Source organism: Mesorhizobium sp. LNHC209A00, from assembly GCF_000502915.1.
GTDB lineage: Bacteria > Pseudomonadota > Alphaproteobacteria > Rhizobiales > Rhizobiaceae > Mesorhizobium.
Genome location: NZ_AYWT01000014.1, coordinates 1 through 57,671 on the forward strand (window position 1 = coordinate 1; position 57,671 = coordinate 57,671).

The following is a 57,671-nucleotide window of genomic DNA, read 5'->3' on the forward strand; positions in this document are numbered from 1 at the left end:
AAATTCAGCCAACTCGACCAGTGTGATGTCGTCCTGACCTTCGATCACCGCTAGGATCGTATCCCGGTAGGCTTCAATCCGCTGGGAGCGCTTGTCTCCGCCTTGGGGCTTTGCCCGCGTCGCGCCGCTCTCTCGCCATTCGCGGACCCAGCGGACCGCGCTTGCCGCGGCAACACCGAAACGATCCGCCGCAGCCCGCCGCGACAGGCCACTCTCAACCGCTGCGATCACTCGCGAACGCAAATCCTCCGATATGGCTCTAACCATGCCTGCTGGCCTCCATACCCAGCCGACATGATGAATCAGATATTCTCCCCGATGGGAATCCCTCGCGATTCCATCAGGTCAGATTATGCTCTAGCGTCGTCATCACCAGCTCCCTCAGACCACCGCTTCGNCAGCCGACATGATGAATCAGATATTCTCCCCGATGGGAATCCCTCGCGATTCCATCAGGTCAGATTATGCTCTAGCTGCGCAGACATCAACACTGCACCCTGGCGGATAGAGGGCTGGTCCATGAAAGCGTTCGCGGTTTTTCTGAGCGGGATTATCCTGTTCTTCCTTGCCGCCTTCGGCGCCGAGGCCGCCGCGCCTGACGCCAAGCGCGTCGCGCTGGTGATCGGCAACAGCAAATATATCAATGCGGTTGCCTGCCCAATCCCGCCAACGGTGCCCACCTCATCGCATCGACGCTGCACAATGCCGGGTTCGAGGTGATCGAAGGGGTCGACCAGGACAATGCTGGAATGCACAGCCTCATCAGCCGGTTTACCGAGCAAGCCTACGATGCGGACCTCGCGGTCATTTTCTATGCTGGTCATGGCATGCAGGTCGACGGCAAGAACTACCTGATACCGATCGACGCCGATTTGACGTCGCCGGCCTATCTCAAGACCCGGACCATCCAGATCGACGATTTCATGGCTGCGTTACCGCCCGACCCGGCGATTGGCGTCATCATCCTCGATGCCTGCCGCGACAATCCGCTGGCAAGGACGCTGGCGGCCTCGCTGCCGAAAAGCCGCTCCACCTCACTAGGCGCCGGCCTGGCGCCGGTCGAAGCAAAATCGGACGGCGTCGGTACGGGCGGCCTGCTGATTGCCTATGCTACGGATCCGGGCGCCATCGCCTTCGACGGCGAGGCTCCCAGACCCGTCAGGCGATCGGTATCTGGCAAGCCAAGAGCGGTCTGCCGCAAACCACCTATCTGACGCGCGAGCAGTTGGCGTTCCTCGTGATCCAGACAGATCCGATGATGGAGGCCGTGCGTGCCAGATATGCTGCCGATCAAGCCCGGGCGGCGCAGCCAAAACAGCAGGTGGTGCAGAAGGTCCGCTCGCTGGGGCCGGTGGCACTGAAACCCGGCAAACAGCGGCAGATCGCCCACAAGTGGCGCGACCGCGAGATCATAGTGCAGCAGGATGATCGACCGCCGCCGCGCGACGACAACAGCTTCCTCGCCAAGGCGCTAATCTTCGGCGCCGGTGTGGCCGTGGGTAGCGTACTCAAGCAGTGAGAGCCCCGCGCTACTGCGTCTTTATCCGCATTTCCACGCGGCGGTTAAGCGGATCGTACGGGTTGGGGCTGCGCGGATTCTTTTCGCCCATGCCGATCGCGTTGATGCGGGAAGCCTCTACGCCGCTGGCCGTCAGGAAGGCTGCCACCGATTGCGCTCGCCGTTGCGACAGGCCTTCGTTGTAATGCACCGTGCCGGTGGCGTCGGTGTAGCCTTCCACGACGAAGCTGAATGTGCTCAGCCGGCTGTCCTTCAGCGCCTTGGCGAACTCGTCGAGTTCAGCGCGTGCGGTGGTGTCGAGTGCAGCCGAATCCAGACCGAAATTGATCAGCATATCGAGGCTTGATTTTTCTCCCGGCGCGTCATTTGCCTTGGTCTTGCTCTTGCACTCCTCCTCGGTGCCGACACAAATTCCTCGCGACTTGCCGAGATCGGCCGCGCCGGCAAAAAACTTCACGATGTCTTCTGATTTCTGAACGGGGTCGGCGGAAGCGTGGGTCGAGAAAAACACGACCGCCAACACAAAGGCTGAACTGCCCCACTGCATAGCGGCTACTCCCTTTTGAGCATCCAATTCCAATGACATTGTCATACCAAATTCCAAGGCAGTTGTCTGTCGATAAACGCTGGGGCACGATAGTGCCGCCCGTTGTTGCCGCGTCACCGGTTGAGACTTGACCCGCGCCGCGCCCGAGGCTTGAGTGGCCTGAGCTTCTCGATGAAAGCGTGGCGGTCATGGCCAATGGGCTCCGATTCAAAACGGCACGGGATCTTTTCACGGCTTGTCCCGCTATTGCCCGGGACATGGGAACCCTTCCAACCGAACAAAACTCGATCGCGTTTTGCCGCGTCCTCCTCGCTGGGCGCGTTCCCGAGGAAGCGATTACCTTCTGTGCCTACCTGCTTCCCGAGCGGGCCGGGGTCTGGTGGGCCCATGAATGCCTCAGCCATCTGACCGACCTGTTCGATGGAACCGATCAAGAACTGCTTGCGCATGTTCGCGACTGGGTTGGTGAGCCGGACAATCCCCGCCATCGGGCAGTCCTAAGCACAGCTGCTGCGACCCCATCGCCGGTCGGCTGGATTGCGCTGGCTGCGGTATGGCCAGACGATGGTTCGGCCACGGCCACGATGATGGCACCGGCCTTGCAACCATTTCCTGCTGCACATGCGGTCAATGCCGGGATTCTGGCCGGACTGGCCCGTGTCGCTCTCGCGGACCGGTTTGCCGTTCTTTCGGCGTTTGTCGAAATGGGCATCCAGATGGCCGAGATCGAGGCGCTGCGGCAATCGGCGGATGCATATTAGGGCCGCCTACTTGCAGCCGCCTTGCGCCCATCTGGCAAGCGCCACCTTGAAGCGTGTTCCCAGGGGATGTTGCAGGCGCAAAACAGAGACATCATTGGCGGCGAAATTCTTCGCCTGATCGCACAGCCGGGCCTCGTTCCATTCATGGCAGCCGTCGCAATGCTTGCCCTCCCAGATCGACTTGTCCAATCCCTCCACCGGACTGAACAGGGGCTTGCCCTTGATCAGCTCTGCGATGCTCTTGCCGTCGATTGCCGCATCGCCGAAATCGATGGGATGGTCAAAAAGGATCGGGGCGTCCGACGCCAGCTTGGGGATTTTCTGGCGCAGCACATCGAGCGCAAGCTGGTCGCCACCTTGGCCTGATGCACTTGCCGCGCCGGTGTTGCGGGCATCGGAGCCGCCTTCGGTCTGAGGTTTGCTTGCCTCGCCCACGATCAACGGCGCATTGAGATCGACCTTGTGCAGAACGACTTCCGTGGTCAGCGAAACGTTGATCCAGGGGCGCTGCTTGCCGGCGGTTGCCTTGAAGACGTCGCCGGTCACCCTGTTCATCGCCTCGGTGATGGAGATGTTGGATTCGCCAATGTGCTGAAGCAGTGCGGCGGTGAAAGGCGAATGTTCACTCGACCCGTCATAGGCGAGTTGATTGGGACTGGCGGCGAATGCGACGAGCGTGCCGGCGCCACCATTCTCGATCGTGATCTCAGCCAGGCCACTGCTCGCGCCCTGGACGCCCGCGGTCTTGGCCAGCACCTCGGCAAGGGGATTGTCGCGGCAAGCATCGAGAAACACCAGCCTGATGCTGGTCTCCCGTGACATCTGGCGCAGAACGAAATCAACCGACACGGCCTCGAAGTCGAGGGAGGTCTCGTCCTCCAGCGCGGCGTCTACCGGGAGCAGATAGTTCTTGCCCGAGACCTGCAAGCCGTGGCCGGCGTAGAAGAACAGCGCGATATCGGCACCGCGCACCTGTTTTGCGAACTGGGCGATCGTCGCCTGCGTCTGCGGCTTGGTCAGGTCGAAGCCGGAAACTACCTCGAAGTCGAGCTTCTTTAGGCGTTCGGCCATGGCCTGGGCGTCGCGCACCGGATTGGTGAGCGGCGCCGCGTGCTGGTACTGCGCGTTGCCTAGGACAAGTGCGACGCGGCGCTCGGCGCTGGCGGCGGTCAAAGTCAACAGCAGGGCGAGCGCCGCGAGCCCGGCGGCGCGAAAGAGGCCACCGCAACGGGCGATCAGGTCGGGACTCACCGCAACCTCAGAGCTTGGTGGCGGAAAACTCGATCCGCCGATTGAGAGCCTTGTTCTTGGGCGTATCGTTGGCGGCAACCGGCCGTTCCTCGCCATAGCCGGTCGCCGTGATCTGCGTGCGAGGGATGCCCGCGGCGACGACGGCGTCAGCAACAGCCTGGGCCCGCCGCTCCGACAGCTGTTTGTTTGCGTCCGGCGAGCCGTCGGAATCGGTATAACCGGAGACTTCGACTTTCAGGCTTGGGCATTTTCCGACGACACCTTCGACCTCGGTCAGCAAGGGACGGCTTTTCGCATCGAGCCGCGCGCTGGCCGGCCGGAAGTAGATGGCGCCGGTGCGCGAAAGCACGGCGAACCTGTTCAGGCATTCCTCGTCGCTGAAGTTCGCCTTGGCGGCATCCGTAGCAACCGGACCTACATCGGCCGAACTCGCCGCGGCGGCCTGGGTGGCGGCCGGCTGGCTGCCGTCGGCGGTGAAGACGAAATCGAACGACACCGACGCGGTGGGCACGATGTTAGTGACATTGGCGGCCTGCTGCAGCTTGTCGACGTTCGGCAACAGGCCAAAATCCTCGACATGGACAGCGACCGGAGCCTCCGAAGCGACCGACACCATAGCGTCGCTAATCATGGTGACGACGACGCTGGCCTCGAGGTCCTTGTCGACGCCGTGCAGATTGAGACGGAACGGCAAGGTTGCCTTCACCCTGCGCTTTGTCGCGAGATCGGCGAATGCGGCGGGATCCACTTTCGCCGTCAGCTCGGCGGTCGGGTACTTGAATGTCTCGAAGAACAGGAAGCGCATGCGCACATTGCGCAGGTCGACGCCGGTATCGACCGAATTGAGGTCGAACTTGACCTTGGCATCGCCCGCCGCGCTAAGCGTGCCGGTGATGTTCCTGATCTTGTTGGTTTCGACAATCGTGTTCTTCTTGACCGACTGATAGGTGATCACGGAAGCGGCGGGATCGAGCGTCCAGTTCGGCGCGGCGCTGGCAACTTGCGATCCGAGCAATAGGCTGGATAGCGCGACGATCACGCCAAGAGCGTTTGTGGTTTTCCACCAGAATGCGACGACTTTGAACATGGAACGCCCCTGCCCAGACCACCGTATCTACACGACACCAAGCGGGGAGCATAGAGCACTTGCGACTGCTTGGCGACAGCTTCATCGTGGCGGGTCTGGATGAACTGCTGTCGGCCTGGATCTCGAAGCCGACCTCGGCCGGCTGGGCGGCACCGATCCGGGGTTCGTAGCGCAGCTGGTCGACCTCATCCGCCATCAGGCTCGACTCCGGCGACAGGGCACGATCCGGCAGGGACAGGGTTCCCGTCGCTGGATAGCTCGCGAGTTTCAGGCTGACCGCAAGGGTCCCAATTGCGATATCTATTTAATACAAATCCTGCCGCCAAAGGTAAAATTTCACAATAAATTCAATAGTTTAATGGAAAACCAGTGGTACCGTTGGCTGGGATCGAACCAGCGACCTCCGGATCCACAATCCGGCGCTCTAACCATCTGAGCTACAACGGCACGTCTTAACGTTAGTAGGAGGACCGGGGTGGAAGGTTCACTCTCCGCGGTCCGCTCTTTCGTTCGGCGATGCGTCCTTACGGGCTTATCAATTCTAATTCAAGGCTTTTGCAAAGCAAAGGCCACTTCCCTACAGCGGCGCACCTTTCGCCGGGCAAAGAAAAAGGCCGGCGGGAGGAGGTGCCGGCCTTTTCCTGTTACGAGCCAGCGGGAGGAGGTGCTGGCTGGTTACCCCGAAGAGCAGAGGGAGGAGGTTCCACTCGCCGGGTATTCTCGCTTGATCGCCACTATCTCACATCTATTTGTCCGACAAAATGCGACCTTTTGTTGCATCCGCGGACGATGCGCTATTAGGCGGCCTTGATTTCCTTGATCGCCTTCTCGAAGGCGGTCTTGATCGGCTTCGAGACGTCCTCGGCCGCCTTCGAGGCAACGGCCTGGAAGTCCTTGGCCTGCTCGACGGTCAGTTCGACGCGCTTACGCAGGAACGCGGTCTGCAGCTCGACGACTTCCGACAGCGACTTCGCGCCGATCAGAGCTTCGAGATGCGAGAAGCCGGCCTCGGCATTGGCGCGCAGCGCGGTGATGGTCTTGAGCGACAGGTCGCTGGAAACAGCCTTGGCGGTTTCATAGGTCGACTCCAGGGCCTTCTGGGTCTCCTCGGCACCGGTCTTGAGCTTGGCGTAGGCTTCCTTCGACTGCTCAACGCCCTTTTCGGCGAAAGCGCGCATCTGGTCGGTGGCCTTGGAAGCGTCGAAGCTCGGGAATTCAACGTTTTCGATCGTCTCGGCGGTCTTGGTCCTGGACATTTTCCATCCTTTGGCAGCGGCTTTGACAGAAAGCCGTCTCGTTCATGTATGATGGCAATATAAAGGCAAATCTTGTGCATTGCAATATCTTTGTTGCAGTGCACAAAAAATGTTTTCGGACGTTAACCAAACGGCCAAAATTCAGCCGTTGCACGTTCTGGCTTGTGGACCTTCGTGGCTGCGGCTTTTATTAACAAAGCGTTAACTGCAAATTCGCCGCTCCGTGAGGGTTCGCCAAGCGCATGCCGTCCGAATATTCCTTCCTCGACGTCGCCGTGCTCGACGCGGTCCGCCTGCGGTTTGCCGCCGGCGACGCGATCGCGATCCTGTCGGTGGACCTCGAGCAGGTGATCTGGGCCAACGGGCCAGGCGCCGCCATGTTTGGCTATCCCGATATCGAAGCGATCATCGGGGCCTCGGCGCGGCTGCCGCTGATCGCACGCCGCCAGATCATGGCGACCAAGGGTTTTCCCAAGATCGGCGTCGATCGATCGATCACCGTGCGCCTGGCGACCGGCATGACCAGTCGCGCCGTCGGCTTTCTCGCCAGTGCCGTGACGCTGCCCGATGGCGAGAATGCCATCATGCTGGCGGTACCGGTCGCGCGGACCGGCTCGCGCAGTGCCGCCGAGATCGCCGGCCGGGCAATCAGCGGCTTTACCGAAGACGGCCATTTCATCGCCTTCATTGATGGCAAGGGCAATGTCGAGGCCGCCTCGGAGGGGTTTTCGGCGCTCGACATCCAGCCCGCGACACTGGCGGCGCTGGTGGCCGACGTCGCGGCCCAGGGCGAGCGCATCGTCAAGCGCCTCGTTCCGGGCGGCATGAACTCCTACCCCGCCGGCCTCGCCCGGCTGACGCCGGAGCGGCATCTGCTGGTGGTGATCGACGAGGACCAACTCGAGGACAGCGCGGCTCCGGCAGACGGCTCGCCGGCGACAACGGAAAGCCGCGCCGAGGAAATTGGCGTTCGGATGGCGGCAACCGCCGCGACAGAATCCGATCCTCGGCAGGACAATGGGGCGACAGCCGATGTTACGCGGACAGAGGCGAACGAGCGGTTGCCCGCCGCTGCCGCGACCGAGCACGAACACGTCCCTTCCGAGCCAATGGCTGGCGATATGCCGGAACCGACAGCGCAGGAAATCGAGGAGCCGGCCGGGCCGACACCCGTTGCCGACAATGATCTGCCGGTTGCGGGCACGCCGGGCCAGCACGATCATTGGTATTTCAATGCCGGAGAAGACGACGCGCCAGCCTTGCCGGAACCGAAACGGGTGGCAGAGGCGGTCGGCACCGAAGCTGCGGCGCACAGCGTAACGCAGGACGAGGCCACCTCGCCCGTAGCCCCGACCGCGACCATGGCCACCCGGACCATAGACCGTTCGGCCGCACCGATGCGTTTTGTCTGGCGGACCGACGCCGAGGGCAAGTTTAGCGCGCTGTCTCCAGAATTCGCCGATCTCGTCGGCCATCCAGCCGCCGACGTGATCGGCCGGCGCTTCCGGGATGTGGCGGCGGCCTTCGGCCTTGATGCATCCGGCGAGATCGCCGGCCTGCTGGAGCGGCGCGACACCTGGTCCGGCCGCTCGGTGCTGTGGCCGGTCGTCGGTACCGACCTGAAGATCCCTGTCGACCTCGCGGCATTGCCTGTCTATGGCCGCGGCCGCGCCTTCGAAGGCTTCCGCGGCTTCGGCGTCGCGCGAACCGGGGATGCGGTCGTCGATCCCGAGGCGATCGGCATGGCATTGGTGCCGAATGGCGAAATGCCGGCGGCACCCAAGCCGGAAGCAATGGAGACAGTGCCGGAAGACTCGAAGGCCGAAGAGCCAAAGGCATCGGATCCGTTCAAGGGCGAAGTGCCGGCGCTGACCATCGTCCCGAAGCCGGAGCGGCGCTTTGCCGACAAGGTCATCCGGTTGGCCGAACACCGGCAGCCTGCCAACGACAAGGGGCTGTCCTCGCTGGAACGCAGCGCATTCCGCGAGATCGGCGAGCGGCTGAAGAAAGACAGTTCCACGGCGGAGCCGCCGGCAGCAGCCGAGCCGGCAAGGCAGGCGGAACAAGGTGCCGGAACAGGGTCTTTGCCCGGGCCGCACGACGCGGCCAAGCCGGAGACCGATGCGAAGCCGCGGGCGGATATCGCCAAACCGAATGCCGGGCCAGCAGATTCGAACCAGGAACCGGCGAGCGACCCGGCGCATGAGATGTCGGCGCCCGATGCGGAAGACGAGCCGGATGCGGGCGAATTTTCCCCAAGCGACGCCGAGGATCGGAAGGATCTGGCGCGGCTCGACGGTGCGCAACCGGACCATGCAGAACAACAGGCGCCTGCCTCCGGATCCCCGCCGCCACAGGCCTCGGGCTCCCTGCTGGACTATGCCGCCGACGACAGCGACAAAGAGGCGGCGACGACCGAGAATGGCGAGGCGGTGGCGCAGGCAGAACCTGCCCAGGCACCGGCGGATGACGACGGCATGACGTCAGACGATTTTCGCGACGCTGAGGATGACGAGGATTGGAGCGGCGACGCAGCAACTGCATCCGCCGATCAAGCTGTTGCGGCCACCGAGCGAACGCATCATGCGGCCGAGACGCCCATCCAGCAGCCGCGCCTGCACGTACCGCCGCTCAAGACCGAAGGGTTCATGCCGTCGGCTTTTTCCGTCGGCACAGAAAACAAGACGCCCGACACATCGCTGCTTGGCAAGCTGCCGGTGCCGCTGATCATCCATTCGGGCGACCAGTTGCACTATGCCAACGAGGAATTCCTCGACCTGACCGGGTACGCGACGCTGGAGGACCTGGAGGATGCGGGCGGCCTCGGCGCCTTGTTTGCCGATCCCTATGCCGATGACGGCNGATGACGGCGCCTCCGACGGCACCGACCGGGCGCTGCGGCTGAAGACGCGCGACGGGCAGGAGTTCCCGATCGACGCCATCCTGCGCTCCGTGCCCTGGCGCGACGGCAAGGCCCTGATGCTGGTCGTTCGCCGTTCCGGCGAGGATGATGCGCCGGCGGCGGCGCACGCGATCGGCCAGGAGCCGACGCAGCCCGACATTTCCGAACTCAAGGCACGCATCGCCGAGATGCGCACCATCATCGACACCGCCACCGACGGGGTCGTGCTGATCGGCAGCGACGGCACCATCCGTTCGATCAGCCGCCCGGCCGAGGCGCTGTTCGGTTTCGACAGCGACGAGGTGACCGGCAAGCCGTTCGCCTCGCTGTTTGCCATCGAGAGCCAGCGCGCGGCGCGCGACTATCTCACCGGCCTGTCGGAGCCTGGTGTGGCGAGCGTCTTGAATGACGGCCGCGAGGTGATCGGCCGCGAAGCACAGGGACGCTTCATCCCGCTGTTCATGACCATCGGCCGATTGCCCAATGACAGCGGCTTCTGTGCCGTGGTGCGCGACATAACGCAGTGGAAACGGGCCGAAGAGGATCTCACCCAGGCGCGTGCGGTGGCCGAACGCGCCTCCTCGCAGAAGACAGATTTCCTCGCCCGCATCAGCCACGAGATCCGCACGCCGCTCAACGCCATCATCGGCTTTTCCGAACTGATGGTGGACGAGAAGTTCGGGCCGGTGGCCAATGACCGCTATCGCGATTATCTGCGCGATATCAACCGCTCGGGCAACCACGTGCTCGATCTGGTCAACGACCTCCTGGATATCTCGAAGATCGAGGCCGGCCAGCAGGAAATGGCTTATGAGGCGGTGTCGCTCAACGATACGCTGGCCGAAACCGTGGCGATGATGCAGCCCCAGGCCAACCGCGAACGCGTCATCATCCGCTCCAGCTTCGCCTCGCGGCTGCCGGAAGTGGTGGCCGACCTGCGCAGCGTGCGCCAGATCGCGCTCAACATCCTGTCCAACGCCGTGCGCTATACCCAGGCTGGCGGTCAGGTGATCGTCTCGACCGCCTACGAGACCTCGGGCGACGTCGTCATGCGGGTGCGCGACACCGGCATCGGCATGAGTCAGGCCGAGATCGAGCAGGCGCTGAAGCCGTTCAAGCAGATCAACGCGCTGAAGCGCGGGCGCGGCGACGGTACCGGCCTTGGCCTGCCGCTGACCAAGGCGATGGTGGAGGCCAACCGCGCCCGCTTCACCATCAACTCGACGCCCGCCGAAGGCACGCTGGTGGAGGTTGCGTTCCCCTCGACCCGGGTGCTGGCGGAATAGCAAGCCAAGAAAAAAGGCGCCCAATAGGACGCCTTAGGAAATGAGATTGCTGTCACAACGGGGGCTTGAGCTGAATTCAGATCCTCGGGGCTGAGGAACGGGATTTCTCCCTCAAGTTACGTGCGACTATCGACGCCGGGCCTTAACAAGTCCTTACCGGGTCGGCAAAAAATTTACGAATGTGTACCACTCATGAAATCTAGGTAAATTCGTGCGGCATATTTCGTTAACCATGCCGGTCGCGTTCATTGCGCGAGCTGCGGCAAGTCGCGGAACAGCTCCAGCGCTTCCGGGTTGGCCAGCGCTTCCTTGTTCTTGATGGCGCGGCCGTGGACCACGTCGCGCACCGCAAGCTCGGTGATCTTGCCCGACTTGGTGCGGGGGATGTCGGAGACGGCGAGGATCCTGGCCGGAACATGGCGTGGGCTGGCGCCGCCGCGGATCTTGGCCCGGATGCGCTTTTCGAGATCGTCGTCGAGCTTGACACCGGCGGCAAGCCGCACGAACAGCACGACGCGCACATCATTGTCGAAATCCTGGCCGATGCACAGCGCCTCCAGGATTTCCGGCATCTGCTCGACCTGGTTGTAGATCTCGGCGGTGCCGATGCGCACACCGCCGGGGTTGAGCGTCGCGTCGGAGCGGCCATGGATGACCATGCCGCCATGATCGGTCCATTCCGCGAAATCGCCATGGCACCAGACATTGTCGAAACGCTCGAAATAGGCCGCCTGGTATTTCTTGCCGTCGGGATCGTTCCAGAAGCCGATCGGCATGGACGGAAACGCCCTGGTGCATACCAGTTCCCCCTTCTCTTGCCGGACCGGCTTGCCGTCATCGTCCCAGACGTCTACGGCGAGGCCTAGGCCCGGCCCCTGGATCTCCCCGGTCCAGACCGGCTGGGTCGGCACGCCGAGCACGAAGCACGAGACGATATCGGTGCCGCCGGACACCGAGGCCAGGTGCACGTCCTTCTTGATGCCATCATAGACGAAGCGGAAATCCTCGGGGGAAAGCGGCGATCCGGTGGAGGATATGGCCCGTATCGTCGACAGATCATGGCTGCGGATCGGCTTGAGACCGGCCTTGCGCACGGAATCGATGAACTTGGCCGAGGTACCGAGAAAGGTCATCTTCTCGGCATCGGCGAAATCGAACAGCACATTGCCGTCAGGATAGAAGGGAGAACCGTCGTAGAGCAGCAACGTGGCGCCGGACGCGAGGCCCGAAACCAGCCAGTTCCACATCATCCAGCCGCAGGTGGTGAAATAGAAGAATCGATCGCCATCGCCGAGGCCGGCATGCAACCGATGTTCCTTGACATGCTGAATGAGCGTGCCGCCGGCGGAATGGACGATGCATTTGGGAACGCCGGTGGTACCGGACGAAAACAGGATGTAGAGCGGATGCGAAAACGGCAGCCGCTCGAAGATGACGGGCCTGGCGGCAAAGGGCGACAGGGCCTCTTCCATCGCCACCGCCTTGTCGATGGTATCAGCCACGTCGGCGGAGGTGCCGAGATAGTCGACGAGCAGGACTTTGCGGACGCCGCCGAGCCTGGCCGCGACCGCCTTGACCTTGTCGGCGACCTCGATCGCCTTGCCATTGTACCAATAGCCGTCCGGCGCGATGAAGATGACGGGCTCGATCTGGCCGAACCGATCGAGCACGCCCTGCTCGCCGAAATCGGGAGAACAGGATGACCACACCGCCCCGATCGAGGCCGCGGCCAGCATGGCGGCGACGGCCTCGGGCATGTTGGGCATCATCGCCGCTATACGGTCACCCTTCTTCACCTTGAGCGACAGGAAAAGCTGCTGCAGGCGTGAGACCAGGCCATGCAGTTCATTCCACGACAGCCGCCTCTCGACCTTGTCCTCGCCGCGAAAGACGATGGCCTCGCCGGTGCCGGTCTTTTTCAGAAGGTTTTCGGCGAAATTCAACGACGCGTCCGGAAAGAAGGAGGCGCCGGGCATCTTCTCGCCGTCGAGCAGCAGTCGTTCACCCTTGTCGCCTTCAAGACCGCAGAAATCCCAGACGAGATCCCAGAACGCCTCCCGGTTCTCGACCGACCAGCGGTGGAGGTCGGCATAGGACGAGAATGGACTGCCGGTACTCTCTGCCGCGGCCTTCATGAAAGCGGTCAACGGCGAGGCATCAATCTGGTCTTGTGTCGGGGTCCAGAGCGGTACTTCGCCAGCCATGATCGATCCTCCCACGGTCGCCATCGCTTATGCATATCGCGGCGCAGCAGAGCAAGATTTTGTTGGGCCGATGCGGTCAGGTGTGCGCAAATGCCATCGCCGGGCCATAATGACTTGAAATGCGTCGGCCCTAAGTCGTAGTGACGGCAGGGGGTTACACCCGTCGGACGCTCGTTTTGTCGGAATGGAAGCATACGGGGCTATATGCCATCATCCTTGATCCGCCGCGGAGTATGGGCGATCGGCGCTGCCGCGATCGTCATCGCTCTGGTGATCGCGGCGCTGCCGCTGATCGCTTCGACGCGGATCGTGCGTGACCGCATCGCGTGGGAATTGAGCGCCTGGAGCGGCTTTCGGGTTGCCATCGAGGGATCGCCACGCATCGAGGTCTGGCCAAAATTCCGCGCGATCCTGACCGATGTGACGCTGTCGAAGTGGACCGAAGGCGATGCGCCGCCGGTCGTCGAAGCCGAACGGGTCGAGGTCGACCTCTCGGCCATGGCGGCATTGCAGGGTGACGTGGTGTTTTCGACGGCACGGCTGGTGCGGCCGACGATCCGGGTCCAGCGCACGGCGGACGGTCTGTTCCTGCCCACGGCGCCGACCGGCGGGCGCATCGCGCGCTCCATCGACGCGGCTCGCGGCCTGGTCAACGCCGACCCCGCCAAGCCCGACCTCGACAAGCTGCCGGCCGACACTTTCGGCACCGTGGAGTTCAGGGACGGTCGCATGGTGGCGTCCGTCAACGGCAAGGATGAAGAGATCCTGAGCAGTCTTAGCGGCCAGGCCACCTGGGCGGCGATGAACAGCAATGCGACACTGTCCGCGACCGGGATCTGGCGTGGCGAAAGCGTGACCGTGGACGCCGCCTCGCCGAGGCCGCTGGTCCTGTTTGCCGGGGGCATGGCGCCGCTGACCCTGTCCTTCAAGGCGGCGCCGGCCACCTTCTCCTTCGACGGCACGGCCAGCATGTCCGAAAACGCCTATTTCGACGGCCAGGTAAAATTCGCGGCTCCTTCGCTGCGCCGCGTACTGGAATGGTCGCAGGCCGGCATCGCGCCGAGCGCCGCGATCGGCTCGGTCAGCATCTCGAGCAAGGTCACGGCATCGGCCGGACGCGTCAAGTTCGAGAACACGGCGCTGGCGCTAGACAACAATCCGGGCATGGGTGCGCTGGACGTGTCGCTTGGCGAGGCACAGCCGGTGATCTCGGGCACGCTGGCCTTCGACACGCTCGACCTCAGGTCGTTTCTATCCGCCTTCACGTCGCTGGGACCGGCGAACAGCGGCGAGCCAGGTCAGATCGACACAAGTTTCGCTGACCGGGTCAACCTCGATCTCAGGCTGTCGGCAGCGCATGCCACGGCAGGGAGCATCCAGCTTGCCGATGTCGCGGCCACCGCGCAGGTCAAGGACGGCCTTTCCGTCTTCGACATCTCCGACGCCTCCGCCTTCGGCGGCAACATCCAGACCAGCCTTCGCTTCGACCGCAAGCCAGAGGGCACCCAGGTCGAGATCCGGCTGCTGGCTTCCGATGTCGATGGCGGCGCGTTCGGCACCGCGGCCGGGATGACCCGGCTGGTGCCGGTCGGCACGGGCACCGTTTCGGTCATCCTCAAGGGACCAGGAAGGACTTGGGATTCGGTTTTTGAGAACGCCGACGGCTCGGTCTCGGCGACCTTTGGCCCTGGCGCGCTCAGCAAATTCAACCTGCCGGCCTTTCTCAAGCATACCGAACAAGGCGGCTTCTTCGCGCTCGACGATGTCTCGGACGGGACGCTGCCCATCGATGGCGCCGAAGTGAAGGCAACCATTTCGCGAGGCGTGGCCAGACTGGACAAGGCCGAGGCCAATTCGGCGAAATACAAGATCTGGCTTTCCGGCATCGCATCCTACGCAGGACGCGGACTGGCGCTGTCGGGCGGTGTTATCCAGCCGGATCAGCCAGCAACCCAGAAGAGCGGCCAGCAGGGACCCAACCAGTCGTCGTTTTTCGTCGGCGGCACGTGGAGCACGCCGTTCATTTCACCCATCAGCCGCGGCGTTTCGGGCGAATAAGGCCTGGCCGCTCAGTTGAAACGCTCTAACCGCGCTGCGCGGCCCGCTCGTCAAGCTGCCGCTGCACCTCGCGCCGCTTATTGGCGACCGAAGCGATGATGACGCCAATCGTGACGATCGCGATCAGGAGGGTGCAGGCGGCATTGATCTCCGGCGTCACACCGAGGCGGACCTGGCTGTAGATCTTCATCGGCAGCGTGGTGGCGCCGGGGCCCGAAGCAAAGCTGGCGATGACAAGGTCGTCCAGCGACAGCGTGAAGGCCAGCATCCAGCCGGACACGATCGCCGGCAGAATGACTGGCAGGGTGATCTGGAAAAAGGTCTTCACGGGCGGCGCGCCAAGATCCATGGCGGCTTCTTCCAGCGAGCGATCGAAGCTGACAAGCCGCGACTGCACGACAACAGCGACAAAGCACATCGTGAAGGTGATATGCGCGAGGATCACGGTCGTCATGCCGCGATCCATGCCGATGGCGACAAACAGAAGGAGCAGCGAGAGGCCGGTAATGACGTCAGGCATGACCAATGGTGCGAAGATCATGCCGGAGAACAGGACCCTGCCCCGGAAGCGTGTGTAGCGGGTCAGCGCCAAGGCCCCCATTGTGCCGAGAACGGTGGCCACGGTCGCTGAAATCAGACCGACGCGGATGGTCACCCATGCGGCGTCCATCAGGCCCTGATTGTGGAACAGCGATACGTACCATTTGGTGGAAAAGCCGCCCCAGACGGTGACGAGCTTGGACTCGTTGAAGGAGAAGACGACGAGCAGCACGATCGGCAAATAGAGAAAGGCAAAACCGAGCGTGATCGAGGTGATGTTGAAGCGGCTCCAGGTGGTATTCATTTGTCCTGCTCCTGCGCGCGGGCCTGGGCATGCTGGAACAACACGATCGGTACGATCAGCAGCAGCAGCAGGATGACGGCGACGGCCGACGACACCGGCCAGTCACGATTGGCGAAAAACTCGTTCCACAGTGTCTTGCCGATCATCAGCGTCTGCGAGCCGCCGAGCAAATCGGGGATGACGAACTCGCCGACGGCAGGGATGAACACCAGCAGGCAGCCGGCTATGACGCCGGGCAGCGAGAGCGGAAAAGTGATCTTCCAGAAGGCTGACGTCGGTGGGCAGCCGAGGTCCTTGGCTGCCTCGATCAGCGAATAGTCCATTTTTTCCAGCGACGAATAAAGCGGCAGCACCATGAACGGCAGGTAGGAATAGACGATGCCGATGAAGATGGCCGTGTAGGTGTTGAGGATCACCAGCGGCTGGTTGATGATGTGCAGCGACAAGAGCAACTGGTTGAGCAGTCCCTCGGGCTTGAGGATGCCGATCCAGGCATAGACGCGGATCAGGAACGACGTCCAGAACGGCAGGATGACCAGCATCAGCAATGTCGGGCGGATTGTCGCCGGAGCGCGGGCCATGCCATAGGCGATGGGATAGCCAACCAGCAGGGTCAGCACCGTCGAGATGGCTGCGATGACGACGCTGGTGAGATAGGCCTTGAAATAGAGCGCGTCCTGCGTCAGCCAGACATAATTGTCGAAGTTGAGGTCGCGAAAGCCGGCGAAGAAACCGGAAACGCCGTCCCTGAAATCGAGCACCGGGGTATAGGGGGGCATGGCGATAGCGGTCTGCGACAGCGAGATCTTGAAGACGATGACGAAGGGAACAAGAAAGAAGAACAGCAGCCAGAGATAGGGAACGATGATGACGAGCCGGCTGACGAAGCCGGCACCGAGCCGCGTCAGGAACGGATTGGCGGCAGTGGGTGGCGCGGCGGCATCGGCAACGGCGATGTTGGACATGGCCGTCCCCTACCGTGCCAGCACGACGCCGGCGTCGGGCCGGAAAGACACCCAGGCGCGATCGTTCCAGGTCAGTGGATCCTCGGTCACACGGGCCGCGTTCAAGGCGCTTGCCCGCACGATCTGCCCGTCGTCCAGCCTGACGTGATAGACAGTCATGTCGCCGAGATAGGCAATGTCGTAAACCTCACCCTCCAGCGCGTTGACGGCATCGGCCGGCTTCTTAGACGAGACCCTGATCTTCTCCGGCCTGACGGCGAAGACGATATCCGCATTGGCCTTTGCAGCCGCGCCACCGTTCTCGACGACGATCTGAGCGCCGCTTGGACCTGTAATGCGCGTCGTGTTGGCTGCCTGTTCGGCAACCTTGCCCTCGAACATGTTCACGTTGCCGACGAAATGGGCGACGAAGCGCGACGTCGGGGCCTCATAGACTTCCGGCGGCGTCGCCACCTGCATGACCTCGCCCTTGTCCATGATGGCGATGCGGTCGGCCATCGTCATCGCCTCTTCCTGATCATGGGTGACGACGACGAAGGTGAGACCAAGCTCCTGCTGCAGATCCATCAGTTCGAACTGAGTTTCCTCGCGCAATTTCTTGTCGAGCGCGCCGAGCGGCTCGTCGAGCAGCAGCACCTTCGGTCGCTTGGCGACCGAGCGGGCAAGCGCGACGCGCTGGCGCTGACCGCCGGAGAGCTGATGCGGCTTGCGCTTGGCGAACTGCTCGAGCTTGACCAGCTTCAGCATGTCGGCGACGCGCTTTTCGATATCGGGCTTCGGCATGCCTTCCTGCTTGAGGCCGAAGGCGATGTTCTTCTCGACCGTCATATGCGGGAACAGGGCATAGGACTGGAACATCATGTTGACCGGCCGGCGATAGGGCGGAATGCCGCGCAGATCCTGGCCGTCGAGCAGGATGCGTCCGGCCGTCGGCTCCTCGAAGCCGGCAAGCATCCTGAGCAGCGTCGACTTTCCGCAACCCGATGCGCCAAGCAGAGCGAAGAATTCACGCTCGAAAATGGTCAGCGACAGATTGTTTACGGCGGTAAAGTCACCGAATTTCTTGGTGACTTTGTCGAACTGGATATATGGCTTGGCGTTCGGGTCGTTCCATGGCGCGAAGTCCCTGCGGATGCTGCCAAGCGATTTCATATCCCCACTCCGTGCTTTTTTATTCCCCAAAAGAAATCAACCCCGGCAGTTGGCTGCCGGGGCCGCGTCGGATTGCCTACTGGCCGGTGACGATCTTGGTCCAACTGCGCGTGACGATGCGCTGGGTCTTGGGATCGTAAGGCTGGGTGGTATAGAGCTTCTGCAAGGTCGCGGCGTCCGGATAGACCGAGGGGTCGTCGAGCAGCGCCTTGTCCACGAATTGCTGCGATGCCTTGTTGCCGTTGGCATAAAGGACATAGTTCGACGACTTGGCGATCACTTCCGGCGTCATCATGTAGTTGATGAATTCAAGCGCCTCGGCGACGTGTGGCGCGTCGGCGGGGATCGCCATCTGATCGAACCACATCTGGGCGCCTTCCTTCGGCACGGAATAGCCGATTTCCACGCCTTGCTTGGCCTCGACCGCGCGGTTGCGAGCCTGGAACACGTCACCCGACCAGCCGACCGCCAGGCAGATGTCGCCATTGGCAAGTGCGTTGATGTATTCGGACGAGTGGAACTTCCGGATATAGGGACGGACCTTGAGAAGAGCTTCCTCGGCCTTGGCAATGTCGTCGGGCGAGGTGCTGTTGGGGTCCAGACCGAGGTACTTCAACGCCGCCGGCAGGATGTCGGATGGAGAATCCAGCACATAGACGCCGCAATCCTTCAATTTGGCCAGGCTATCGGGGTTGAAGAACGTATCCCAGCTGTCGATCTTGTCGGTGCCGAGCGCTGCCTGCACTTTCTTGGTATTGTAGCCGATGCCGACCGTGCCCCACATGTAATTGACCGAGTATTCGTTGCCGGGATCGTATTTGGCGGTGCGCTCGGTAACCGTGTCCCACATGTTGGAGAGGTTCGGCAGCTTCGACTTGTCGAGCTTCTGGAACACACCGGCCTGGATCTGGCGGGCCAGGAAATTGCCGCTCGGCACCACGACGTCGTAGCCGCTGCCGCCGGCGAGCAGCTTGGTTTCGAGGATCTCGTTGGAATCGAACGTATCGTAAACGACCTTGATGCCGGTTTTCTTGGTGAAATCATCGATGATCGAACTGTCGATGTAATCCGACCAGTTGAAGACGTTGACGACGCGGTCCGCGGCGTGACCGGCGGGCGTCAAAAGCGCCAGAAATACCGAGGTTGCCGAAAGCCAGAGTGCTTTGCGGATCATGCTATTCTCCTTTGGTGAGTGTTCCATTGCCGGCGCGTCGCGACATCGCCGCGCGGCCGGGCATTTGGTTTAGACTGTTGAGCTTTCCAGAGGTCGACGGCCGCCATTCGGCATACCACCGAAGGCCACCCACTCGGTCGGGGCGGGAAGGAATTACGATGCCGTCAGAAGCTTTCGCCACCGTGCGGTCAGGGATACTAGAATGTGGTCCGGTCTCGATCGGGCCGCCGGGGAGACTTGGCAAGATACGCCTGTCTTGTTGTTGCCGTGGTCCCAGCCTGCCCGGGCGGCAGCGACATTGTCAATGGGCAAAGCTTCGGCGCCCGCATCAATTAGGCGAAGGCACTCCGGTGACCCCAGCCCGCTGCGGCCGCGCCTGGCGCTTGAATTCGAGCCCGATATGGACAAGCAGCGCCGTAACCACCACCGCGCCGCCGACGATGGTGCGCCCGGACGGCACCTCGGAATGGATGAGCCAGACCCATATCGGCCCCAGGATCGGCTCGAACGTGCCGAGCAACGCCGCGATCGCCGCCGGGATCAAGCGCGCACCAGTGGCGAAGAAAGCAAGGCCAAGGCCGAGATTGACCACGCCGAAGACGAAGAGGAAGCCCATGTCGCCGGCCGATACCGCGAAGGTCGAAGCCTGCGAGGCGGCGAAGCCCGCCGCCAGGATCGTGCCGAGACAGGTCGCCGGCGTCATGCGCACGCTGGAGAAGCGCCGGGTGATGACGGTGGCGATCGAGAACATGAACGCGATCAGCAGCGCCAGTCCATCGCCTATGGGCGAGACGGCGCCGTCAAGGGATTCAGACACCATGATGGCGACGCCGGCGATGACGGCGGCGATCGCTATCCAGGTCGCGACGGTTACCTTTTCGCGGAACAGCGCCCAGGCAAACAGAGCCGCCAGAAGCGGCACGCCGGCTTGCATCAAAAGGATATTGGCGACGGTCGTATAAGCAAGCGCCACCACGAACGAGGTCGACGCAATGGCGAAGCAGAACCCCACCGCAATGCCCGGCAGGCCCATTTCCCGGAATGACTTCACCATGCCGCGCCAGCCATCACGCCAGACCATGTAGCAGAGCAGGAAGGCGGCAGCCCAGGCAGAGCGCCAGAAAATGACCGTCCAGCTGTCACCGACGCTGATGAAGCGGGCGATGGTGCCGCCGAAACTCCACATCAGCGCCGACAGGAAGACCAGGAGCATGCCGACGCGTTCCTCGCGCGGCGAGACTGTCGAGGTAGCGAGGCCGGTCGACGCAACAAGGCCCGGCGATGATGCTGTGGCTGTCATGGGCGCGGCTGTCGAGCTTTTGTTGACGGGACGATGCGCAAGAGACGACAAAAAACTGCTGTGTTCGCGTAACGCAAAGACTTAAGACGTGGGTGATCCAGAGACCGGCGACGATTGTGGCACCTTTGCTGCGGCGTTACTGGAAGTCGAAGGCACTCAAGCCGGTCACCATCTCGTCGAGGCCGAGCGGTCGCGTCACCGGCGGCTCGGCGCGCGCCAGGCAGCCAACGCGCTCGCAAAGCCGGCAGGCGGGGCCGACAGGCGTCGCCACGACGGTGCCCGCCCCCATCTTCGCGCCGGCCGCCGAGCCAGGCAGCACCGTGCCATAGACGATGTCGTCGCGTAAGCCGATGTCGCAGCCGAGCAGCAGTGCCGTGCGGCGCGGTCGTTCGGAGAATGCGCCTTGCGGCCCCTCCAGCGTGCGGGCGATGCACAGGAATTCGGCGCCGTCGGGCATTTCCACCGCCTCGACGAATATCTGACCCGGCTGGGTGAAGGTGACATGCACGGGAAGCTTGGGACAGCCACCGCCAAAGCGGCTTTGCGGAAAGCCCTGGCTGCCGGCCTTGCGGAAGCGGTTTCCCGCATTGTCGATCTCCAGCATGAAGAAGGGCACGCCGGAAGCACCTGGCCGCTGCAGCATGGTCAGCCGGTTTGCCGCCTGCTCGAAGGAGACGCCGAAGCGCGAGCGCAGGACATCGATGTCGTAGCGTGAGCGAACGGCCGCCGCGTGAAAGGGCTGATAGGGCATCATCAGCGCATGGGCGGCGTAGCGGCCGAGTTCGAAGCGGGCAAGGCGGCGCGCCTCATCCGTGGTCAGCCTCAGCGCCTCGATCTCGCCGGCGACCGCAACCGTCATACGGATCAGGCAGGCCTCCATTGCGACTTCACGCAACTGGTCGAACGGCGACAGACGCTCGGATAGGAACAGGCGCTGCGAGTGGCGGTCGTAGCGGCGGCGCCAGTTCGGCATGGTGGCGACCGGCAGAACCTTCACCACGATGCCGTATTCGCGCTTCAGCCATGCCTTCAAGGCGCCAAACAAGTCGTCGCCGGGATCGAGCACCGACGTGAACGCCTCGGCCTCTTCCTCGAGCGAGGCGAAATGGTTCGGGCGCCGCTCGAAAATCTCGTGCACCTCGTCGATCGGCAGGCGGGCGCCGGAGAGGGCGGTCGCCCGGCCCTCGCGGGCCAGAAGCTGGTTGAGATCGGATAGCCGCTCGGCTTGCTCGCGATAGGCTCGGAACAGTTTTATCACCGCGGCGGAGGCATTGGGCGCCGCCTCGGCAAACTCGATCAGTTCCTGATCTCCCGGCAGTTCGCCGACCAGCAGCGGATCGGTAAACACCTCCTTGAGGGCAGCGACCGATCCCCTTGCCTCGCCCTGAAGCTCATGCGGATCGACCTTGTAGACCGAGGCGAGCTTCAGGATCAGTTGCACCGTCAGCGGTCGCTGGTTGCGCTCGATCAGGTTGAGGTAGGACGGCGAGATGCCGAGCCCCTCGGCCATCGCCGTCTGGGTCAGACCCTTGGCGCCGCGGATGCGGCGGATGCGCGGCCCAGCGAAAATCTTCTGGTCAGCCATCGCCAATCCTTGACAGAAAATTACAAACCGTTCGCTGCATCCCCGCCCCCTCTTCGCTTGACAGGATTGACAAATTTACAGTGCCCTTCTGTCAAACACAACACAGGTTTTCTCTTATATGCGTCCAGTTTTCCTGATTGTTCTGGCTCATGCTGCGGCATTATGTAAATCCAGTCACATAGAAGCGGCCCCGAGAATTGGCTGTGCAGAAACCTTCGGAGTGACTAATGACCGATTTTTACAACCTTGTCCCCTCGGCGCCTGAAGGTCGCTTCGACGGCATTGAGCGTCCCTATTCGCCGGAGGACGTGAAGCGGCTGCGCGGTTCGGTGCAGATTCGCCAGAGCCTTGCCGAAATGGGTGCCAACCGGCTGTGGAAGCTCATCCACGAGGAGGACTTCGTCAACGCGCTCGGCGCCATGTCCGGCAACCAGGCGATGCAGCAGGTGCGCGCCGGGCTGAAGGCGATCTACCTGTCGGGCTGGCAGGTTGCCGCCGACGCAAACACCGCCTCGGCGATGTATCCGGACCAGTCGCTCTATCCGGCCAACGCGGCGCCCGAACTGGTCAAGCGCATCAACCGCACGCTGCAGCGCGCCGACCAGATCGAAACCTCCGAAGGCAAGGGGCTTTCTGTCGAGACCTGGTTCGCGCCGATCGTTGCCGACGCGGAAGCCGGCTTCGGCGGTCCGCTCAACGCCTTCGAGATCATGAAGGCGTTCATCGAAGCCGGTGCCGCTGGCGTCCACTATGAGGACCAGTTGGCGTCGGAGAAGAAGTGCGGCCATCTCGGCGGCAAGGTCCTGATCCCGACCGCGGCGCATATCCGCAACCTCAACGCGGCGAGGCTCGCGGCCGACGTGATGGCCACGCCAACCTTGGTGGTGGCACGCACGGACGCGGAAGCTGCAAAGCTGCTGACCTCCGATATCGATGAGCGCGACCAGCCCTTCGTCGACTATGATGCCGGCCGCACGGTGGAAGGCTTCTACCAGGTCCGGAACGGCATCGAGCCTTGCATCGCGCGGGCCATTGCCTATGCGCCGCACGCCGACCTGATCTGGTGCGAGACCTCGAAGCCCGACCTGGCGCAGGCCAAGAAATTCGCCGAGGGGGTGCGCAGGCACCATCCGGGCAAGCTGCTCGCCTACAATTGCTCGCCGTCGTTCAACTGGAAGAAGAATCTCGACGACGCGACGATCGCCAAGTTCCAGAGGGAACTGGGCGCCATGGGCTACAAGTTCCAATTCATCACGCTGGCCGGCTTCCACCAGCTCAACTACGGCATGTTCGAACTCGCCCGCGGCTACAAGGCGCGGCAGATGGCGGCTTATTCCGAGCTGCAGGAAGCGGAATTCGCGGCGGAAGCCAATGGCTATACCGCGACCAAGCACCAACGTGAGGTCGGCACCGGCTATTTCGACGCCGTCTCGATGGCGATTACCGGCGGCCGGTCGTCGACCACGGCCATGCATGAATCAACCGAGCACGCGCAGTTCAAGCCGGCCGCGGAATAGCGACCAGGGGAATACCGAAGAAACGCCCAACAGGGCCTCAGACATAGGAGAAGACCAATGGCATCGATAAGTCGCGTCAAGGAACGGGCCGAAGAGCAATCGACCACGATGAGCGTCGACCAGCAGGCGACAATCCGCATGCTGGCCAACGACCTGCACAGGCTCAACCAGTCGGTGATGAAGGCGGTCGAGGCGGGCGTCTCGGTGGAGCTCGTGCGCTCCGCGAGGCACCATGGCGGCGACGGCAATTGGGGCGACCTGCTGATCCCGGTGATCGTTACGCAACAAAGCCATGGCTGACCCGGAAGCGCTACAACCGGCCATTTGCCCGCGCCGCGCATGCGCAGGTGAATTTTATTTTTATGTAACCAAGCTATGTACAGGGCAGTACAGTGCTGTTGCTTGAACCCACTGTGTAGGACATGCTTTCAGAAGTCCTTTATTTCAACTTGACATAGGGCGCGATCTCACGCCAATTGCCCCCAGATTCAACTCTGCATTGAAATAGGGGCGAGATTCTTGGCCGACTTGGGTGCCCAGTGAGTGACAAGGGGAAGAGTACAACACATCTGAATCTGGCGACTCGGGGGTCAAACATTGAGACGATCCGAGATTCCTCGCGGGTGCTTGTTGTCGGGAAGTCGCCGATCAATCGCGTCGTGGTGTCTAAAATCGTTGAGCGTTCCGGGCTCAAGCCACTCTCGGAATCGCCTGAAATGGCGGTGAAGACCTTGCGTTCGCTTATCCCCGGGGCGGTTGTCCTCGATGGTGGCCCCGACAACAAAGACTGCGACACGCTGATGTCCAGCATCGACACGTTGCGGCGAGCCACGGGCAAGGCACTTCCTCCCGTGATCCTGCTTTCAACCAAGAATGACACGCCGGAGAGCCTGGGCCTGGCGCATGTCGTCGACGTGGTGGTGGCCAAGCCGATCACGCCCGAACGGTTGCAACCGGTCATCGATCGCCTGACCGGCCGCTAAAACGATTCCAAAAAGGCGAGAACCGTTTTTCCATCCAGGACTGCGCGAAAAATCAGCCGGAGGTCAACGATCAAACTCTGTTTTTGATGCTTTCGACCAGCGCGGGCAATTGGCTGAGATCCGATATCTGGCGGAAACGCGGCTCGGCAACCGGCGCCTCGACATGTTCGAGCACCCAAGTCAATTCGTGTGGCACATGGACACCCCAGCCGCCAGCCTCGATGGCGGGCACCACATCCGACTTCAGCGAATTGCCGACCATCATGCCCCTTGCCGGGCCATCGCCATGGCGGTTGAACAGGCGCGCATAGGTCGCGGCGGTCTTGTCGCTGACGATCTCGACTGCATCGAACAACTCGCCCAGCCCGGAGCCGGCCAGCTTGCGCTCCTGATCGAACAGATCGCCCTTGGTGATCAGCACGAGGCGGAAAGTGCCGGCGAGCTTCTCGACCGTCTCGCGTGCATGCGGCAAGGGCTCGATCGGATGGCCCAGCATCTCGCGGCCGGCGTCGAGAATCTCCGATATGACGGAAGCCGGCACGCGCCCGTCGGTAATTTCTATCGCCGTCTCGATCATCGAGAGCGTAAATCCCTTGATGCCGAAGCCGTAGATCGCGAGATTGCGCCTCTCGGCTTCCAACAGTCGAGCCGAGATCTGCTCGCCCTCGCCATGATCGGCCAGCATGGCGGCAAAGCGCCTTTCCGTCATTCGGAAGAACCGTTCGTTCTGCCAAAGCGTGTCGTCGGCATCGAAGCCGATCGTGGTCAGTTCGCTGCTGGGTCTCATCGCCGGCTTCTCGAGTGCGGAAAGACGCCAAACCTATGCCGACCGGCAAGCGGTTTTCAACCCGAGACGGCAAATGCCAGCGGCGGCTCCCCTTCCCTTCCATCGCACGGCACGGCTATACTTGAAAATCCGCAACCCAAACTGGTGAATGATGCCGCCTGCAAAAAAGGAAGTCCGTCCGTCGAGCCGCGGAGGACGAACGCGCACACCTGCCTTCGTGAAAAACCTGCGAGGTGTGAAGAACTGGAAGGAGGTCAGCGATTGGCTGGAATGGCGCGGCATCGAGGATATCGAATGCATCACGCCTGATCAGGCCGGCGTGGCGCGCGGCAAGATGATGCCTTCGAAGAAATTCACTTCCAACACCTCACTGGCGCTGCCTTCGGCCGTCTTCATGACGACGATTTCCGGCGGCTATCCGGAGGACGGCAACGGCTTTCACTATCCGGAAGACGACGGCGACCTCAAGCTGATGCCGGACCTGTCGACATTGACCGTGGTGCCCTGGGAAGAAGACCCGACGGCCGCCGTCATCTGCGACCTCGTCCACCAGGACGGCCGCTCGGTCGAGTTCACGCCGCGCAATGTGCTGAAGCGCGTGCTGGCGGCCTATGACAAGCTTGGGCTGAAGCCGGTCGTGGCACCCGAAATCGAGTTCTACCTGGTGCGCAAGAATCCAGACCCGGACTATCCCCTGACCCCGCCTGTCGGCCGCTCGGGGCGCGCGATCGGCGGCGGCGCCGGCTATTCGATCGCCGGCGTCAACGAGTTCGACGAACTGATCGACGACATCTACCATTTCTCCGAAAGCCAGGGCCTGGAGATCGACACGCTCATCCACGAAGAGGGCGCCGGCCAGCTCGAGATCAATCTGCGCCACGGCGACCCGATCGAGCTCGCCGACCAGGTATTCATGTTCAAGCGCACCATTCGTGAAGCCGCGCTCAAGCATGAGATCTACGCGACCTTCATGGCCAAGCCGATTCAGGGCCAGCCGGGCTCCGCCATGCATATCCATCAGTCGATCGTCGACAAGAAGACGGGCAGGAACATCTTTTCGGCCGAGGATGGTTCGGAGACCGAGGACTTCTTCCATTTCATCGGCGGCATGCAGAAGCACGTGCCGAATGCGCTGGTTATGTTCGCGCCCTACGTCAATTCCTACCGGCGGCTGACGCAGGCGGCCTCTGCCCCGGTCAACAACAAATGGGGCTACGATAACCGCACCACGGCGTTCCGCGTGCCGCGTTCCGACCCTGCGGCGCGGCGCGTTGAAAACCGCATCCCGTCCTCCGATGCCAATCCCTATCTGGCGCTGGCGGCTTCGCTTGCCTGCGGGCTGATCGGCATCACCGGGAAGATCAAGGCCGAGCCTCCCGTGCTGACCACTGCCAACGCACACGAGATCGACCTGCCGCGCAGCCTGCTCGAAGCCGTCGACCTGTTCGAGGGCGACGAGGAACTCTGCGCATTGCTGGGCAAGTCCTTCGCCGCCACCTATGCGGCGATCAAGCGGGCGGAATTCGAAACGTTCATGGAAGTGATCAGTCCGTGGGAGCGGGAATATCTGCTGCTCAACGTCTGACCAATCATGAACTACCAATCCCCCATTTCCCCCGGCCGATCCTGGTATGAGGACACGGCTGGGCCGCGGCCCGAATATCCAACGCTCGACGGTGATCGGACCTGCGACGTCGTTATTATCGGCGGCGGGTTTACCGGCCTGTCGGCAGCGACGCATTTGGCCAAGGCCGGTACCAACGTTGTCCTGATCGAAGCATATCGTTTTGGCGACGGCGCTTCGGGGCGCAATGGCGGCCAGCTCGGCACCGGGCAGCGTGCCTGGGCCGAGGACCTAGAGGCCGAATACGGTCTGTCCCGCGCCAGGGCACTGTTCGATCTCGCCGAAGAGGCGAAGGCGCATCTCATCGACTTCGCCGCCATAAACCAGATCGATATCGACTATATGCCGGGCCAGCTCTCGGTCGCGCACAAGCCGCGCTATGTCGACGACTACAAGGCGCATGCCGAAATCATGGCCCGCCGCTTCTCGTACCCGCACATCTCCTTCATGGATGCGAAGGAGACGGCGCATCGGTTGGGCTCGAGCGCTTATTTCGGCGGCACGCGCGATATCGGGACCGGCCATATCCATCCGATGAAGCTGGTGATCGGCACGGCGCGGGTGGCGGCACAAGCCGGCGCCCACTTGTTCGAAGGGACGCCATCGACCGGCATCGTCTCGGCGGGCGGCAAGGTCAGGGTCTCCACGCCAAGAGGGACGATCTCGGCGCAAAAATGCCTGATCGCGGTCAACGCCTATGGCGGCACGCTCGAGCCGGTGAGTGCCGCGCACATCATGCCGATCGGGTCCTTCATCGGCGCGACCGCGCCGCTGGGGCCGGATTCGAACGTCTTGCCGGGGAGCGAATCGGTCGACGATTCCCGCTTCGTCGTGCGCTATTTCCGCAAATCCAGGGATGGCCGGCTGCTGTTCGGCGGACGCGAGGTCTACGGCGTCAACGATCCCAAAGATATCCACATCCACATTCGCCGTCAGATCGCGGAGCTCTATCCGGCATTGAAGGATGTCGAGATCACGCATGGCTGGGGCGGCTATGTCGGCATCACGGTGCCGCGCAAACCGTTCGTGCGCGAAGTGATGCCGAATGTGATCTCGGCCGGCGGCTATTCCGGCCATGGCGTCATGCTGTCGAACTTCTTCGGCAAGCTCTATGCCGAAACGATTGCCGGCAATCGCGACCGGCTGAAGCTGATCGAGGACCTGAAAATTCCGCCATTTCCCGGCGGCCGCCGTTTCCGCGCGCCGCTGCTTTTCCTGGCGCTCAACTGGTTCGCACTGCGCGACAGAATCTAGGCGACATCGGATCGCCACGGTCCCAAACCGTCACGACCTGATGTGATATTGTATATTCATTGTAACATTTGTTGCCTCAGCGGCACATTGCGGAAATGCCGGCAAAGGCGCAGAACCCTTGGTAATGGCGTACTGACGCCACAATCGCGGGCGAAAGGTCCGCATCTGGGCGATTGTTCGGAGATGTTGCGGGCCCGCCCGCGTTTTGGGACCGATGCTGATCGAACGCGTGACTTGCGATATTTGATCGAAAGAACACCGGCCCGCTTATGGAGGTGGCAAGAGTGATAGAGCCCTTCAGTTTCGGTGCTCCGGAACGTCGGCGCTTCGCCATGCAGTTCGGCTATGACATGCGCCCGTCATTCTGGCAGGGCGTCCGTTCGAACTCGCACCTGGTTATTGCGGCAATAGGCACCGCGGCACTGCTTGGCGTTGCCGCAGTGGCGCTCTGGCTGGCGTTGCCGACCGGCGAGAGGCAAGCAGCCGCCAGTCCCGAGCAGAGCATTCCGACCATTCCGGTGAAAACGACGAAAGTTCCCTCCTCGGGGACGACGGTGACGGCGGCTGCCGTGACGCCTCAGGCGGAGCGCAAGTCCAGCCAGGTGTCACCGACCACGGCAGCGGCGGCGGTGAACATACCAGCGCTTGCGGCCAATGATCCGCGCTGGACAGGGGCGCAGCCGAAGGCTGCGGCAACTGATCCCGATCAAACCGCGGCTCCCAGCCAGGTAGCCAAGCAGCCCGAGCCGGCGCCAAACAAAACAGCGGCGGCATTCGCCCAATCGTCTACCGATACCGATGCCACCGACGAACTTGCCAAGGTCGCCGCACCGAGCCCGCCTGCCGATAGCAGCAATCCCGATGGCGCGCAGACCGCCGCCATTCCGGAGACGCAGCCGCAAGCACCGGAACAGCAGCCGGCGGCGACCGATGACGATGGCGGCAAGGCCAAGGCCAATCCGCGCAAGGTGACAGCGGCCGGCAACGGACGCATCCTGAGAGCGGTGACCATGCGCAGTGCTCCAAAGAAGGGTGCCACCCCCATCGGTACGGTCCCTGCCCGGACCTCGGTGCAACTGATGGGCTGCAAGAAGTGGTGCGAGATCGTCTACAACGGCAAGCACGGCTGGGTGTACAAGAGCTACGTCAAGCCCGGCACGTAATGTGAGGGCGCGTTTGGACCGGCTTGGGTGCCGGGCCCAGCCTTATGACGACCTGCCTCTGAACATGCCGCGGAACTGCCGCCACATTCTGGTGCGCCTGCGGAGCATGACGTGGGCGCGATGCTGTTCGTAGGGCAATTCATACATACCACAGGTTTGGCAGCCTTCCTTCTTGCCACAGATTGGGATCCAGCATTTGACGTCATGCGTCCAGGCGAGCGCGATGCGCTCCAGGTGAAGGTTGGATGAGCTTTTGACGAGGATCAGTTCGCCGGGCACCGCCGTCCGTTTGATATGGTCGGAGACTTCCTTCACCGTCCGAAGCTCGACAAACTGGCCGTTGTCGCGATCGCTCTGACTGGCACGCGAGCGATGTGCGTTGTCTCCGGTATAGATCACCTGATCGGCGATTTCCCGCGCGGTTTGGTAGGCGTGAGCGTATTTCCTGGACGAGCCTGTGTAGTCCGAAATCTGGCCAATTACGATGCGCTTGCGGCTGGCAGTAGCCTTGGCCATCATGTCCAGGGCAAGATTGATCGAGTGCCAGGGCGCCTTGGCGGCATCGACGATGAATTGCGGACCGCCTTCGGTGATCAGCACGGCACAGCGATTCACGACTGGCTGGAACGTTGCCACCTGGGCCACAACCTTGTGTGGAGGAACACCGAGTTCGAGCGCCGTAGCGACGGCGGCAACGGTGGGTAGCCAGAAATATTCGGCGGGAAAAGACGTCTGGATTTGCAGCAGCCCTCCTCGCCAATGGATCGAAAAGGTTAGCCGGTCCGGATAGGCGGCGTGGATGTCGGTCACACGATAGTCGGCCGTCCGTGCCGCGCCGAAGGTGACGACGCGGCATCCGGCGCCGGTAGCCATGTCAGCGACATAGGGATCGTCGGCATTAAGGACTACAAGGCCCCCCGGACGCAATGCCGCGACCAATGCACGCTTTTCGATGGCGACGTTTTCCAGTGTCCTGAAACTGGCAACGTGCTCCAGACGAACCATGATGACGACAGCCACATGCGGCTGCAGCATTTCCGCCATTGGCCGGATCGTGTCGACGCCGTACGCCCCGGTTTCCATTACGACATAGTCGGCCTGTTCCACATGCTTCATGCGCCTGTAGAGCGTGCTGACGACCGAATGGATGGTGTTGGCCAGAACCTGCGTGTAGACTGGTCGATGAGCGGCCAATATGTGCCCAAGCAGTGCCGTGACGGTCGATTTTCCCGAGCTGCCGGTGACGCCGATGAAAGTCGCCTTGCTTTTCGCGCGGGCACGCTTCGCCCTGTAGACACTGACGCGCCACCGCAGATCTTTGAAAGCTTTGCGTAATTTCGACTTCATCGCGCCAACAATCCCGTTCCCCGGAAAGAACTTGAGGCCCCGTAACTTCAAGTCAAGTCGATGCCCGAGTCGCGGTCAAGTCGGCGATTGCCTCAGATGCAGCGCCCGCCATCGACCTCCAACGCGACCCCGGTGATGAAAGCGGCCTCGTCCGAGGCCAGCCATAAAGCCGCGTTGGCGATATCGAGCGGGGTCGACAGCCGCCCGAGCGGGATCGAGGCGCGGAACGCCTCGCGGATCTCGGGCGTGTCGGCGCCCATGAATTTCTCCAGCATGCCGGTTTCGCCGGCGACCGGGCAGAGGCAGTTGACGCGGATGTTTTTCGGCGCGAGCTCCACCGCCATCGACTTGGTGGCGGTGATCGCCCAGCCTTTCGAGGCATTGTACCAGGTAAGGCCGGGTCGTGGCCTCAGCCCGGCAGTCGAGGCCGTGGTCAGGATGACGCCACCGCCTTGCCGCTCCATGATCGGCACCACGGCAAGGGCGGCATGATAGATCGCCTTCATGTTGACGGCGGTGATCAAATCGAAGGTCTCCTCATCGACCTCGAGCATGTCACCGTTGCGATGGGTGTAACCGGCGTTGTTGACCATGATGTCGATGTGCCCGAAGGCGCTTTTTGCGGCATAGACCATTTCGTCGAATTCGGAGCGCAACGAAACGTCGGTCTGCGTCCAGATCGCCGCCTCGCCGATCTCATCGGCGACGCGTTTCGCACCCTTGGCGTTGAGATCGGCGATAACGACCCTGGCGCCCTCTTGCGCGAAGCGCTTGGCCATGCCTTCGCCGAAGCCCGATGCCGCCCCGGTGATAATGGCGACCTTGTTTTCCAGACGCATGCTTTCCCCGCTCATCGATATCTTCCCGCGACCAACAAGGCTGCCGACGGCCGTGGCCCACGCCGCGACAGACAAGCGCCCATTTCTCCCTTAGCTTTCGTCACATTCACGTTCTATGCTGCAACTGCGAAAGCTTCCGGAGTCTTCGTTCATCGACAAGCCTCCGGCTGGCGCCAGTGTCAAGCGCACAGGTGGACTCAATCAATATCCAGCGATTGGTCCTCGATGTGACACCATGGCACTGGAAAATTTAAATCGATTAGAATATATCAGCCGCGTACTTGCGACCGGCGTCAAAGCGGACAGACCATGACCAGCCAGATCATTCCCGTCGATCCTTTCGACTTCATCATTTTCGGCGGTACCGGCGACCTGTCGGAACGCAAGCTGCTGCCGTCGCTCTACTATCGCCAGCGCGACCATCAATTCTCCGAGCCGACGCGCATCATCGGGACGTCGCGCTCGAAAATGAGCGACGAGGAGTTCCAAGCCTTCGCCAAGCAGGCGATTTCGGACCATGTCAAGCCGGCCGATATCGATGCCAAGGAGTTGAAGACCTTCCTCGCCCGGCTTTCCTACGTCCCGGCCGATGCAACGAGCGGCGCCGGTTTCGACAAGCTGAAAAAGGCGATCGGCGAAAGCGACCACATCCGCGCCTTCTACCTTGCCGTGGCGCCGGCGCTGTTCGGCGACATCTCGCACAAGCTCAAAGAGCATAACCTGATCACGCCGAATTCGCGCATCGTGCTGGAGAAGCCGATCGGCCGCGATCTTGCCTCGGCGCGGGCGCTCAACGACTTGGTCGGCGACGACTTCCACGAAAGCCAGATTTTCCGCATCGACCATTATCTCGGCAAGGAGACGGTGCAGAACCTGATGGCGCTGCGCTTTGCCAATGCGCTCTACGAGCCGCTGTGGAATTCCGCCCACATCGACCATGTGCAAATCACGGTCGCCGAGACCGTCGGCCTGGAAGACCGCGTCACCTATTATGACAAGGCCGGCGCACTGCGCGACATGGTGCAGAACCACATGCTGCAGCTGCTTTGCCTCGTCGCCATGGAAGCGCCCTCGTCGATGGACGCCGACGCGGTGCGCGACGAGAAGCTCAAGGTGCTGCGGGCGCTGAAGCGCATCAACGGCAACGAGGCGCCGAAGCACACCGTGCGCGGCCAGTACCGCGCCGGCGCCTCGGCCGGGGGACCGGTGAAAGGGTATGTCGAGGAACTCGGCAAGGACAGCAACACCGAAACCTTCGTCGCCATCAAGGCCGAGATCGGCACCTGGCGCTGGGCGGGCGTGCCGTTCTACCTCAGGACCGGCAAGCGGCTGGCGACCCGGGTTTCGGAAATCGTCATCGAGTTCAAGCCGATCCCGCATTCGATCTTCGGCGACAGCGCCGGGCCGATCTTCGCCAACCAACTTGTCATCCGGCTGCAGCCGGATGAAGGCGTCAAGCAGTTCATCATGATCAAGGACCCAGGCCCGGGCGGCATGCGGCTGCGCCAGATCTCGCTCGACATGAGTTTCGCCCAATCGTTCGACGGCCGCGCGCCCGACGCCTATGAACGGCTGATCATGGATGTCATCCGCGGTAACCAGACGCTGTTCATGCGCCGCGACGAGGTGGAAGCCGCCTGGAAATGGATCGACCCGATCCAGAATGCCTGGGAAGGCGCCAAGCAGGAAGCGCAGGGCTATACGGCGGGCACCTGGGGGCCGTCGGCCTCGATAGCGCTGATCGAACGTGACGGGCGGACATGGCACGAGAGCAATTGAACAGCGCCAGCTACAACTGGAACGCTTTTCCCGACCGTTCGCAACTGGCCTCGGCGCTGGCTGGCCGCGTCGCCGATGCCCTGACCAAGGCGATCACCGGGCGCGGCACGGCACTGCTGGCGGTCTCCGGCGGCACGACACCGGCAAAATTCTTTGCCGCGCTCTCCGCGGCGCCGATCGCCTGGGACAAGGTGATCGTGACACTGGTCGACGAACGTTTCGTACCGGCCTCCTCGCCGCGATCCAATGCCGGGCTGGTTGCCGCCAACCTGCTGCAGAACGCGGCCAAGGCGGCCCGCTTCGTTCCGCTCTACCACGAGGCGGTCGGCATCGAGGATGCCGCGGCATCCGATGATGCGGCCCTGCGATCCCTGCCCTGGCCGCTTGATGTCGTGATCCTCGGCATGGGGCCTGACGGCCATACCGCCTCCTTCTTTCCCGATGCCGACGATCTGCCGAAGCTGCTCGATCCCGCCTCGGACAGGATCATCCTGCCGGTTCATGCTGCAGGTGCGGGTGAGCCTCGGCTGACCCTGACCCTGGCGCGGATCATCGACGCCGGTTTCATCGCGCTGCACATCGAGGGCGAGGACAAGCGAACCGCCTTCGACGGTGCGGCCGCGCCAGGGCCGCGAAAGCCGATCCGTGCCGTGCTCGACGCATCGCCCAAGCCCGTGGAGGTTTTCTGGGCGCCCTGATTGCAATCTTACAAGTGGTCCCGGCAACGGCGGGAGGATGTTTCCGGGACCTCGCCTGAAAGGACCTGATCCCATGACCGCAAGACGCGATATCGAAGCCATCACCGAACGGATACGCCAGCGCTCCAAACCGGGCCGGGAGCGCTACCTCAGCCGTATCGCCGAAGCGTCGAACCAGACGGCCAACCGGTCGGTGCTGTCCTGCGGCAACCTTGCCCATGGCTTTGCGGTCTGCAGCCCCTCGGAAAAGCTGGCGCTCGGCGCCGACAAGGTGCCCAATCTCGGCATCATCACCTCTTACAACGACATGCTGTCGGCGCATCAGCCCTTCGAAACCTTCCCTGCCCTGATCAAGGAGGCCGCGCGCGAGGCGGGCGGCATCGCCCAGGTGGCCGGAGGAGTGCCGGCGATGTGCGACGGCGTGACCCAAGGGCAGCCCGGCATGGAGCTGTCGCTGTTTTCGCGAGACGTGATCGCCATGGCAGCCGCGATCGGCCTGTCGCACAACATGTTCGACGCCGCCGTCTATCTCGGCGTCTGCGACAAGATCGTCCCGGGGCTGGTGATCGCCGCACTGACCTTCGGCCATCTGCCGGCGGTGTTCATTCCTGCCGGCCCGATGACGACAGGCCTGCCCAACGATGAGAAGGCCAAGGTCCGCCAGCTCTATGCCGAGGGCAAGGCAGGCCGCGCCGAGCTCTTGGAAGCCGAGTCCAAGTCGTATCACGGGCCGGGCACCTGCACCTTCTACGGCACGGCGAACTCCAACCAGATGCTGATGGAGATCATGGGCCTGCACACGCCGGGCGCGTCCTTCGTCAATCCCGGCACGCCGCTACGCGACGCCTTGACCCGCGAAGCGACGAAACGGGCGTTGGCGATCACCGCGCTCGGCAACGCCTATACGCCGGTCGGGCGGATGATCGACGAACGTTCGTTCGTCAACGGCGTCGTCGGCCTGCATGCCACCGGCGGCTCGACCAACCACACCATCCACCTGATCGCCATGGCGGCCGCCGCCGGCATCGCGCTGACCTGGCAGGATATTTCCGACCTCTCGGAAGCGGTGCCTCTGTTGGCACGGGTCTATCCGAACGGACTTGCCGACGTGAACCATTTCCATGCCGCCGGCGGCCTCGGCTTCCTGATCCGCGAACTGCTCGACGAAGGGGTGCTGCACGAGGATGTGCGGACGGTGTGGGGCGAAGGCCTGCGGCCCTATGCGGTCGAGGCAAAGCTCGGCGCCGATGGCGGTGTGCTGCGCGAGGCTTCGCCGCGTGCAAGCGGCGACGAAAAGGTGCTGGCGCCGTTCAACAAGGCTTTCCAGGCGACGGGCGGACTGAAGGTGCTGGCGGGCAATCTCGGCCACGCCGTCATCAAGACATCAGCCGTCAAACCGGAGCGGCGTGTCATCGAAGCGCCGGCCAAGGTGTTCGACAGCCAGCAGGGGCTGAACGACGCCTTCAAGGCGGGCACACTCACCGGCGACTTCATCGCCGTCATCCGCTTCCAGGGTCCGAGGGCCAACGGCATGCCGGAACTGCACAAGCTGACCACCGTGCTCGGCATCCTGCAGGATCGCGGCCAGCGCGTGGCGCTGGTCACCGACGGGCGCATGTCGGGCGCCTCCGGCAAGGTGCCGGCGGCAATCCATGTGACGCCGGAAGCGGTCGAGGACGGGCCGATCGCGCGGATCCATGACGGCGACATCATCCGCCTCGACGCCGATGCCGGCACGCTGGAAGTGCTGGTGCCAGGCACCGAATTCGCGCTGCGCCGCACGGCCGAAGTCGATCTCATCGGCAATGAATTCGGCTTCGGACGCGAGTTGTTCGCCGGCTTCCGTCAATTGGTGGGCCGCGCCGATCACGGTGCCAGCGCGTTCGGCACTGCCTGACGCATTCTGTCCGCATAAAAAAGGGCGGCACGCGGCCGCCCTTTTTTATGCCGGTCGAAATCGCAATCCTTATTGCACCGTCAGTTCAACCCGCTCTCCGGCCTTCACGGTCACGGCGCCTTCCTTCTTGCTGTTGTCCGACTTCTCCGAAACCACCGCGTAATCGCCCGCCGTTATCGCGGCCTGATACTTCTCGTCATAGGCATAGCCGATCGACTTGCGATTGCCATTGATGTCCTTCTTCGTCTCGAAGATCTCGATCTTGGAGGTGCCGGGCGCCGTGATTGCCAGCACGCCGGCATTCATGGCGACCTTGAGGTCCTGGAATTCGCCGACCTTGACGCTGAAAGGCTGTTCCACGACGGCGAGATCGACCGTCGCGATCAGCACATAGTCATCGGGCGGCAGATCGAACTTGCTGTCGGGGCCATAGGCATAGGTGACCTCGTCGCGGGTCCCATCGATCTTCTTCTTGGCTTTGAGCACCTTGAAGCCGGTGCCTGAACCGTCAGCCTTGTCGCCGCCGGCCACATAGTATGCGTTGGCAACGACATGGCCCACGCCCACGATGATGTCCTTGTCGATCACCCTGCCTGCGGCGAGCGGGATCGTTTCGGTGACCACGCCCTGCCCGATCGTGACGGTCACTTTCTCGTCGCCGGCCGGCAACACGACTTTCGTGTCTCCATAATAGGTCGGAGGGTTGTCGACGCCCGGATAGGCGATCACGACAGAGGCCCCGCTGGCCACATCGGCACCTTGGCTCGGTCGCGGATGCAGGATGAGCGTGCCGGCATTCAAGGTGAACAGCGGCTTGTAGACCTGGCCCGCCTCGATCTTGATCTTCTGCTCCGTCTTGGCCTCGCCGTCGCGCGCGACGACGACGTAGTCGCCCGGTTCCAGATTGGCTTTGTAGTCCCCGTATTCGGTGGTGACGTTGTCGCCGCGCGTGCCGTCTGATTTGGCCTTGTAGACTTCCCAGGCATTGCCTTCGATGACAGGATCGCCGCCCTCGGCCAGCACCACGGTCGGCATGAAATTGAACTCGGACTTGGCCGGCTCGGGCGCTGGCGCCGGAGCGGGGGCTGGTGCTGGCTCGGGCGCCGGTGCCGGCGCCGCGACGGTCTCGACCAGCGCCTCCTGCAGCGCCTTCTCATCGGAAGCCTGGATGTATTTGCCGCCGGTGTTGTCGGCGAGGCAGGCAATCTGCTTGCCTTCGTCGGCGGTCAGGCCGAAGCCGACGACGTCGGCGGTGAAATCGACACCGGAGGCTTCGAGTTCCTTGCCAAGCGCACAAGGGTCGCCGCCGCAGGTTTCGAGCCCATCGGTGATAAGAACGACAGTTGCCTTGTCCTCGGTGTATTTCAGCGCTTCGGCCGCCTGCTTGACGGCTGCCGTCAGCGGCGTCTTGCCGAGAAACTTCATGCTGTCGGCGGCTGCCGAGATGGCGCTTGCCGAGCCCGCCTGGGGCGGCACAATCAGCTGAATGTCGTCGCAGCTGCCTTTTTCGCGATGGCCATAGGCCATGAAGCCGATCTCGTCGTCGGCGGGAACCGATTGAAGCACGGTCCTCAGCGATTCACGAGCGATTTCCAGCTTGGGCTTGTCGTCGATCTGCGCCCACATCGATCCCGACGCGTCGAGGATGATGATGACCTTGTTTGCGGCAAAGCCGAATGTCGTCGTCGACAAAAGGAGGATCGCCGCAGCGATGCTCCGCGCAAGTATCGCCATCGAAATCTCCTGAGTAGCCACCCCGTCCGCTGGCCGAAGCTATTTGAGCGCGTGCCGGGACACAAGCCACCGCTATCAACGATAGCCCGCATAGGGCCCGTGCCTACCCAATTCAGTATGTCGTGCGGCGCTCTTCCGAGGGCGGGCGGCCAAATTGCAGCCGATAGCTCTGGGCAAAATAGGAATGGGAGGTGAAGCCGGTAGCGATCGCCACGTCGAGGATCGGCATGTTGGTCTGGCGCAGCAATTCGCGTGCCCGCTCCAGCCGCAGCCGCATATAGTAGCGTCCGGGCGTGACGTTGAGATGGCGCAGGAACAACCGCTCCACCTGGCGCACCGAGAGGCCCGCCGACTTGGCGAGTTGTACCGCCGACAGCGGTTCGTCGAGATGGTCGGCCATCAGTTCGACGATGCGTCGCAACTTCTCCGACTTGCCCGTCAGGTCACGCTCCGGCCCGACGCGCTGGCGGTCTCCAGCGGAGCGGATGCGCTCGTGCTGGAACTGGTTGGCGACGCCATTGGCGAGGTTGGAGCCGAAATCGCCACGCACGATCTCCAGCATCAGATCGATCGAGGTGGTGCCGCCGGCGCAGGTGTAGCGTTTGCGGTCGATCTCGAAGACGTTGCCAGTGCAGTTGATGTCAGGAAAGCGCTCGACGAAGCCGGCGCGGTTTTCCCAATGAATGGTGCAGCGATAGCCTTCGAGCTGGCCGGCCTCGGCCAGCAGGTAGGATCCGACCGACAAGGCACCAAGCGCGTTGCCGCGCCGGCCCCAGCTGCGCAAGGCCGCCAGAACCTTGCTCTTGCCCGGAAATTCGGTCGTCAAGCCGACCGAGACGAAGAGAATATCGACCGGCGGCAGGTCTGCGACGGCGTAGTCGATCTTGAGCGGCAGGCCGTTGGAAGCCATCACCGGATCACCATCGGCCGACACAGTGGTCCAGCCGTAGAAATCGCGGCCGAGCAGGCGGTTCGCCGACCGGAACGTATCGATCGCGGCGGCCAGCGAGAACATGGAAAACTTGTCGACCAGCAGGAAAGCGAACTGCCTGCCGCCTTGAACGGGATCATTCGTGACCGGCCGTTCCGGGGAAATGGTGGGGTTCGGCAAAGTTGCGGCTTTCAGGGTCAACCCGGGCTCAGAAGGAAGGCCGCTTCAATCCGGCCGCAAGGTAGGCCGAAGCTAACGTATTGGCCATCAACATGGCAATGGTCATCGGCCCGACACCGCCGGGCACCGGGGTGATCGCGCCGGCCGCCTTTGCCGCTTCGGCATAGGCGACATCGCCGACGAGACGCGACTTGCCCTCGCCTTTCTCGGGCGCCGGAATGCGGTTGATGCCGACATCGATGACGGTGGCGCCAGGCTTGACCCAGTGACCCCTGATCATCTCGGGCCTGCCGACGGCGGCGACAAGAATGTCGGCCGTGCGGGCAAGCGCCGGCAGGTCCTTGGTGCGGCTATGCGCGATGGTGACGGTGCAGTTGGCGGCAAGCAGCAGATTGGCCATCGGCTTGCCGACGATGTTGGAGCGGCCGACGACGACGGCGTAGAGGCCGGACAGATCCTTGCCGCGCACGCGCTCGATCAAAAGCATCGAGCCGGCGGGCGTGCAGGGAACAAAGGCGGTATCGAGTTCACCGGTGCCGAGCTTGCCGACATTGATGAAATGGAACCCATCGACGTCCTTTTGCGGCGCGATGGCCTGGATGATCTTGCCGGCATCGACATGGGCGGGCAGCGGAAGCTGGACCAGGATGCCGTTGATTTCGGGATCGGCGTTGAGTTCGGCGATGAGCTTGAGCAGCGCCTCTTGGGACGTTTCCGCCGGCAGCGTATGCTGAAGCGAATGAAAGCCGCATTCCTTGGCGGTGCGGGATTTGGAGGCGACATAGACCTGGCTCGCAGGATCCTCGCCGACGATGACCACGGCCAGGCCTGGCTTGGCCTTGCCCTTGGCGACCAGCTCGGCGGTCAGCGCCTTGACCATCCGCACCACGTCTTCGGCAACGCTTTTTCCGTCAATCACTTCGGCCATGCCACCCTCAACATCGTTCCGCCCCACGCCGCTTCGAGAACATAATGCCGCGGCGCAGGCAATCTGCAGCGCGGCATTGTCACGAAAATACAAGCTCGCAATCCCGTCAAAGCGCCTTCCCATGCCGTTTACGCGAAACCGGCACGGTTTTGTTCGGCCTCCGCCCCCTATCTGGTGGCTCAGAAGTAGCGGCGACGGGTGCGGTTTTCCGTGAGTTCACGGACCGCTTCGCGGAATTCACGCAGGCTGGCGCGAATCTCTTCGACCGATGCTTGTTCGCCACCCTCCTCGACTTGGATCGGCCCCGCGGGCGGAGCGGCCGAGGGCTGCGTCGGAGCGGGGGGCGGCGGATACGGTATCTGGGCCGCATAGGGTCCCGCCGCCGCTGGAATGGAGGGATGCCCCGCCGGCGACCAGGGCTGCGCCTGAAGATAGCCCAACGGCTGTGCATAGGGAGAGGACGGCAACGGCGGAGCCGGGTACGTTGCCTGTTGCGGCATCAGCGGCGAGCGCGAAGGCAAGGTCATCCGCTGCCCATACCCGGCGTCGGCGCCCGGCTGGAAGGGTGACTGCGAATAATCCAGGCCGGCCGCCTGCCGAGGCCCGAAACCGGACTCCGGATGGCCAGGAAATAGCGGAGCGTTGACAGGCCGGCCGTTGTCGGCGAAGGCGGGTAGGCCTAACCCGCGGGAGATGTCGTCGTCGGCTTCGGCCGACGGCTTGCGGGACATGGCCTTGCGCAGTCTCGACACGAGTGCGCCGATCCTGCCGGAGCTTTCGGCGCGAGCGACCTCGGTCCGCGTGACCGGCGGCGGCGGCGCGGGCGGCGGCGGCACAGGCGTTGCCGACATGGGCGGCTCTGGCGGAGGCTCCGCCCGGAATGGCTGCTCCTCGCGAGGCGCTCTCTGGTCACCCAACTTGCGTTCGTCCACCTTGCGCTCGCGGCGTGAGCGCGAGCTTGCCGTCTCGCGCAGGCTATCATAGGTACCGCGCAGAGCGCCGAGGCCAACGCCGGCGGCAAGGCCAAGCAGCAGGCCGGCGAGCGCCACCAAGGCCCGTGAGGGTCCATTTGGCTCGAGGGGGGCCTGGGCGGGAGTGATCACATTGATGTTGGTCGTGTTGATGCCCGTCTGTTCACCAGTCTCCTTGGCGCGCAAGAGATATTGTTCGTAGACGGAACGCTTGGCGGTGGCCTCACGCTCCAGTTCCCGCAGGGCCACCAGGTCGCTGTTGACGTCGCCGCTTTGGACCTTCGCCTGGGCCAGCCGGGAAGCGAGGTCCTGTTCAAGCTGAACCGCGCGCTTCAAGTCGACCTGCAGCGAAGAGGCGATGCGGCGCAGTTCAGCCGCGATGCGCTCGCGCGCGCCCGCGATCTGGGCGTCGAGGGCCTGGAGTTCTGGATGACGCGGTCCCAGCCGGACCGCGGCACGATCGGCCTCCTGCTTCAGCGTTGCATATTGCGAGCGCAGATCGCTCATGGTGTTGGAGTTGATCTCTTCCGGCAACGTGCCGGTCAGAACGGAATTGACGTCCAGCGAACGCGCCGACGCCGCCCGGGCATTGAGTTCCAGCGTGCGGGCGCGGGCGACCGAGAGCTGCTCGTTGAGCTTCAGCATTTGATCGTCGCTGATCAAATGGCCTTGCGCGTCGACCAGACCATGCGTGGCCCTGAAATCCTCGACCTTGCGCTCGGCCGCCTCGACCCCCTTGCGCAGATCATCGAGCTTGGACGTCAATTCGTTCGTCGCGCGTCCGGCCATGTCGGATTGGTACTTGGCGGCTTCCTGCTGGAAGACGGTCCTCGTCGTGTTGGCAATGAGCGCCGACTTGTCGCCATTCTGGGTTACGGCGCTGACGGAAATGACAAAAGTCTTGCCGCTGCGTTCGACCGACAGGCTCTTGGCCAGATTGCCGACAGCCAGCGCCTGGCGGCGAACCTCATCGACGCCGCCCGGCCCATCGTTGCGTGACACGATCGAGCGAATGAGCGACATGACGCCGAGGCCGCCGGAGCCTTGCCCATTGAATTCCGGATCGTTGACGAGGTTGAGATTCTTGACGACCTGATCGAGAACGGTGCCCGAGGTGAGCATCTTGATCCGGGTTTCAACGACGGCCAGCGCGGCATCGGGCTGGCCTACCGGTTGGGTAAGATCGCGATCGGAGAGCTTCAGGTCACCCGGCTCGATGATCAGTTCGGTCGTGGCTTCGTATTTCTTCGGCATCGACAAGGCGATGGCGACGCCAAGTCCAGCGCCCAGTATCGTGGTCACAACGATCAGCAGCTTCGACCTGGCAACGCCGCGAACGACCAGCATCGGATCGATCAGCGGCTTCCATTGCTGACTGTCGGTCCCGCCATTGGAGGACGGGTCAGCTCCGCCCGTAGCGCGGGACCCGATTGCCTCATGGGCGCCACCCGTGCCCGAAGATTCCTCCGGGGCGGGCGTTGCTGGCGGCATGTCGGGTGGCAAATCGCCGGTGCCGGTTTCACCCCGCGAAAGCCAGGCGCCCTCGGATACAAACGGCTGCTCATCGTCCAGGCGAGACCGTTCGGCGTTATCGGCTGCCGACCGAGGCGGGCTCGCCTTCGTCTCGCGACGGGAACGGGCCAGGCGATGGCGCGTGGCGGCATCCTCGCGCCATGAGGGGTCCGCGCGGTCTCCTATCGATACCAGCGAAGCATCCTCCTCGCCACGCACGGCTTCGCCAAGCGCCAGCAAGGAGCGCTCGCGCTTCCAGTCTTCACGGTTTTCCCTGTCGACCATTGTCGTGGAGCTTTACTCTTGGCCGCTTGGCAGCGGCGGTCGGCCATTCGTTAAGCCACGCTAAACAGGCATAGGAAACAAAAGGTTAATTGCCGGGAGACGATCGCGGTTATTCACGTTATGGTTGCAACAATTCTCAACACAGCTGAAAGCTTCAGAACGGCGCGTTAAACTTTCCACCCTATGCATTTTCCTCGACGTATGACTGAGGCCAGCGACATACCGCAAAGGCGGACCTTCGCGCGGATCGGCACCTTCATGGCCGAACGGCGGGGGCTGGCGCGCGACTATTTTTCGGCGATCAGCGGCGCCGGCGGGCGATTGGTGTTTTCACTCGCCTATTTCATCGCGCTCGCCAATACGCTGTCGATCGCAGAGTTCGGCATGTTCGCCACCGCCTCGGCGGCCGGCGTCATGCTGTCGAGACTTCTCGCCTTCGGTTTCATTTCGGCACTCTACCGCACCGCCACCATCCGCCCCAATCTGATCGGCACGTTCACTGCGGGTTTCCTGCTGCTCGGCGCCGCCTCGCTGCCGCTTTTGGGCGTGGCCTCGTTCGGCGTCTACCTGATCTTCTTTGCCGGCACCGTGCCGCTGTCGGTATTCACGGCGATCGTTTTTGCCGAGGCGCTGCTGTGGCGGCCGGTGGAAGTGGCGCTGATCGTCAACAACGGGCTGGGCAAATTCGGCCGTGCAGCCGTACTGGCGATCCTGGCCACCGCACTGCGGGCGCTTGGCGCGGTGTTGTTCATGGTCTCGCCACAGCATGGCATTTGGATGTGGTCGTGGTTCTACATAGGGGCCAACGCCGCCTCGCTGCTTTTGGCTTTCGGCTGGTTCTATCCACGCCAGCGGCTGCGGCTGCGCATCGAACTCTATCTGCGGCGCCTCGCCGATTCCATCTATGTGGCCGGCGCGGAGGTGTTGTTCTACCTGCAATCGGAATTCGACAAGCTTCTGGTGCTGGCGATCGGCGGCCCACATCTGGCCGGCATCTATGCCATCATCATGCGGCTCGTCGACCTGACGGCGATCCCCATCCGCACCTTCTCGATGATGCTCGTGCAGCGCATGATGCGTGCGCCGGAGCTGCTGTCGCGCCTTGCGGTAAAGAGCGGCATCGAGGGCGGCGTGTTCCTCGTTTCAACGCTGGCGCTGGCAGCGCTTGGCATCGTGCTGCATTTCTTTCCCAACGCGCTTGGCAGGAATGTTTCCGAGGCCGCACCCCTGGTGGCGTTGGCGATCTGCGTGCCTGGACTGCGCAACCTGGTCGAATACCAGGCCGAGCTTCTTTTCGCGCGCGGCCAGACGCTGGTGCGGGCGCTCAATCTCGGCCTGCTCGCCGCCCTCAAGGCGCTGCTGCTGACCTATGTGCTGACCACCATTTCCGAAACATCTGATCTGGTGCTGTCGCTCAACATCGTCTTCCTGCTGCTCTATCTCGCGTCCATGCTGCTGACCTATTCGGCGCTGCGGAGACCGGCCAAGGCAATCTAGGACAAATCAGCGATCAACCCCGATCAGGCGTCGGATCCGGCCGACATCGGTACCAATGAATGACTGCATGCCGATCGCCACCTGCTCTGGCGCCATGCTGGCAACGAAGCGGCGGAACTCGTCGTCCGACAGCGCCTCGCCCGTCCAGTGGACGCGGCAGAATTCTTCCGAACCGTGAACGTGGCCGGCTCCGTCCAGCAGATCGTCGACATAGCGTCCGTAGATCATGCATTCGGAGAATTTGCGGGCCGAGCCGATGACCTCGGCCCAGTCGCGGCCATGGACCTTTTCGATCCGGCCGCACATGGCAAGCACCGTGTCGCGGCGCCAGGCGATCAGCGTCGAGATATAATCATGGACCGATGTCCGGGACGAATCGATGCCAAGTGCCGTTCCGGCATTGCGCGACCACAAGCGATGCTCGTCATGGCCGTCATCGGCGAGCACGCCGTCCCGGCGGAACAAACGCGCCTTGCCATCCCGCCAGAAGGCACCGCAATCGAAGGCCTTCAGGAAAGCGACGTCGGAATCGCAGAAGATCAGCACGTCTTCCCCTGCGTGCGCCGATATGGCGATACGGCGCAGTTGCTGCACGTGCCAGCCACGCAGCGGCTGGGTCTTCAGGCTGAGCCAGACGCGGCGGCGAAACAGGCTGAGCGGATCGTCGAAGGCGCGCAGCCAGCGCGGCAGGAGATCCCGCTCGTCGACGATCGAACGGCGGCTGGTCTCCAACTGGCGGAAAAGCGCAAGATCGCGATGTTCGACCAGAATGTAGTGGTGCGCGGAACCCGAGACATGCCGGTCAAGCGTTTCGCACAGCAGTCGGCAGCGTCCGAAATCCGGGGCGTAGCTTGCCGTCACAACCGCTGCCGTCGGCGTCTTCGGCAACAGGCCTGGGCCGGCCAGCGGGTCTGGGACGAACCGCTTGTTCAACGAAACTCTCCTGGAGCATCCGCGACGCCCTCGGCGCCGCGCGACCATTTCTGTTTGACGACCCGCCACAGGAACAGGGGGTTGCCGACCACGTAGCGGCGCCAGAGCCGGCCGGGCTCGACCGCCAGACGGAACAGCCATTCCAGCCTCACGCGGCGCATCCACAGCGGCGCGCGCGGCACCGAGCCGCTCAGGAAATCGAGCAGCGCGCCGACCGCGATCGGCAGCGTGCAATGGCGTTCGTCGATGTGGCGTTCAATCCACAATTCCTGGCGCGGCACGCCCATCGCGACCAGCAGCATATCAGGCCGTAGCTTTGCGATCCGGTCGATGATCTCCGGCTCCTGCGCGGGGGAGAAATAACCATCGTGAATGACCACGAAGTCGTGCTGCACGGCAAGTGCCGCCAGCTTCACGGACGCCGCCTCGGCGTTGACGCGGGTCGCACCGAGCAGGCCCACCGTCAGCGGCCTCTTGGAAGCCTGCAAGAAGGCCGGCACGAAATCGGTGCCGTTGAGATTGTCGGGAAACGGCGCGCCGTAGAGAAGCTTCGCGGCGAGATCGACGCCAATGCCGTCCGGCAGGATGAGGAAATCGTCGAGCGCCCCGGCGAACACCGGGTCGGTGTGGGCGATATTGGCATTGTGGGCGTTAAGGAAACTGACCTTGGTGAAGCGCCGCTCGGCGATCAACCGGTTCAGCAAGGCAATCGCATCGTCCCAGCGGATCGCCAGCACCGGGATGCCGAGGATTGCCTTCAGGCTGTCAAAGCCGAACGCGGCGCGGGCGGCGTGCATGTTCATGCAAGCACCTCCTGCCGCACGGCGCCGATTTTTTCGAGACCGACACGAACCGCGGCGTCGAGCGCCTTGACCTGCCGGCGATGGAAGGTGCTGCCATCGACATCGTGAATGTCGGCCGCGGCGGCCTCCAGGGCCTTGGCGAAGCCGGCCGGATCGTCGGTGACGACGCAATTGTCGGGGCGATGGTCGATGCCGCGCAGCGACCGGCTGGTGGCGACCGAGGGCAGGCCAAGCTCGAAGGTCTCGATGGTCTTCAGCTGCACGCCGCTGCCCGCGGTGCTGATCAGCGGGATGACGGCCGCGCCGCGCACGAAAGCCCTGGCATCCGCGACACGGCCGACAAACTCGACGCCCGGATGCGCGGAGGTGACGCCGGAAGGCATGTGACCCGCTATGCGGATGCGGAAACCAGGCCGCAGATGCGGCACCACCTTGCCCAGGAACCAGTCGAGGCCGATGCGGTTCGGCTGCCAGGTCCAGGTGCCGATCAGGGCCGCGTCGCAGTCGATCGCGCGCCGGCCTTTCCGGGCTGGCGCCGTGGCGCCGGTCACCAGCGGCAGCACCGCCGAACGATCATCCGAGGCGACGCCAAGTGCCACGCGATCCTCCTCGGCCAACGTGAAGACAAAACGCGCGCGGCGGCAGAGGCGCTCTTCAACCAGCTTGAGCAGCCTTGCCTCGCGCCGAAACAGCAGGCGTTGGAAAATGCCGGGGGCGGCAACGGCGTTCTCCCGCGCCGAGAGGTGCTCGACATTGTGGGCGACGAAAATCGAAGGTCGGTCTTCGAAGACCCGTTCGAAAGCGCCGGCAAACTGCACGGAATTCAGCACATAACCATCGAACGGACCGGCTCGTTCGAGGGCGGCCTGAACATCGTGACCGGACACCGCACGCAACTTGACCGACGCGAAGGTCAGGCCTGAAAAAATCGCCTTGCCGACCCAGGCAAGCTTTTGCAGCGGCGAAGCACTTTCGGTGCGCACGTCGACCGCCCCCAGCACCACGGTATTTTCGGGATCGGCCGCGGCTTTCCCGGGCCAGGTGAAGCCGATGACCGTGACGCGCGCGCCAGCGCGCCGCAGGGCGGCGATAATCGCGGCGTTGGCTATCTCGTAGCCCGAGGAGAGAGCACCGTCGGGCACGATCGATGTGGCGAACAGCAGATGCATCTTACCTATCCTGTGTTGTAGCCGGTAGCAAAGCGCGGTGAACCCTTGATTAAACGAGCACGATCAACGCCCCAAATCCCATGTCTGGCGGGCCTCTCCGTGCAAGGTGATTAACGAAACCTTATCATCGTGGTGCTACCAGAACGCGACTCACGACGCGGCTGGACACGGATGATCCCTTTGCCATTGGACGGTTCGGTATCGATCGCGGGACGGTCCCGCCTGCTCGACGTGGAGGCCGTCGAAGCGATCGTCACCTTGCCGACCTTCAAGCGGCCGCGGCAGGTGCTGGAGACACTGGCGTCGCTTCGCGCGCAGCAAACCGACAGGTGCTTTGCCGTCATTGTCATCGAGAACGAGGCCGAGGCGCGGGAGGGCGCCAAGGCGGTGCTGCCGCTGTTCGAGCGCGGCGAGATACCGGGCATGGTCATCATCGCGCATGAGCGCGGCAATTGCAGCGCCTACAATGCCGGCTGGCGGACGGCGATCCTGCAGTTCCCGTACTTCAAGCACCTGCTGGTCATCGACGATGACGAGATCGCCGATCCGCAATGGCTGGAGCGGATGTGCCACGCCGCCGAAACGCTCGGCGCCGATGTCGTCGGCGGCCCGCAGGTGCCCGTTTTTGCCGAACCCGCCCATGCCAAATGGGCCGAGCATCCCGTCTTCGCGCCCCCCTACCGGGAGACGGGACGAGTGCCCGCGCTCTATTCGTCCGGCAATCTTCTGGTCGGGCGCAACGTGCTGACCGCGATGGGGCCGCCGTTCCTCGATCTCAGATTCAATTTCATGGGCGGCGGCGATTCCGACTTTCTCAGCCGGTCGGCGCAACGCGGCTTCGTGCTGGGCTGGTGCGCCGAAGCCAAGGTGCGGGAGACCGTTCCGGCCCGGCGCGTCGAGACCGACTGGATCCGCGCCCGCAGCCTGCGCAACGGTGTCATCTCGACACTGGTGGAAAAGAAGAGGCGCGCCGGCATGCCGTTCGCCGGCGCCAAGGTATTCGCCAGAAGCCTGGCGCTGCTTGCCGCCTCGCCGTTTCGCGGCATCATGCGGCTGGCGCGCACGGGATCCCCGGCGGTGGCCATCTACCCCATCCATGTGGCGCTCGGCCGCGTGCTGGCCGAATTCGGATACGCCAATGAGCAATACCGCCAGCCTGAGAAGAACTGAGCGCGCCCCGCTCAGCGCCGCGTTCACGCGCGCGGGTGTGGCGACCGCGATCGCCGCGCTGCTGTTCACCGTCATCATGGTGTCCTTCCGCCCGTTCCAGCCGGCCGGCGCCGAACTCATCGGCGAAGGGGGCGACATCGTCAATCAGCTCGGCTTCGGCTCGCTCGGCGGGATTTCGATCTTCGCTCTGATGGCCTTCGCCGATCCGCGCGTCGTGCGCTCGCTGCTCAGCCCGTCCTGGATACTGATGCTGGGCTTTTTCTTCCTGTCGGTGGTGCTGGCGACCGATCCGCCCTCGGCAATGCGCGCGGCGTCCTTCACCATGATCGGCATCCTGACGATGGCAACGATCCTGGCGCTACCCCGCGACGCCGAGTCCTTCTCCAGGGTCATCATCTTCACCGCGGTCGTGGTCATGGGCCTGTCCTATCTCGGCCTGATCGTCTTTCCGCACGAGGCGATGCACACGGCTGACTCGCAGGAGCCCGAACATGCCGGCCTGTGGCGCGGCGTGTTCACCCACAAGAACATCGCCGGCCCGATCATGGCCTGCTTCAGCTTCGCCGGGCTTTATCTCTACCGACGCGGCCAGCGCTGGTGGGGCGCGGGTATCTTCAGCGCGGCGATGATCTTCATGCTGCACACCGGCTCCAAGACCACCGCCGGGCTGGTGCCGTTCTCGATCCTGATCGTGATGTTTCCGAGCCTGATGGGCATGCGGCTCGGTACGCCGATCCTGTTCATGCTGGCGATCATTGCCACGGCGGTCGGCACGCTGGGCATCGTCTTCCTGTCGCCGGTGAAGCATCTGGCGGCCATCTACTTCCCCGACCTCACCTATACCGGCCGGACGACGCTGTGGGAGTTCGCCGGCTCGATGCTGGCGAAGAAGCCGTGGACCGGCTACGGTTATGAGAGCTTCTGGGGCACGCCGCTGCTGCTCAACCAGGACCAACCCTTCGATCGCCCGTGGGACATCAGGACCATCGTGCACGGCCATGACGGCTATCTCGACATCGCGGTGCTGATGGGCATCCCTGCCCTTTGCGTAGCGGTCTACACTTTCCTCATCGCACCATTGCGCGATTATATGCGCATTCCGCCGCGCAAAGAGAACATCTATCTCGGCGATTTCTTCATGATGGTGGTGCTGTTCACCGCACTCAACGCCTTTCTCGAGAGCTTCTTCTTCCATCGCGGCGATCCGGTCTGGCTGTTCTTCGTGCTCGGCGTGCTGGGCCTGAGGCAAGTGTCGTTGCGACCGATCGCGGTGCGCACGCCTGTTCAGCGGTCCTGAGAGGGCTTCCCCACCGATACGCGAGCGTCTATGTCATGGCCTTTCCTCGGAGGGCTCTCGATGACGATCAGGCTTGTTCTCGCCGGTTGCGGCAATATGGGTTACGCCATGCTCTCGGGCTGGCTGAAGTCCGGCAAGCTTGCACCCTCGGCGGTTTTCGTGGTCGAGCCCAATGCCGAGCTGCGCGATCGCGCAGTGGCGCTTGGCTGCGGCGCGGCAGCGGATGCCGGAGCTATTCCGGCGGATGCCGTGCCCGATCTGGTCGTCATCGCGGTGAAACCTCAGGTGATCCGCGACGTCACCGCCGCCTACAAGCGCTTCGGCGACGGACGCACTACTTTCGTAAGCATTGCCGCCGGCACGCCGTCCGCCACCTTCGAGGGCATCCTCGGCAACCGTGCCCCCGTTGTGCGATGCATGCCCAACACGCCGGCGGCCATCGGCAAGGGCATGATGGTGGTGTTTTCCAATCCCCTGGTTTCCGCCGACGCCAGGCGCTTCGTCGCCGACCTCCTGTCGGCCAGCGGCGAAGTGGCCACTATCGAGGACGAGGGCCTTATGGATGCGGTGACCGCCGTGTCCGGATCGGGTCCGGCCTATATCTTCCATTTCATCGAGGCGCTGACGGTGGCCGCCGAGAAGGCCGGCCTGCCGGCGGCGACCGCCAGGCTGCTCGCCATGCAGACCGTCTACGGCGCCGCATCGCTCGCCGCCGAAAGCCGCGAGGACCCGGCCGTGCTGCGCAAGCAGGTGACCAGTCCCAACGGCACCACGGCGGCGGCGCTTGGCGTGCTGATGGACGAAGACCGGCTGACCAATCTGCTCACCGAGGCGGTGGACGCGGCGCGGCTGCGGTCGATCGAACTAGGGAAATAGAGCAGACTCCCTAGGCCAGATCGGTATGCGAGAAGTCGTTGCCTTTGTAGAGCAGAGCAGAGCCGCGGCTCTTTGCGCATGCATAGGACAGGCAATCGGCCAGGTTGAGTTGGGCGCGATGTCCGCGTCCTCTTCCATAGTCTGAAAAGCTTGGACCGCGAGCTTGGCGTCGCGGGCGTCGATGGGAACGATTTCGATTTCGCACTCGCGCAGAAAAGCCTCTATCGCCACTTCAGCGACAAGCAACTCGACGGCCAGCATAGTTGAAAGCCGCATAGCCGCCTCGAGCACCACCAGCGCGGAAGTAATCTTGCGAGGTGCTACCGAGATGCGGTTGCTCCACTCGCCAGCATCTCCTTTTAGCGAAAGAATTGCGACGACCGCCGAGGTGTCGACAAACGTCAGGAGTGGCCCCACATCTCATCGATCTCATCCTTGTGTACGGGCCGGGCCGCCCTGGCCAGCTCTGGCTTTGAGTTCATCGGCGATGGCAGCCAGCCGCCGCGCCAACGGAGCGCGTCCATTTTCCCGTTTCAGTTCGGACTCAAGAGCTTCGATCACCGCCTCGGTCATCGAAATCTTGCGTTTGGCGGCGAGCCGCTGTGCCAGTTCACGTGCACGCGGGTCCCTGATCTGGAGGTTCATTGATCGATCCTCAGCGTCATCTGCCATTACAATATGGCGCAACTGTCATGACAGAGCCACAACGGGCTTGTTTCCGTACAGCATCTCGTCTTGCAGGCGGCGCAGCGCGAACAGACTGGTCGTCCGGTCTGGCGTTGCATTGTCGGCGGTCAGCAGTTCGCCTTTCCTGACCGGCTTCAGCACCTTGCCGCCCTCGAGCAGGCCGACCGGCACGGCGCGCTGGGCACGCGCGTCGCCGACGGTCATGGTCCAGGAGCGATAGCAGGCCTCGCCGATCGCATCGAAGATTTCGCCGGCGGCGAGATCGCGCTTGGCGACGGCGCAGACCTCGGCAACCGGCCGCGGCAGCGGGACCATGTCGGGCTTGCCGAACAGCACGATGCGAGCGGCGGTCAGCGGCACTTCGAGTGACGTCAAATGGTACGGCCGGAACAGGCTGTAATAGGGACCGCGGCCGATATGCAGGTCGTCCATGCGTTCGACGATGCGCGGATGCGTCGCCTCGACGATGACGAAGACACCGGGCGCCACACCCTTGCCGATGGTGTAGTCGACGACGCCTTTTTTCAGCAGGAGGCCACCATCCTCGCGCGGGATCAGCACCTTGACGAGATCATCGCGGTCGGCCTTGGGACCATGCATGCCGGGCACGTCGGGCACCAGCCCAGTGGCGTTGGCGATGGCGCACATCTCGACCATGGTCTTGGAGCCGTCGACGAACTCGACCAGCATGCGCGGGTTCATGTTGCGGCGGGTCGCTTCCTCGCGATAGTCGTCGGGCACGGCATCGTGGTTGAGCGGGTTGTTCTTGCCCTTGCCGGCCGAGACGATGGTAAGGCCGAGTGCGGACGCGAACTCGATCAGTTCCATGCAACTCGACGGCTCGTCGCCGGCGCCGACCGAATAAACCACGCCAAGCCGGTCGGCCTGCTGCTTGAGGTAACAGCCGATGGTGACGTCGGCCTCGACATTCATCATCACCAGGTGCTTGCCGTGCTCCATCGCCATCAGGTCGAAATCGGCGGCGACGCCTGGCTTGCCGGTGGCGTCTATGACGACGTCGATCAATGGGTTGGTGACCAGCAGCTCGTTCGAGGTGATGGCTATTTTTCCATCCTCGATGGCCGCGGTGACTTTCGACGCGGTGTCGGCTTCGACCGCCATCGCTTCGTCACCGTAGGCGATGCGGATGGCGTCACGCGCGGTGTGCGGGCGCCGGGTCGAGACGGCGCAAACCGCAATGCCGGGCATCAGCATGCCTTGCGTGACCAGGTCAGTGCCCATTTCGCCTGAGCCGATGACGCCTATGCGTACCGGGCGGCCCTCGGCGGCACGTCTGGCGAGATCGCGGGCAAGCCCGGTCAAGGCGACATTGGTCATGCGGGATGTCCACAGCTTCTTGGTTTGGAGGCGAATTAGCAGGGACCGGTCCCCTGTGCCAACAAAACCGCTCGCGACCGGCGATTTCCAACGAAAATGACGCGAAACAAGCGTCTTGGCCTTGGTCAATTGGCCCAAAGGCCAGCCAATTGACATTGTTGCGAACAGTCCCAATCCTTCGGCGTTCCCGGCATTTCGGTGCCGCATCTCGCCTCGGCGCAATCCTGCCGAACGCCACATCCTGAACTGGATCATGGACCGCGTTCCGCATCAACAGCAACACCGAATCATCGAGCGCAAGTAGGTCGCGGACAATGCCGCCTTCGGTGGGCTCGGTTCAGACCACTCTGACGTAACTCGTCATGCCCGATTTCTGGTGCTCGATGATGTGGCAATGCAGCAGCCAGTCGCCGGGATTGTCGGCGACGAAGCCAAGGCTCACCTTCTCATTGGGCTGGATGAGATAGGTGTCCGAAATCAACGGCCGCACCGGCCGCGTCGAGGATGACAAAACCTTGAAGCTCATGCCGTGCAAATGCATCGGATGCGATTGCGGCGTCAGGTTCTCCATGTCGATGACATAGCTCCTGCCGAGCTTCAGCTCGGCCAGCGGCGCGGTTGGATCGGGCGTATCGCCCGGCCACGGCACCTTGTTGATCGCCCAGAAACTGTAGCCGAGCGAACCGCAGATGCTGTCGCTCGGAACGTTCTGCGCCGTGGCGCTGAGCGACAGGGAGATATGCTGGGCCGAGCCGAGATCCACTTCCGCCACCGGATTCACTTCCAGCGGGGCAACGTCGCGAAGGTCCCGCTTGAGCGAGTTGCCCGTCGCGCGCAGCGTCGCCAGCACCTTGGGCTTGGTGCCCCTGACGTCTCGCAGGCTGGCGATCGCGCCGTCATCGTCGGGCATGCGGATGGCGAGTTCCATGCGTTGTCCCGGTCCAAGCAGCAAGGCATCGGGCGCAAAGCGCTCCGGCACCGGATTGCCGTCCAGCGCCATTACGATCGCTTCGGCGCCGTCGACCCGAAACGCATGGATGCGGGTGACATCGGTAATGGCGAGGCGTAGCCGCACCAGCCCGCCGGCGGGAGCGTCATATTGCGGCTGATCGAGCCAGTTGGCGGTACGCACCGTGCCGTAGGTGCCGGTTCTCGCCGCATCGCGCGGCCGGAACTGATCGATGAACTGGCCGTCGTCGCCAAGGCGCCAGTCGCGCAGGTTGAGGACAAATTCGGCGTCGAATTTCGGATCGTTCGGGTTTTCAACCACGATCACGCCGGTCAGGCCGTGCCCCATCTGCTCCAGCGTGTTGCAGTGCGGGTGATACCAGAAGGTGCCGGCGTCGGGCGGCGTGAAGGCATAGTCGAAATGATCGCCGGTGTAGACGTAAGGCTGCACCAGGAAGGGCACGCCATCCATCTTGTTCGGCAGGCGAATGCCGTGCCAGTGGATGGTCGTCGGATCATCGATGGCGTTGACGAGGCGCGCGGCGAAGGGTTCGCCCTTTTTCATCCTGAGCACCGGCGGCATTCCCGCGTTGCCGTACGTCAGCACATTGTTGGTCTGGCCGACATCGATGAGCTTCGCCTGGATTTTCGCCGTCCGCAGCATCACTGGGTCAGGCGTGGCCGCGGCCCAGCCGCCAATCCTGCCCATGGCGGCAAGCCCGAGCCCGCTCACGCCGGCAAACGCTGCCGTTTTCAGAAGTCCGCGGCGTGTAAATACGGTCATGTCGCACTCCAACGGAAAGCTGACTGCCCTCCGCATCTTTGCCGTAATAGCCGCACAGGCATGCGTTTGCCAACGACGCCGCGCAGCCCTCCTCGCCTGTCAAGTGCAACGCGGCCGGCAGGGCTGGACTCATTCCGGTCGATGGCGGCTGGTCGGTGGCCTTGCGGCGGGTCTATGTCTGATCCACGCTTGCCAGGAAGCCGGGCGAAGATCGGGTTGAAGCGGTCCGAAGAATCCCAGAACGGCGCATGGCCCGATTTGTCGAGCAGATGCGCCTTGCCTTCCCACAGGTTGGAAAACTTGACCGCTGAGACAAAATCGGTGTTCGCGAAAGGCTCGTCGACCAGGCGGACAGGCAGCAGTCCGACAAACCATCATGTCGAAGAACAGCATCTTGGTTAACGAATCGTGTCATGCCGAGCATGCGTTCGACCGATGAGGGCGCGCCACCGGCAAGCGCCATAGGCCAGTTCACATTGCCGACGGCCATCGATTGGTGATGAAATTGTGCTGCCGCGCCTTGTCGATCGGCCTCGCCGGAACGCCGACCGCGGTGCTCCCTGCCGGAATGTCCCTGGTAACAACGGCGCCCGCGCCGATAAGCGAGCGGCTGCCGATCGTGACCTCCTCTACGATGCACACGTTTGGGCCGATATAGACCTCGTCCCCTATCGACGCGGATTTGCCAAGCGTCGCCCCGATCGTCACATACTGGGATATGTTGCAGTTGTTGCCGATCGTTGCCGTATGATGGACCACGCACGGGCCGCCATGGCCGATGTAGAAGCCAAGCCCGATGCTGGTCTCCACGGGGATTTGTATGCCGAATTTCCTCATCTTCAGCGACAGGAAGAGACGGGCTATCCGGCACACGACGGAATTGTCCGACTGCGCGATCCGGTGCCAGACCATGTAGTTGAAGCCCCGATTCGTGAGATATTGCCGGCACAACGTCACGATGTCGCTGCTGCGCGTGTAGCGATACAGATCGCTCTTGATGGCCTCGAATATCTGCATGTACGGCCTCGGCACCCATGCCCGGAATGGGAAGGGGCACTAGATCATCCCGGTAGCGCAAAGGGAACAAACGCCGTGGGCAATCCACGGATTCCGGCGCATGCCGTGGCTTCATCGCCTGTCCGTGCCGGAAAGACGAAAAGACCGTGTCACAGGCTGCGTTGTTTGTAGGGCGGCTGGTGCTGCGAGAGAGGATTGAACTCTCGACCTCTCCCTTACCAAGGGAGTGCTCTACCACTGAGCTACCGCAGCCGCTGATGGCGGGGCTTCTGCCATATCGAACCGGCAAGCGCAAGGCCAAGAACAACGCTTCTGTGAATGGCTTTGCCGGATAGCTTTTATTGACATGGCGGCGCCACAATGTTGGCTATCCCTGAAAGCGGGTTGGCTGGTCGCCAGCCGTGGCGGGACAATGAACGACAAGACAAATCCACCAAGGAACAGCGGAACAACCCGCAAGAACCGGCTCGCCGAGCAGTTGCGCGCCAATCTGCAGAAGCGCAAGGCGCAGTCGCGTTCGCGCCGGACAGGTGAGGCCGACCAGCGGCCCGACGGGCTCGGCGCGGCCAAGGAAATGAAGAAAGATTAACTCAAATCGGCCACTCTTGGGCCGGAGTGGGCGAAATCCTATTTCTTGAACCAAATTGGTCAATGGTCTAGACGGGCCGATACTCAAACGATTGAACCGGCCCTTTTCTGGCCGAGAGGGACAGTCTCCAATGGATCGCATCAGAATTGTCGGCGGCAACAAGCTTGCCGGAAGCATTCCGATCTCGGGCGCGAAAAACGCCGCCCTGCCGCTGATGATCGCCTCGCTTCTGACCGACGACACGCTGACGCTGGAAAACGTGCCGCATCTGGCCGATGTCGAGCAGTTGATCCGCATCCTCGGCAATCATGGCGTCGACTATTCGGTCAACGGCCGCCGCGAGAAGCAGAATGAGGGCTATTCGCGCACCATCAATTTCTCCGCCCGCAACATCGTCGACACGACGGCGCCTTACGAACTGGTGTCGAAGATGCGCGCCTCGTTCTGGGTGATCGGCCCGCTGCTGGCCCGCATGGGCGAGGCCAAGGTGTCGCTGCCCGGCGGCTGCGCCATCGGCACGCGCCCGGTCGATCTGTTCCTCGAAGGCCTGCAGGCACTGGGCGCCGACATCGATGTCGATACCGGCTATGTCATCGCCAAGACCCGGAACGGCCGCCTCGTCGGCAACCGCTATGTCTTCCCGAAAGTCTCCGTCGGCGCCACCCATGTGTTGATGATGGCGGCGTCGCTGGCCAAGGGCGAGACGGTGCTTGAAAACGCCGCCTGCGAGCCCGAGATCGTCAATCTCGCCGAATGCCTCAACGCGATGGGCGCCAGAATTTCCGGCGCCGGCACGCCGACCGTCACCATCGACGGCGTCGAAGCGCTGTCGGGCGCGCGCGTGCGTGTCATCCCCGACCGCATCGAGACCGGCACCTATGCCATGGCGGTGGCGATGACCGGCGGCGACGTCGTGCTGGAAGGCGCACGGCCGGAGCTGCTGCAGACGGCGCTCGACGTGATTTCCCAGACGGGCGCGGAGATCACCCAGACCAATTCCGGCATCCGCGTGAAGCGCAATGGCGCCGGCATTTCACCCGTCGACGTGACGACGGCTCCCTTCCCGGCCTTCCCGACCGATCTGCAGGCGCAGTTCATGGGCCTGATGACCATGGCCAAGGGCAAATCGCGCATCACCGAGACGATCTTCGAAAACCGCTTCATGCACGTCCAGGAACTGGCTCGGCTCGGCGCCCACATCACGCTTTCTGGGCAGACGGCCATCGTCGACGGCGTGGCGAAGCTGAAGGGCGCGCCAGTCATGGCGACCGATCTTCGCGCTTCCGTCTCGCTGGTCATCGCCGGCTTGGCGGCCGAAGGCGAAACCACGGTCAACCGTGTCTACCATCTCGACCGCGGTTTCGAGCGGTTGGAGGAAAAGCTGTCCAACTGCGGCGCGGTGATCGAACGTATTTCCGCCTGACGGTCGGACGGCAGCAGCTTCTAGCAACGGCGGCTCGTAGCGCCTCCGCCCGTCCGCCCGCACCGCAAACCCGAGGCAATGCCTCGGGCGGACGTCGTGGGGTGGTTGCACCGACCGGAAAGACCGCCTAACAGAGGCTGAAACCAACCTGTAGGTCGAAAATCCGGATGACCGCCCTCAAGCTTATCGCGCTCGACGACCAGGATCTGGGCATCGTCTCGGCCCATCTCCAGGACGCCGTGATGAAGGTCTCGGATCTCGAATTCCTGCCCAAGGCCAAACGGTTCGTGCTGACCATGAACCGCTTCGTGTGGGAGGCCAAATCCGGCCTGTTTCGCCAGCACAATGAACGACGGCAGGCAGTGCTGCATTTCGACCGGGTGCTGGGCGCCAAGACCAGCGGCATCGCCCGCGACAAGCCGGCCGAAATTCTCTCCTTGCTGGCGATCAGCTTTATCGAGATCAGCAAGCCCGCGGGCATCGTCGAACTGATCTTTTCGGGCGGCGGCACGATCATGCTCGATGTCGAATGCATCGAGGCCCGCCTTGCCGATATTGGCGGCGCGTGGGAAGCCACGTCGCGCCCCATACACAGGGCTTGAGCATACGATGGCCATCACGCTTGCCCAGTCCGACGCCGATTTCGAGCAGCGTTTCGCCGCGTTTCTCACGACCAAGCGCGAGGTATCGGCCGATGTCGACGCCGTGGTGCGAGACATCATCGCGCGCGTGCGTGCCGAGGGCGATGCGGCACTGATCGACTACACGCGGAAATTCGGCGGAGGCGACCTCGCCAAGCTCGGCATTGCCGTCTCGGCGG

At 63.1% G+C, this 57,671-nt stretch carries 49 protein-coding genes, 2 tRNA genes and 2 pseudogenes (1 of these 53 running past the window's edge); 23 read left to right on the forward strand and 30 right to left on the reverse strand.

Annotated features, from left to right (window positions below):
• Positions 1-267: IS630 family transposase (locus X739_RS142090; RefSeq protein WP_023795650.1), on the reverse strand; the 267-nt coding region annotated here is incomplete at its 3' end.
• A 252-nt stretch (positions 268-519) separates the two neighbouring features.
• Here X739_RS142090 and X739_RS1000000170705 point away from each other — a divergent pair.
• From X739_RS1000000170705 to X739_RS142085, 3 genes are read left to right on the forward strand one after another with little or no spacing between them, the layout of a single operon-like run.
• Positions 520-720 (forward strand): hypothetical protein, encoded by a 201-nt coding sequence (locus X739_RS1000000170705; protein WP_023772847.1) that lies wholly within the window; start codon positions 520-522, stop codon positions 718-720.
• Positions 696-1,214: a caspase family protein gene (locus tag X739_RS1000000170710; protein WP_245273937.1), complete on the forward strand. Its 519-nt coding sequence runs from the start codon at positions 696-698 to the stop codon at positions 1,212-1,214. The genes X739_RS1000000170705 and X739_RS1000000170710 overlap by 25 nt, the downstream gene beginning before the upstream one ends.
• Before the next feature lie 23 nt (positions 1,215-1,237).
• Entirely contained in the window at positions 1,238-1,519 is a 282-nt protein-coding gene (locus X739_RS142085; protein WP_156939946.1) for a hypothetical protein, read from the forward strand.
• A gap of 10 nt (positions 1,520-1,529) precedes the next feature.
• Here the strand turns inward: X739_RS142085 and X739_RS142080 are convergent, their stop codons facing one another.
• A complete protein-coding gene (locus tag X739_RS142080) occupies positions 1,530-2,066 on the reverse strand; it encodes an OmpA family protein (RefSeq protein WP_023772844.1) in 537 nt (178 codons plus the stop codon).
• A gap of 188 nt (positions 2,067-2,254) precedes the next feature.
• On the opposite strand from X739_RS142080, the gene X739_RS142075 reads away from it, so the two are divergent.
• Positions 2,255-2,827, forward strand: coding sequence for a hypothetical protein (locus X739_RS142075; protein WP_031248036.1), 573 nt, complete (start codon positions 2,255-2,257; stop codon positions 2,825-2,827).
• Positions 2,828-2,833: 6 nt separating this feature from the next.
• Here X739_RS142075 and X739_RS142070 read toward each other — a convergent pair whose 3' ends face one another.
• The 4 genes from X739_RS142070 to X739_RS142055 form a co-directional block, all read right to left on the reverse strand.
• On the reverse strand, positions 2,834-4,078 hold the full coding sequence (locus X739_RS142070; RefSeq protein ID WP_023772842.1) for a caspase domain-containing protein: 1,245 nt from the start codon (positions 4,076-4,078) through the stop codon (positions 2,834-2,836).
• A 7-nt stretch (positions 4,079-4,085) separates the two neighbouring features.
• Positions 4,086-5,165, reverse strand: coding sequence for an OmpA family protein (locus X739_RS142065; RefSeq protein ID WP_023772841.1), 1,080 nt, complete (start codon positions 5,163-5,165; stop codon positions 4,086-4,088).
• 370 nt (positions 5,166-5,535) lie between these two features.
• Positions 5,536-5,612: transfer RNA gene (locus X739_RS142060), tRNA-His, on the reverse strand.
• Between the two features lie 350 nt (positions 5,613-5,962).
• Positions 5,963-6,421: a phasin gene (locus tag X739_RS142055; protein ID WP_023772839.1), complete on the reverse strand. Its 459-nt coding sequence runs from the start codon at positions 6,419-6,421 to the stop codon at positions 5,963-5,965.
• Between the two features lie 242 nt (positions 6,422-6,663).
• On the opposite strand from X739_RS142055, the pseudogene X739_RS1000000171230 reads away from it, so the two are divergent.
• A pseudogene (locus tag X739_RS1000000171230) lies at positions 6,664-10,609 on the forward strand (PAS domain S-box protein).
• A 245-nt stretch (positions 10,610-10,854) separates the two neighbouring features.
• Here the strand turns inward: X739_RS1000000171230 and X739_RS142050 are convergent.
• Entirely contained in the window at positions 10,855-12,813 is a 1,959-nt protein-coding gene (locus X739_RS142050; protein ID WP_023795653.1) for an acetoacetate--CoA ligase, read from the reverse strand.
• A gap of 204 nt (positions 12,814-13,017) precedes the next feature.
• Between X739_RS142050 and X739_RS142045 the strand changes: the two genes are divergently transcribed.
• Positions 13,018-14,871: an AsmA family protein gene (locus X739_RS142045; RefSeq protein WP_023772836.1), complete on the forward strand. Its 1,854-nt coding sequence runs from the start codon at positions 13,018-13,020 to the stop codon at positions 14,869-14,871.
• A 25-nt stretch (positions 14,872-14,896) separates the two neighbouring features.
• Here the strand turns inward: X739_RS142045 and X739_RS142040 are convergent, their stop codons facing one another.
• The 6 genes from X739_RS142040 to X739_RS142015 all read right to left on the reverse strand — a co-directional run bounded on the left by X739_RS142040 (position 14,897) and on the right by X739_RS142015 (position 21,891).
• A complete protein-coding gene (locus tag X739_RS142040; RefSeq protein ID WP_023772835.1) occupies positions 14,897-15,715 on the reverse strand; it encodes an ABC transporter permease subunit in 819 nt (272 codons plus the stop codon).
• Positions 15,712-16,680 carry an ABC transporter permease subunit gene (locus X739_RS142035; RefSeq protein ID WP_031252297.1) on the reverse strand — a complete coding sequence of 323 codons (969 nt, stop codon included), beginning with the start codon at positions 16,678-16,680 and terminating at the stop codon, positions 15,712-15,714. Before X739_RS142035 ends, X739_RS142040 begins: the two co-directional genes overlap by 4 nt.
• Before the next feature lie 9 nt (positions 16,681-16,689).
• On the reverse strand, positions 16,690-17,832 hold the full coding sequence (locus tag X739_RS142030; RefSeq protein ID WP_023772833.1) for an ABC transporter ATP-binding protein: 1,143 nt from the start codon (positions 17,830-17,832) through the stop codon (positions 16,690-16,692).
• A gap of 76 nt (positions 17,833-17,908) precedes the next feature.
• Positions 17,909-19,006 carry a polyamine ABC transporter substrate-binding protein gene (locus X739_RS142025; RefSeq protein WP_023772832.1) on the reverse strand — a complete coding sequence of 366 codons (1,098 nt, stop codon included), beginning with the start codon at positions 19,004-19,006 and terminating at the stop codon, positions 17,909-17,911.
• Between the two features lie 328 nt (positions 19,007-19,334).
• Positions 19,335-20,306 (reverse strand): DMT family transporter, encoded by a 972-nt coding sequence (locus X739_RS142020; protein WP_023772831.1) that lies wholly within the window; start codon positions 20,304-20,306, stop codon positions 19,335-19,337.
• Positions 20,307-20,442: 136 nt separating this feature from the next.
• Complete coding sequence (locus X739_RS142015) at positions 20,443-21,891, reverse strand: helix-turn-helix domain-containing protein (RefSeq protein WP_023772830.1); 1,449 nt, start codon at positions 21,889-21,891, stop codon at positions 20,443-20,445.
• A 227-nt stretch (positions 21,892-22,118) separates the two neighbouring features.
• Here X739_RS142015 and aceA point away from each other — a divergent pair, with 227 nt between their 5' ends.
• The 3 genes from aceA to X739_RS0135215 all read left to right on the forward strand — a co-directional run bounded on the left by aceA (position 22,119) and on the right by X739_RS0135215 (position 24,391).
• Positions 22,119-23,408: an isocitrate lyase gene (gene aceA, locus X739_RS142010; protein WP_023772829.1), complete on the forward strand. Its 1,290-nt coding sequence runs from the start codon at positions 22,119-22,121 to the stop codon at positions 23,406-23,408.
• Between the two features lie 57 nt (positions 23,409-23,465).
• Complete coding sequence (locus X739_RS142005; protein ID WP_006202762.1) at positions 23,466-23,708, forward strand: hypothetical protein; 243 nt, start codon at positions 23,466-23,468, stop codon at positions 23,706-23,708.
• 239 nt (positions 23,709-23,947) lie between these two features.
• Complete coding sequence (locus X739_RS0135215) at positions 23,948-24,391, forward strand: response regulator (protein ID WP_031241151.1); 444 nt, start codon at positions 23,948-23,950, stop codon at positions 24,389-24,391.
• Between the two features lie 70 nt (positions 24,392-24,461).
• On the opposite strand, the gene X739_RS142000 is transcribed toward X739_RS0135215, so the two are convergent.
• Positions 24,462-25,178 (reverse strand): HAD family hydrolase, encoded by a 717-nt coding sequence (locus X739_RS142000; RefSeq protein ID WP_023772827.1) that lies wholly within the window; start codon positions 25,176-25,178, stop codon positions 24,462-24,464.
• Positions 25,179-25,326: 148 nt separating this feature from the next.
• On the opposite strand from X739_RS142000, the gene X739_RS141995 reads away from it, so the two are divergent.
• From X739_RS141995 to X739_RS141985, 3 genes are all read left to right on the forward strand, one after another.
• A complete protein-coding gene (locus X739_RS141995) occupies positions 25,327-26,763 on the forward strand; it encodes a glutamine synthetase family protein (RefSeq protein WP_023772826.1) in 1,437 nt (478 codons plus the stop codon).
• A 6-nt stretch (positions 26,764-26,769) separates the two neighbouring features.
• On the forward strand, positions 26,770-28,056 hold the full coding sequence (locus X739_RS141990; protein WP_023772825.1) for an FAD-binding oxidoreductase: 1,287 nt from the start codon (positions 26,770-26,772) through the stop codon (positions 28,054-28,056).
• A 284-nt stretch (positions 28,057-28,340) separates the two neighbouring features.
• Positions 28,341-29,219 (forward strand): SH3 domain-containing protein, encoded by an 879-nt coding sequence (locus X739_RS141985; protein ID WP_023772824.1) that lies wholly within the window; start codon positions 28,341-28,343, stop codon positions 29,217-29,219.
• 42 nt (positions 29,220-29,261) lie between these two features.
• Here X739_RS141985 and X739_RS141980 read toward each other — a convergent pair whose 3' ends face one another.
• On the reverse strand, positions 29,262-30,566 hold the full coding sequence (locus X739_RS141980; RefSeq protein ID WP_023772823.1) for a Mur ligase family protein: 1,305 nt from the start codon (positions 30,564-30,566) through the stop codon (positions 29,262-29,264).
• 92 nt (positions 30,567-30,658) lie between these two features.
• Positions 30,659-31,405: an SDR family oxidoreductase gene (locus X739_RS141975; RefSeq protein ID WP_031241153.1), complete on the reverse strand. Its 747-nt coding sequence runs from the start codon at positions 31,403-31,405 to the stop codon at positions 30,659-30,661.
• 309 nt (positions 31,406-31,714) lie between these two features.
• Between X739_RS141975 and zwf the strand changes: the two genes are divergently transcribed.
• The 3 genes from zwf (at position 31,715) to edd (ending at position 35,779) form a co-directional block, all read left to right on the forward strand.
• Positions 31,715-33,184 (forward strand): glucose-6-phosphate dehydrogenase, encoded by a 1,470-nt coding sequence (gene zwf / locus X739_RS141970; protein WP_023772821.1) that lies wholly within the window; start codon positions 31,715-31,717, stop codon positions 33,182-33,184.
• Positions 33,166-33,882 carry a 6-phosphogluconolactonase gene (gene pgl, locus X739_RS141965; protein WP_023772820.1) on the forward strand — a complete coding sequence of 239 codons (717 nt, stop codon included), beginning with the start codon at positions 33,166-33,168 and terminating at the stop codon, positions 33,880-33,882. The genes zwf and pgl overlap by 19 nt, the downstream gene beginning before the upstream one ends.
• Positions 33,883-33,955: 73 nt before the next feature.
• Positions 33,956-35,779, forward strand: coding sequence for a phosphogluconate dehydratase (edd, locus tag X739_RS141960; protein ID WP_023772819.1), 1,824 nt, complete (start codon positions 33,956-33,958; stop codon positions 35,777-35,779).
• Between the two features lie 69 nt (positions 35,780-35,848).
• Here edd and X739_RS141955 read toward each other — a convergent pair whose 3' ends face one another.
• The 4 genes from X739_RS141955 to X739_RS141940 all read right to left on the reverse strand — a co-directional run bounded on the left by X739_RS141955 (position 35,849) and on the right by X739_RS141940 (position 42,320).
• A complete protein-coding gene (locus X739_RS141955) occupies positions 35,849-37,513 on the reverse strand; it encodes a VWA domain-containing protein (protein ID WP_023772818.1) in 1,665 nt (554 codons plus the stop codon).
• A 112-nt stretch (positions 37,514-37,625) separates the two neighbouring features.
• Positions 37,626-38,624, reverse strand: coding sequence for a GlxA family transcriptional regulator (locus tag X739_RS141950; RefSeq protein WP_032922464.1), 999 nt, complete (start codon positions 38,622-38,624; stop codon positions 37,626-37,628).
• Positions 38,625-38,652: 28 nt separating this feature from the next.
• Entirely contained in the window at positions 38,653-39,552 is a 900-nt protein-coding gene (gene folD / locus X739_RS141945; RefSeq protein ID WP_023772816.1) for a bifunctional methylenetetrahydrofolate dehydrogenase/methenyltetrahydrofolate cyclohydrolase FolD, read from the reverse strand.
• 179 nt (positions 39,553-39,731) lie between these two features.
• Complete coding sequence (locus X739_RS141940) at positions 39,732-42,320, reverse strand: GumC family protein (RefSeq protein ID WP_023795654.1); 2,589 nt, start codon at positions 42,318-42,320, stop codon at positions 39,732-39,734.
• A gap of 201 nt (positions 42,321-42,521) precedes the next feature.
• On the opposite strand from X739_RS141940, the gene X739_RS141935 reads away from it, so the two are divergent.
• A complete protein-coding gene (locus X739_RS141935) occupies positions 42,522-43,817 on the forward strand; it encodes a lipopolysaccharide biosynthesis protein (protein ID WP_023772814.1) in 1,296 nt (431 codons plus the stop codon).
• Between the two features lie 6 nt (positions 43,818-43,823).
• Here the strand turns inward: X739_RS141935 and X739_RS141930 are convergent, their stop codons facing one another.
• From X739_RS141930 to X739_RS141920, 3 genes are read right to left on the reverse strand one after another with little or no spacing between them, the layout of a single operon-like run.
• Positions 43,824-44,750, reverse strand: coding sequence for a DUF6492 family protein (locus X739_RS141930; protein ID WP_023772813.1), 927 nt, complete (start codon positions 44,748-44,750; stop codon positions 43,824-43,826).
• Positions 44,747-45,553, reverse strand: a complete 807-nt coding sequence (locus X739_RS141925; RefSeq protein WP_023772812.1) for a WecB/TagA/CpsF family glycosyltransferase — start codon at positions 45,551-45,553, stop codon at positions 44,747-44,749. Before X739_RS141925 ends, X739_RS141930 begins: the two co-directional genes overlap by 4 nt.
• On the reverse strand, positions 45,550-46,722 hold the full coding sequence (locus X739_RS141920; protein ID WP_023795655.1) for a glycosyltransferase family 4 protein: 1,173 nt from the start codon (positions 46,720-46,722) through the stop codon (positions 45,550-45,552). Before X739_RS141920 ends, X739_RS141925 begins: the two co-directional genes overlap by 4 nt.
• 171 nt (positions 46,723-46,893) lie before the next feature.
• Between X739_RS141920 and X739_RS141915 the strand changes: the two genes are divergently transcribed.
• From X739_RS141915 to proC, 3 genes are read left to right on the forward strand one after another with little or no spacing between them, the layout of a single operon-like run.
• Entirely contained in the window at positions 46,894-47,892 is a 999-nt protein-coding gene (locus tag X739_RS141915; RefSeq protein ID WP_023795656.1) for a glycosyltransferase, read from the forward strand.
• Positions 47,861-49,189: an O-antigen ligase gene (locus X739_RS141910; RefSeq protein ID WP_023795657.1), complete on the forward strand. Its 1,329-nt coding sequence runs from the start codon at positions 47,861-47,863 to the stop codon at positions 49,187-49,189. The genes X739_RS141915 and X739_RS141910 overlap by 32 nt, the downstream gene beginning before the upstream one ends.
• 60 nt (positions 49,190-49,249) lie before the next feature.
• On the forward strand, positions 49,250-50,065 hold the full coding sequence (gene proC, locus X739_RS141905; RefSeq protein WP_023795658.1) for a pyrroline-5-carboxylate reductase: 816 nt from the start codon (positions 49,250-49,252) through the stop codon (positions 50,063-50,065).
• On the opposite strand, the gene X739_RS01000000166485 is transcribed toward proC, so the two are convergent.
• From X739_RS01000000166485 to X739_RS141885, 7 genes and pseudogenes are all read right to left on the reverse strand, one after another.
• Complete coding sequence (locus X739_RS01000000166485; RefSeq protein ID WP_245273935.1) at positions 50,054-50,482, reverse strand: type II toxin-antitoxin system VapC family toxin; 429 nt, start codon at positions 50,480-50,482, stop codon at positions 50,054-50,056. The two genes, proC and X739_RS01000000166485, sit on opposite strands and share 12 nt — an antisense overlap.
• Before the next feature lie 12 nt (positions 50,483-50,494).
• Positions 50,495-50,710 (reverse strand): type II toxin-antitoxin system VapB family antitoxin, encoded by a 216-nt coding sequence (locus tag X739_RS01000000166490; RefSeq protein ID WP_245273936.1) that lies wholly within the window; start codon positions 50,708-50,710, stop codon positions 50,495-50,497.
• 45 nt (positions 50,711-50,755) lie between these two features.
• Positions 50,756-52,090, reverse strand: coding sequence for an NAD(P)H-dependent oxidoreductase (locus X739_RS141900; protein ID WP_023795659.1), 1,335 nt, complete (start codon positions 52,088-52,090; stop codon positions 50,756-50,758).
• 337 nt (positions 52,091-52,427) lie between these two features.
• Complete coding sequence (locus tag X739_RS141895; protein WP_023795660.1) at positions 52,428-53,822, reverse strand: multicopper oxidase family protein; 1,395 nt, start codon at positions 53,820-53,822, stop codon at positions 52,428-52,430.
• 172 nt (positions 53,823-53,994) lie between these two features.
• Positions 53,995-54,166: pseudogene (locus tag X739_RS1000000170720) on the reverse strand (alpha/beta hydrolase); the annotation flags it as partial.
• A 127-nt stretch (positions 54,167-54,293) separates the two neighbouring features.
• Positions 54,294-54,839: a serine acetyltransferase gene (locus tag X739_RS141890; protein ID WP_023772802.1), complete on the reverse strand. Its 546-nt coding sequence runs from the start codon at positions 54,837-54,839 to the stop codon at positions 54,294-54,296.
• Between the two features lie 177 nt (positions 54,840-55,016).
• A tRNA-Thr gene (locus tag X739_RS141885) sits at positions 55,017-55,091 on the reverse strand.
• A 160-nt stretch (positions 55,092-55,251) separates the two neighbouring features.
• Here X739_RS141885 and X739_RS0135235 point away from each other — a divergent pair.
• From X739_RS0135235 to hisD, 4 genes are all read left to right on the forward strand, one after another.
• Positions 55,252-55,428: a hypothetical protein gene (locus X739_RS0135235; protein ID WP_023772783.1), complete on the forward strand. Its 177-nt coding sequence runs from the start codon at positions 55,252-55,254 to the stop codon at positions 55,426-55,428.
• A 130-nt stretch (positions 55,429-55,558) separates the two neighbouring features.
• On the forward strand, positions 55,559-56,851 hold the full coding sequence (gene murA, locus X739_RS141880; RefSeq protein WP_023772782.1) for a UDP-N-acetylglucosamine 1-carboxyvinyltransferase: 1,293 nt from the start codon (positions 55,559-55,561) through the stop codon (positions 56,849-56,851).
• A 167-nt stretch (positions 56,852-57,018) separates the two neighbouring features.
• The gene (locus X739_RS141875) at positions 57,019-57,453 is read left to right on the forward strand and encodes a DUF2948 family protein (RefSeq protein ID WP_023772781.1); all 435 of its coding nucleotides are present in this window, start codon (positions 57,019-57,021) and stop codon (positions 57,451-57,453) included.
• A gap of 7 nt (positions 57,454-57,460) precedes the next feature.
• Positions 57,461-57,671, forward strand: the 5' end (the start) of a protein-coding gene (gene hisD, locus X739_RS141870; RefSeq protein WP_023795661.1) for a histidinol dehydrogenase. It continues 1,082 nt past the right edge of the window; 211 of the gene's 1,293 nt are visible here — the first part of the coding sequence; the start codon lies at positions 57,461-57,463; the stop codon falls past the right edge of the window.

Excerpts from the sequence above, each read along its gene's own strand:
- murA (WP_023772782.1), top strand. The coding sequence starts at position 55,559 with ATGGATCGCATCAGAATTGTCGGCGGCAACAAGCTTGCCGGAAGCATT.
- edd (WP_023772819.1), top strand. The coding sequence starts at position 33,956 with ATGACCGCAAGACGCGATATCGAAGCCATCACCGAACGGATACGCCAG.
- X739_RS0135235 (WP_023772783.1), top strand. The coding sequence starts at position 55,252 with ATGAACGACAAGACAAATCCACCAAGGAACAGCGGAACAACCCGCAAG.
- X739_RS142065 (WP_023772841.1), bottom strand. The coding sequence starts at position 5,165 with ATGTTCAAAGTCGTCGCATTCTGGTGGAAAACCACAAACGCTCTTGGC.
- X739_RS142050 (WP_023795653.1), bottom strand. The coding sequence starts at position 12,813 with ATGGCTGGCGAAGTACCGCTCTGGACCCCGACACAAGACCAGATTGAT.
- X739_RS141920 (WP_023795655.1), bottom strand. The coding sequence starts at position 46,722 with ATGCATCTGCTGTTCGCCACATCGATCGTGCCCGACGGTGCTCTCTCC.
- X739_RS141875 (WP_023772781.1), top strand. The coding sequence starts at position 57,019 with ATGACCGCCCTCAAGCTTATCGCGCTCGACGACCAGGATCTGGGCATC.
- X739_RS141995 (WP_023772826.1), top strand. The coding sequence starts at position 25,327 with ATGATGCCGCCTGCAAAAAAGGAAGTCCGTCCGTCGAGCCGCGGAGGA.
- X739_RS141925 (WP_023772812.1), bottom strand. The coding sequence starts at position 45,553 with ATGAACATGCACGCCGCCCGCGCCGCGTTCGGCTTTGACAGCCTGAAG.
- pgl (WP_023772820.1), top strand. The coding sequence starts at position 33,166 with ATGGCACGAGAGCAATTGAACAGCGCCAGCTACAACTGGAACGCTTTT.
- X739_RS142035 (WP_031252297.1), bottom strand. The coding sequence starts at position 16,680 with ATGTCCAACATCGCCGTTGCCGATGCCGCCGCGCCACCCACTGCCGCC.
- X739_RS141910 (WP_023795657.1), top strand. The coding sequence starts at position 47,861 with ATGAGCAATACCGCCAGCCTGAGAAGAACTGAGCGCGCCCCGCTCAGC.
- X739_RS142075 (WP_031248036.1), top strand. The coding sequence starts at position 2,255 with ATGGCCAATGGGCTCCGATTCAAAACGGCACGGGATCTTTTCACGGCT.
- X739_RS142045 (WP_023772836.1), top strand. The coding sequence starts at position 13,018 with ATGCCATCATCCTTGATCCGCCGCGGAGTATGGGCGATCGGCGCTGCC.
- X739_RS142020 (WP_023772831.1), bottom strand. The coding sequence starts at position 20,306 with ATGACAGCCACAGCATCATCGCCGGGCCTTGTTGCGTCGACCGGCCTC.
- X739_RS1000000170705 (WP_023772847.1), top strand. The coding sequence starts at position 520 with ATGAAAGCGTTCGCGGTTTTTCTGAGCGGGATTATCCTGTTCTTCCTT.
- X739_RS141915 (WP_023795656.1), top strand. The coding sequence starts at position 46,894 with ATGATCCCTTTGCCATTGGACGGTTCGGTATCGATCGCGGGACGGTCC.
- aceA (WP_023772829.1), top strand. The coding sequence starts at position 22,119 with ATGACCGATTTTTACAACCTTGTCCCCTCGGCGCCTGAAGGTCGCTTC.
- X739_RS142025 (WP_023772832.1), bottom strand. The coding sequence starts at position 19,006 with ATGATCCGCAAAGCACTCTGGCTTTCGGCAACCTCGGTATTTCTGGCG.
- X739_RS141975 (WP_031241153.1), bottom strand. The coding sequence starts at position 31,405 with ATGCGTCTGGAAAACAAGGTCGCCATTATCACCGGGGCGGCATCGGGC.
- X739_RS141890 (WP_023772802.1), bottom strand. The coding sequence starts at position 54,839 with ATGCAGATATTCGAGGCCATCAAGAGCGATCTGTATCGCTACACGCGC.
- X739_RS141900 (WP_023795659.1), bottom strand. The coding sequence starts at position 52,090 with ATGACCAATGTCGCCTTGACCGGGCTTGCCCGCGATCTCGCCAGACGT.
- X739_RS141980 (WP_023772823.1), bottom strand. The coding sequence starts at position 30,566 with ATGAAGTCGAAATTACGCAAAGCTTTCAAAGATCTGCGGTGGCGCGTC.
- X739_RS142030 (WP_023772833.1), bottom strand. The coding sequence starts at position 17,832 with ATGAAATCGCTTGGCAGCATCCGCAGGGACTTCGCGCCATGGAACGAC.
- X739_RS142040 (WP_023772835.1), bottom strand. The coding sequence starts at position 15,715 with ATGAATACCACCTGGAGCCGCTTCAACATCACCTCGATCACGCTCGGT.
- X739_RS01000000166490 (WP_245273936.1), bottom strand. The coding sequence starts at position 50,710 with ATGAACCTCCAGATCAGGGACCCGCGTGCACGTGAACTGGCACAGCGG.
- X739_RS141955 (WP_023772818.1), bottom strand. The coding sequence starts at position 37,513 with ATGGCGATACTTGCGCGGAGCATCGCTGCGGCGATCCTCCTTTTGTCG.
- X739_RS142015 (WP_023772830.1), bottom strand. The coding sequence starts at position 21,891 with ATGGCTGACCAGAAGATTTTCGCTGGGCCGCGCATCCGCCGCATCCGC.
- proC (WP_023795658.1), top strand. The coding sequence starts at position 49,250 with ATGACGATCAGGCTTGTTCTCGCCGGTTGCGGCAATATGGGTTACGCC.
- zwf (WP_023772821.1), top strand. The coding sequence starts at position 31,715 with ATGACCAGCCAGATCATTCCCGTCGATCCTTTCGACTTCATCATTTTC.
- X739_RS142005 (WP_006202762.1), top strand. The coding sequence starts at position 23,466 with ATGGCATCGATAAGTCGCGTCAAGGAACGGGCCGAAGAGCAATCGACC.
- X739_RS142080 (WP_023772844.1), bottom strand. The coding sequence starts at position 2,066 with ATGCAGTGGGGCAGTTCAGCCTTTGTGTTGGCGGTCGTGTTTTTCTCG.
- X739_RS141895 (WP_023795660.1), bottom strand. The coding sequence starts at position 53,822 with ATGACCGTATTTACACGCCGCGGACTTCTGAAAACGGCAGCGTTTGCC.
- X739_RS141935 (WP_023772814.1), top strand. The coding sequence starts at position 42,522 with ATGACTGAGGCCAGCGACATACCGCAAAGGCGGACCTTCGCGCGGATC.
- folD (WP_023772816.1), bottom strand. The coding sequence starts at position 39,552 with ATGGCCGAAGTGATTGACGGAAAAAGCGTTGCCGAAGACGTGGTGCGG.
- X739_RS141990 (WP_023772825.1), top strand. The coding sequence starts at position 26,770 with ATGAACTACCAATCCCCCATTTCCCCCGGCCGATCCTGGTATGAGGAC.
- X739_RS141940 (WP_023795654.1), bottom strand. The coding sequence starts at position 42,320 with ATGGTCGACAGGGAAAACCGTGAAGACTGGAAGCGCGAGCGCTCCTTG.
- X739_RS142000 (WP_023772827.1), bottom strand. The coding sequence starts at position 25,178 with ATGAGACCCAGCAGCGAACTGACCACGATCGGCTTCGATGCCGACGAC.
- X739_RS142055 (WP_023772839.1), bottom strand. The coding sequence starts at position 6,421 with ATGTCCAGGACCAAGACCGCCGAGACGATCGAAAACGTTGAATTCCCG.